The 57671-nt window shown below is 48.6% G+C and carries 52 protein-coding genes (2 of these 52 running past the window's edge); 34 read left to right on the forward strand and 18 right to left on the reverse strand.

Features of this window, described 5'->3' with window-relative positions:
- Positions 1–382: the start of a serine hydrolase domain-containing protein gene (locus C5O19_RS01640; RefSeq protein WP_165795912.1), read on the reverse strand. It extends 1049 nt beyond the left edge of the window; only the first 382 of its 1431 coding nucleotides appear in the window; it begins with the start codon at positions 380–382; the stop codon falls past the left edge of the window.
- 337 nt (positions 383–719) lie between these two features.
- Here C5O19_RS01640 and C5O19_RS01645 point away from each other — a divergent pair, with 337 nt between their 5' ends.
- Both C5O19_RS01645 and fumC read left to right on the forward strand, forming a co-directional pair.
- Positions 720–2702 (forward strand): T9SS type A sorting domain-containing protein, encoded by a 1983-nt coding sequence (locus C5O19_RS01645; protein ID WP_165795913.1) that lies wholly within the window; start codon positions 720–722, stop codon positions 2700–2702.
- Between the two features lie 138 nt (positions 2703–2840).
- On the forward strand, positions 2841–4238 hold the full coding sequence (gene fumC, locus C5O19_RS01650; protein ID WP_104709623.1) for a class II fumarate hydratase: 1398 nt from the start codon (positions 2841–2843) through the stop codon (positions 4236–4238).
- A gap of 67 nt (positions 4239–4305) precedes the next feature.
- Here fumC and C5O19_RS01655 read toward each other — a convergent pair whose 3' ends face one another.
- A complete protein-coding gene (locus C5O19_RS01655; protein ID WP_104709624.1) occupies positions 4306–5058 on the reverse strand; it encodes a DeoR/GlpR family DNA-binding transcription regulator in 753 nt (250 codons plus the stop codon).
- 113 nt (positions 5059–5171) lie between these two features.
- Here C5O19_RS01655 and nudK point away from each other — a divergent pair, with 113 nt between their 5' ends.
- Both nudK and C5O19_RS01665 read left to right on the forward strand, forming a co-directional pair.
- Positions 5172–5756 carry a GDP-mannose pyrophosphatase NudK gene (gene nudK / locus C5O19_RS01660; protein WP_104709625.1) on the forward strand — a complete coding sequence of 195 codons (585 nt, stop codon included), beginning with the start codon at positions 5172–5174 and terminating at the stop codon, positions 5754–5756.
- A gap of 100 nt (positions 5757–5856) precedes the next feature.
- Positions 5857–6990 carry a glycoside hydrolase family 18 protein gene (locus C5O19_RS01665; RefSeq protein WP_104709626.1) on the forward strand — a complete coding sequence of 378 codons (1134 nt, stop codon included), beginning with the start codon at positions 5857–5859 and terminating at the stop codon, positions 6988–6990.
- Positions 6991–7062: 72 nt separating this feature from the next.
- Here the strand turns inward: C5O19_RS01665 and aqpZ are convergent, their stop codons facing one another.
- Positions 7063–7803 carry an aquaporin Z gene (aqpZ, locus tag C5O19_RS01670; protein ID WP_104709627.1) on the reverse strand — a complete coding sequence of 247 codons (741 nt, stop codon included), beginning with the start codon at positions 7801–7803 and terminating at the stop codon, positions 7063–7065.
- 285 nt (positions 7804–8088) lie between these two features.
- Between aqpZ and C5O19_RS01675 the strand changes: the two genes are divergently transcribed.
- From C5O19_RS01675 to coaE, 9 genes are all read left to right on the forward strand, one after another.
- Positions 8089–10197: a M3 family metallopeptidase gene (locus tag C5O19_RS01675; protein ID WP_104713789.1), complete on the forward strand. Its 2109-nt coding sequence runs from the start codon at positions 8089–8091 to the stop codon at positions 10195–10197.
- A 211-nt stretch (positions 10198–10408) separates the two neighbouring features.
- On the forward strand, positions 10409–11455 hold the full coding sequence (locus tag C5O19_RS01680) for a bile acid:sodium symporter family protein (RefSeq protein ID WP_104709628.1): 1047 nt from the start codon (positions 10409–10411) through the stop codon (positions 11453–11455).
- A gap of 43 nt (positions 11456–11498) precedes the next feature.
- Positions 11499–12611 (forward strand): MBL fold metallo-hydrolase, encoded by a 1113-nt coding sequence (locus tag C5O19_RS01685; protein WP_104709629.1) that lies wholly within the window; start codon positions 11499–11501, stop codon positions 12609–12611.
- 455 nt (positions 12612–13066) lie between these two features.
- On the forward strand, positions 13067–14185 hold the full coding sequence (gene nusB / locus C5O19_RS01690; protein ID WP_165795914.1) for a transcription antitermination factor NusB: 1119 nt from the start codon (positions 13067–13069) through the stop codon (positions 14183–14185).
- Between the two features lie 204 nt (positions 14186–14389).
- Entirely contained in the window at positions 14390–14686 is a 297-nt protein-coding gene (locus tag C5O19_RS01695) for a YtxH domain-containing protein (protein ID WP_094811334.1), read from the forward strand.
- 77 nt (positions 14687–14763) lie between these two features.
- Positions 14764–15186, forward strand: a complete 423-nt coding sequence (locus C5O19_RS01700; RefSeq protein WP_104709631.1) for a DUF1573 domain-containing protein — start codon at positions 14764–14766, stop codon at positions 15184–15186.
- Positions 15187–15225: 39 nt separating this feature from the next.
- On the forward strand, positions 15226–15525 hold the full coding sequence (gene yajC, locus C5O19_RS01705; protein ID WP_104709632.1) for a preprotein translocase subunit YajC: 300 nt from the start codon (positions 15226–15228) through the stop codon (positions 15523–15525).
- A 116-nt stretch (positions 15526–15641) separates the two neighbouring features.
- Positions 15642–16316, forward strand: coding sequence for a YbbR-like domain-containing protein (locus C5O19_RS01710; RefSeq protein WP_133163284.1), 675 nt, complete (start codon positions 15642–15644; stop codon positions 16314–16316).
- Positions 16317–16379: 63 nt separating this feature from the next.
- Positions 16380–16970 (forward strand): dephospho-CoA kinase, encoded by a 591-nt coding sequence (coaE, locus tag C5O19_RS01715; RefSeq protein ID WP_104709634.1) that lies wholly within the window; start codon positions 16380–16382, stop codon positions 16968–16970.
- Between the two features lie 256 nt (positions 16971–17226).
- Here the strand turns inward: coaE and C5O19_RS01720 are convergent, their stop codons facing one another.
- Positions 17227–18558 (reverse strand): DUF58 domain-containing protein, encoded by a 1332-nt coding sequence (locus C5O19_RS01720; protein ID WP_104709635.1) that lies wholly within the window; start codon positions 18556–18558, stop codon positions 17227–17229.
- 116 nt (positions 18559–18674) lie between these two features.
- On the reverse strand, positions 18675–20390 hold the full coding sequence (locus C5O19_RS01725) for a M3 family oligoendopeptidase (protein ID WP_104709636.1): 1716 nt from the start codon (positions 20388–20390) through the stop codon (positions 18675–18677).
- A gap of 257 nt (positions 20391–20647) precedes the next feature.
- Between C5O19_RS01725 and C5O19_RS01730 the strand changes: the two genes are divergently transcribed.
- The 3 genes from C5O19_RS01730 to C5O19_RS01740 all read left to right on the forward strand — a co-directional run bounded on the left by C5O19_RS01730 (position 20648) and on the right by C5O19_RS01740 (position 24256).
- On the forward strand, positions 20648–21955 hold the full coding sequence (locus C5O19_RS01730) for a gluconate:H+ symporter (protein ID WP_104709637.1): 1308 nt from the start codon (positions 20648–20650) through the stop codon (positions 21953–21955).
- Positions 21956–21982: 27 nt separating this feature from the next.
- The gene (locus tag C5O19_RS01735) at positions 21983–23071 is read left to right on the forward strand and encodes a D-TA family PLP-dependent enzyme (protein WP_104709638.1); all 1089 of its coding nucleotides are present in this window, start codon (positions 21983–21985) and stop codon (positions 23069–23071) included.
- Between the two features lie 231 nt (positions 23072–23302).
- Positions 23303–24256: an aldo/keto reductase gene (locus C5O19_RS01740; protein WP_104709639.1), complete on the forward strand. Its 954-nt coding sequence runs from the start codon at positions 23303–23305 to the stop codon at positions 24254–24256.
- Positions 24257–24372: 116 nt separating this feature from the next.
- Here C5O19_RS01740 and C5O19_RS01745 read toward each other — a convergent pair whose 3' ends face one another.
- On the reverse strand, positions 24373–24714 hold the full coding sequence (locus C5O19_RS01745; protein ID WP_104709640.1) for a DoxX family protein: 342 nt from the start codon (positions 24712–24714) through the stop codon (positions 24373–24375).
- Between the two features lie 36 nt (positions 24715–24750).
- Complete coding sequence (locus C5O19_RS01750; RefSeq protein ID WP_104709641.1) at positions 24751–25329, reverse strand: RNA polymerase sigma factor; 579 nt, start codon at positions 25327–25329, stop codon at positions 24751–24753.
- A gap of 140 nt (positions 25330–25469) precedes the next feature.
- On the opposite strand from C5O19_RS01750, the gene C5O19_RS01755 reads away from it, so the two are divergent.
- A complete protein-coding gene (locus C5O19_RS01755) occupies positions 25470–26339 on the forward strand; it encodes an AraC family transcriptional regulator (RefSeq protein WP_104709642.1) in 870 nt (289 codons plus the stop codon).
- A 107-nt stretch (positions 26340–26446) separates the two neighbouring features.
- On the opposite strand, the gene C5O19_RS01760 is transcribed toward C5O19_RS01755, so the two are convergent.
- Positions 26447–27868, reverse strand: a complete 1422-nt coding sequence (locus C5O19_RS01760) for a DUF6600 domain-containing protein (RefSeq protein WP_104709643.1) — start codon at positions 27866–27868, stop codon at positions 26447–26449.
- Between the two features lie 391 nt (positions 27869–28259).
- On the opposite strand from C5O19_RS01760, the gene C5O19_RS01770 reads away from it, so the two are divergent.
- Positions 28260–29096, forward strand: a complete 837-nt coding sequence (locus C5O19_RS01770) for a sugar phosphate isomerase/epimerase family protein (RefSeq protein ID WP_104709645.1) — start codon at positions 28260–28262, stop codon at positions 29094–29096.
- A gap of 129 nt (positions 29097–29225) precedes the next feature.
- Here the strand turns inward: C5O19_RS01770 and C5O19_RS01775 are convergent, their stop codons facing one another.
- A complete protein-coding gene (locus tag C5O19_RS01775) occupies positions 29226–30572 on the reverse strand; it encodes an NAD(P)/FAD-dependent oxidoreductase (protein ID WP_104709646.1) in 1347 nt (448 codons plus the stop codon).
- 327 nt (positions 30573–30899) lie between these two features.
- On the opposite strand from C5O19_RS01775, the gene C5O19_RS01780 reads away from it, so the two are divergent.
- Positions 30900–31931: an LLM class flavin-dependent oxidoreductase gene (locus C5O19_RS01780; RefSeq protein WP_104709647.1), complete on the forward strand. Its 1032-nt coding sequence runs from the start codon at positions 30900–30902 to the stop codon at positions 31929–31931.
- 637 nt (positions 31932–32568) lie between these two features.
- Positions 32569–33333 carry an OBAP family protein gene (locus C5O19_RS01785; protein WP_104709648.1) on the forward strand — a complete coding sequence of 255 codons (765 nt, stop codon included), beginning with the start codon at positions 32569–32571 and terminating at the stop codon, positions 33331–33333.
- 57 nt (positions 33334–33390) lie between these two features.
- On the opposite strand, the gene C5O19_RS01790 is transcribed toward C5O19_RS01785, so the two are convergent.
- Complete coding sequence (locus tag C5O19_RS01790; protein WP_104709649.1) at positions 33391–34431, reverse strand: methyltransferase; 1041 nt, start codon at positions 34429–34431, stop codon at positions 33391–33393.
- A gap of 146 nt (positions 34432–34577) precedes the next feature.
- Here C5O19_RS01790 and C5O19_RS01795 point away from each other — a divergent pair, with 146 nt between their 5' ends.
- The 3 genes from C5O19_RS01795 (at position 34578) to C5O19_RS01805 (ending at position 36636) form a co-directional block, all read left to right on the forward strand.
- Complete coding sequence (locus C5O19_RS01795; protein ID WP_104709650.1) at positions 34578–35294, forward strand: dioxygenase family protein; 717 nt, start codon at positions 34578–34580, stop codon at positions 35292–35294.
- A 182-nt stretch (positions 35295–35476) separates the two neighbouring features.
- Positions 35477–35956, forward strand: coding sequence for a hypothetical protein (locus tag C5O19_RS01800; RefSeq protein WP_104709651.1), 480 nt, complete (start codon positions 35477–35479; stop codon positions 35954–35956).
- A 5-nt stretch (positions 35957–35961) separates the two neighbouring features.
- Complete coding sequence (locus C5O19_RS01805; protein WP_104709652.1) at positions 35962–36636, forward strand: pirin family protein; 675 nt, start codon at positions 35962–35964, stop codon at positions 36634–36636.
- Between the two features lie 55 nt (positions 36637–36691).
- On the opposite strand, the gene C5O19_RS01810 is transcribed toward C5O19_RS01805, so the two are convergent.
- Together C5O19_RS01810 and C5O19_RS01815 are read right to left on the reverse strand one after the other, a co-directional pair.
- Entirely contained in the window at positions 36692–37870 is a 1179-nt protein-coding gene (locus C5O19_RS01810) for an acyltransferase family protein (protein WP_394341758.1), read from the reverse strand.
- A gap of 166 nt (positions 37871–38036) precedes the next feature.
- Positions 38037–41354, reverse strand: coding sequence for a S41 family peptidase (locus C5O19_RS01815; RefSeq protein ID WP_104709654.1), 3318 nt, complete (start codon positions 41352–41354; stop codon positions 38037–38039).
- A gap of 313 nt (positions 41355–41667) precedes the next feature.
- On the opposite strand from C5O19_RS01815, the gene C5O19_RS01820 reads away from it, so the two are divergent.
- The 4 genes from C5O19_RS01820 to C5O19_RS01835 all read left to right on the forward strand — a co-directional run bounded on the left by C5O19_RS01820 (position 41668) and on the right by C5O19_RS01835 (position 45315).
- Positions 41668–42546, forward strand: a complete 879-nt coding sequence (locus tag C5O19_RS01820; protein WP_104709655.1) for a bestrophin family protein — start codon at positions 41668–41670, stop codon at positions 42544–42546.
- 204 nt (positions 42547–42750) lie between these two features.
- Positions 42751–43965, forward strand: coding sequence for a pyridoxal phosphate-dependent aminotransferase (locus C5O19_RS01825; protein ID WP_104713792.1), 1215 nt, complete (start codon positions 42751–42753; stop codon positions 43963–43965).
- Positions 43966–44095: 130 nt separating this feature from the next.
- The gene (locus tag C5O19_RS01830) at positions 44096–44698 is read left to right on the forward strand and encodes an LURP-one-related family protein (protein WP_104709656.1); all 603 of its coding nucleotides are present in this window, start codon (positions 44096–44098) and stop codon (positions 44696–44698) included.
- Between the two features lie 116 nt (positions 44699–44814).
- Positions 44815–45315 carry a hypothetical protein gene (locus C5O19_RS01835; RefSeq protein WP_104709657.1) on the forward strand — a complete coding sequence of 167 codons (501 nt, stop codon included), beginning with the start codon at positions 44815–44817 and terminating at the stop codon, positions 45313–45315.
- Here the strand turns inward: C5O19_RS01835 and C5O19_RS01840 are convergent, their stop codons facing one another.
- The 5 genes from C5O19_RS01840 to C5O19_RS26215 form a co-directional block, all read right to left on the reverse strand.
- The gene (locus C5O19_RS01840) at positions 45316–45738 is read right to left on the reverse strand and encodes an EamA family transporter (protein WP_104709658.1); all 423 of its coding nucleotides are present in this window, start codon (positions 45736–45738) and stop codon (positions 45316–45318) included. It lies immediately after the preceding gene.
- Positions 45739–45809: 71 nt separating this feature from the next.
- Entirely contained in the window at positions 45810–46901 is a 1092-nt protein-coding gene (locus C5O19_RS01845) for a mechanosensitive ion channel family protein (protein WP_104709659.1), read from the reverse strand.
- Between the two features lie 70 nt (positions 46902–46971).
- Positions 46972–48318, reverse strand: coding sequence for a M24 family metallopeptidase (locus tag C5O19_RS01850; protein ID WP_104709660.1), 1347 nt, complete (start codon positions 48316–48318; stop codon positions 46972–46974).
- A gap of 126 nt (positions 48319–48444) precedes the next feature.
- A complete protein-coding gene (locus C5O19_RS26210; protein ID WP_243406303.1) occupies positions 48445–48966 on the reverse strand; it encodes an MFS transporter in 522 nt (173 codons plus the stop codon).
- Positions 48948–49730 carry an MFS transporter gene (locus C5O19_RS26215; RefSeq protein ID WP_243406304.1) on the reverse strand — a complete coding sequence of 261 codons (783 nt, stop codon included), beginning with the start codon at positions 49728–49730 and terminating at the stop codon, positions 48948–48950. The genes C5O19_RS26210 and C5O19_RS26215 overlap by 19 nt, the downstream gene beginning before the upstream one ends.
- 310 nt (positions 49731–50040) lie before the next feature.
- Here C5O19_RS26215 and C5O19_RS01860 point away from each other — a divergent pair, with 310 nt between their 5' ends.
- The 4 genes from C5O19_RS01860 to C5O19_RS01875 all read left to right on the forward strand — a co-directional run bounded on the left by C5O19_RS01860 (position 50041) and on the right by C5O19_RS01875 (position 53307).
- On the forward strand, positions 50041–50346 hold the full coding sequence (locus C5O19_RS01860) for a putative quinol monooxygenase (protein WP_104709661.1): 306 nt from the start codon (positions 50041–50043) through the stop codon (positions 50344–50346).
- The gene (locus C5O19_RS01865) at positions 50346–50882 is read left to right on the forward strand and encodes a DUF1697 domain-containing protein (RefSeq protein ID WP_104709662.1); all 537 of its coding nucleotides are present in this window, start codon (positions 50346–50348) and stop codon (positions 50880–50882) included. The genes C5O19_RS01860 and C5O19_RS01865 overlap by 1 nt, the downstream gene beginning before the upstream one ends.
- A 101-nt stretch (positions 50883–50983) precedes the next feature.
- Complete coding sequence (locus C5O19_RS01870) at positions 50984–51949, forward strand: helix-turn-helix transcriptional regulator (protein WP_104709663.1); 966 nt, start codon at positions 50984–50986, stop codon at positions 51947–51949.
- A gap of 152 nt (positions 51950–52101) precedes the next feature.
- Positions 52102–53307, forward strand: coding sequence for a L,D-transpeptidase family protein (locus tag C5O19_RS01875; protein WP_104709664.1), 1206 nt, complete (start codon positions 52102–52104; stop codon positions 53305–53307).
- Here C5O19_RS01875 and C5O19_RS01880 read toward each other — a convergent pair.
- Complete coding sequence (locus tag C5O19_RS01880) at positions 53256–54035, reverse strand: murein L,D-transpeptidase catalytic domain family protein (RefSeq protein ID WP_104709665.1); 780 nt, start codon at positions 54033–54035, stop codon at positions 53256–53258. The genes C5O19_RS01875 and C5O19_RS01880 overlap by 52 nt on opposite strands.
- 640 nt (positions 54036–54675) lie before the next feature.
- Between C5O19_RS01880 and C5O19_RS01885 the strand changes: the two genes are divergently transcribed.
- From C5O19_RS01885 to C5O19_RS01895, 3 genes are all read left to right on the forward strand, one after another.
- A complete protein-coding gene (locus C5O19_RS01885; RefSeq protein ID WP_104709666.1) occupies positions 54676–55596 on the forward strand; it encodes a hydroxypyruvate isomerase family protein in 921 nt (306 codons plus the stop codon).
- A gap of 245 nt (positions 55597–55841) precedes the next feature.
- Positions 55842–57134: a DNA polymerase Y family protein gene (locus tag C5O19_RS01890; protein ID WP_104709667.1), complete on the forward strand. Its 1293-nt coding sequence runs from the start codon at positions 55842–55844 to the stop codon at positions 57132–57134.
- A 108-nt stretch (positions 57135–57242) separates the two neighbouring features.
- Positions 57243–57671 carry the 5' portion of an aldo/keto reductase gene (locus tag C5O19_RS01895; protein WP_104709668.1) on the forward strand. It continues 543 nt past the right edge of the window, so only the first 429 of its 972 coding nucleotides appear in the window; its start codon is at positions 57243–57245; its stop codon lies beyond the right edge, outside the window.

Genomic DNA, 57671 nt, shown 5'->3' on the forward strand with positions numbered 1-57671 from the left:
TCAATTGCATGACTGCTACGGCCGTGAACTGCTTGGAGACCGACGCGAGCTGAAAAGGCGTCGTGGTCGTAAGCGTATCCCGTAGGGTCAGATTCTTGTACCCGAATGCACCTTTGTAAATTACTTTACCGTACTGAGCGACTAATACGGTCCCGTTGAAGCCGTATCGGTTGTGCAGGTTATGAAAGAACGTGTCGAGCTGACCAGCTTTCCGACTGGCTTCAGCCGGATTAAAGCGTTTGGCGATACTATCATTAAGAATCGCTACGGCTGGATTGCTGACGGCGACGCTAGTAGCCGCTTCTTTGGGGCTTTGTGAGCAACCGAGTAATGAAAATAAACCCCAAATAATAGCAACGGAACAAAAACGAGCAACGGACACGGTAATTGGGAGTTTAGTGACAGTACAAAACAAAATTAGTCCTTAATCCTGGCTAAGGAACAAGAAAGTAACGAAAAATGTCGAAGGGAATTTACAAATGTAACGATACAAACCAGCGATACTATATACGAAAAAGCAAAGATTAAGGCCTGCCTTACCTACTTTTGCAAAAGTATCTTACCAACAGGGGGACCGCCTTCTTCAATACTGTTCAAGTGCTGAACTTTCTTTTCTAAGGGCGTTAACCTTTACTTACTTACTGTGTTCTATGCATAGGAGGCATACTTACGTAGTGAGTAATCCCAACACCCGCCTTTTACCTATTAAAAACCACTGCATGAAACTATTTTTTACTTGGATATTCAGTATAGCAACTCTGGGAGCCGTATTAGGTCAGGTAACTTTTTCCAAAATTCCGGCGGATAACCAGCTATTTCCCCGCAATGAACAATCGGAAGGAACCGTTGCCATTGCCGGTACCGTAACGGATGCCAGCGTAACCAAAATTTCCGTTCAGATTTTTCGCGGATCAAATTTATACCGCTACGCCTCGCAAAACCTGAGTTTTCAGAATGGCCGGGCTTCTTTCGCTCTCAATCCAACCATTAAAGCCGAAACGGTAGAGTACCAGGCCAGAATCTACATCGTAAAAAACCGGGACTCAACCTTGTACGCCACTCGCGTCAATCTGGTAGCGGGCGATGTGTATTTGATCAGTGGGCAGTCGAATGCCGTAGCGGGGGGCGAAGGACCCGACTATATTTTGTACGATCCCCAGCAAAATGAATTCTGTCGAACTTATACGACCAGCTACGCTGCGGAAGGGCCCAAGTGGGTAGTCGCTAATGGCCTGAGCGTAAACGTGGGCGTGTGGGGTACGGAGTTACAACGCCTCATTCGACAGAATAATCAGATTCCCACCTGTATTCTCAACAACGGCTCTGGGGGTCAGCCCATTACGTTTTTTAACGATCGTAATTCCGCTAACCCGTCCGACCTGGCTACTGATTATGGCCGGGCTTTGCACCGAAGCATGATGGCAGGCGTTCAGAATCAGGTCAAGGCTATTTTCTGGCGGCAGGGCGAGGCGGAAATTGGGGGTTTATCTTCGCAAATGCTGGAATATCCCGCTCAGTTTGATAAACTGTACCGCGGGTGGAAACAGGATTATCCCGGCTTGCAAAAGGTATACGTTACGCAAACGGGTATTCAGCCCGCTGGCGTGGGTGATCGGCCGGCTTTCGTACGGGATTTTCAACGGCGGACGGCCCAACTGTACCCCGATGTACGAACCATTACTACCATGGGCTTACTGGGCCACGATGGGATCCATTACCGGGCTCAGGATAACGTCATTTTCGCTCATAATCTGTATCGCATGGTCAATCGGGATTTTTACGGCTCGACGGATACGCTGCAAATCAATTCCCCCGATCCACGTAAAATCTATTATTCCAATACTCAACAGACTCAACTGACCATCGAATTTGATATAGACCAAGAACTGGTGGCACAAAAATCATTCGTTGGTACTTCCGTGCTTAATGGGCAGCAATTCACGCTGTATCTGAAAGATTATATCTATCTGGACGGACAGAGCGGCAGCGTAGATTCCCTGCGGGCTGAAGGCAATAAAGTGCACGTGTACCTCAATAAACCCGCTACGGCCACCCGGTTGACGTATCTGCCACCGGTGGTTCCGACGGGACACGCCATTGCGTATACAGGTCCGTATCTGCTCAACAAGCGAGAGCAGTACGCGTTTTGTTTCGAAAACGTAGCCATTGGTCCCTACCAGCCCAATCAGACGTTTCTGGCTACGAATGTAGATTTATATGAAGTAGCTCTCCGCTGGAACCTGCTGCCCAATACGCTAGAAACCAAGCTCGAACGACAGGAGAACCTGGGAACATTCACCGCCTTAGGAACATTACCGGCAAACAGTATTACCTATACCGACAAGTCCGTCGCTCCCGGTTCTCGTTACATTTATCGACTGCGTACAACCCTACAGTCAGGAATTGAGCTGACTACGCTCTTGCTGGTAATGATGCCGCTGCCTACCTCCGTAGAAAAACCTGCCTCCTGGTCGGTGCAATTAATTCCTAATCCGGCTCAGGAGGAAGTACTGGTGCAGCTTTCAAAAGCTCAACCGGTTCGTATTACCCTACTGGATCAGACGGGACGTATTCTGGGAGAGCAACAGGCCACGCAGGCGGAGAGTCGGCTTCGGATTGGTCATCTGCCCAGCGGCCTGTACCTGTTACGCGTACAAACCAACGAAAGAACGCATACGCAGCGACTGGTTGTTCAGCATTAAGAAATCACCAGAAATTTTTAGAAAAATCCATCGCCCGTTCCATTCGCTTGGTAGCTTTGCGGCGAATTGCGTAAGCCCCTGGCGGAACGTTTTCTGTTCGCGTCCAGGCGTTCTCGCGGAACCGTTAAACGATAAATCATGGAATACCGTATTGAGAAAGACACCATGGGTGAAGTGCAAGTGCCCGCTCATGTGTATTGGGGAGCTCAAACCCAACGTTCCATCCTGAATTTCCCGATTGCTCAGGACATCAACAAAATGCCGAAAGAAGTCATCGCGGCATTTGCGTACCTGAAAAAAGCAGCGGCCATTACTAACTTCGAACTGGGCGTATTGCCGGAAGATAAAAAGAACCTGATTGCTCAGGTTTGCGACGAAATTCTGGACCGTAAACTCGACGATCAGTTTCCGCTGGTGGTGTGGCAAACGGGTTCGGGTACGCAGTCAAACATGAACGTGAATGAGGTTGTTGCGTACCGGGCTCACGTCGTGAATGGCGGCGATCTAGCGGATAAGCAGAAATTCGTTCACCCGAATGATGATGTGAACAAGTCGCAGTCGTCGAACGATACGTTCCCGACGGCCATGCACATTGCGGCGTATAAAATTCTGATCGAGATTACGATCCCCGGCATCGAAAAACTGCGGGATACGCTACAAGCCAAGGCTGAAGCGTTCAAAAACGTCGTAAAAATCGGTCGTACGCACTTCATGGATGCAACGCCATTGACGCTGGGTCAGGAATTCTCCGGCTACGTATCGCAGTTGAATCACGGACTGAAAGCCATCAAAAATACGCTGGAACACCTGTCTGAACTGGCTTTGGGTGGAACGGCCGTAGGTACGGGAATCAATACCCCCGAAGGGTATTCGGAGTTAGTAGCTAAGCACATTGCTGATCTGACGGGTCTGCCTTTCGTAACGGCTGAAAACAAATTCGAAGCTTTGGCGGCACACGACGCCATCGTGGAAGCTCACGGTGCTCTGAAAACGGTAGCTGTCAGCCTGATGAAAATCGGTAACGATATTCGGATGCTGTCGTCTGGCCCACGGGCGGGTATTGGTGAAATCTTCATTCCTGACAACGAACCCGGTAGCTCGATCATGCCCGGTAAAGTAAACCCGACGCAATGCGAAGCCATGACCATGGTAGCGGCTCAGGTGCTGGGTAATGACGTAGCCATCAACATTGGTGGTTCAAACGGTCACTTCGAGCTGAACGTATTCAAGCCCGTGATGATCTACAACTTCCTGCACTCGGCTCGTCTGATTGGCGACGTTTGCGTAGCCTTCAACGACAAGTGTGCCGTGGGTATCGAACCGCTGACGGAAAACATCAGGAAGCACGTCAACAACTCCCTGATGTTGGTAACGGCTCTGAACCCGAAAATCGGTTACTACAAAGCCGCCGAAATCGCTCAGACCGCTCACAAAAATGGTTCTACGTTGAAAGAAACGGCTATTGCCTTGGGTTACCTTACCTCCGAAGAATTCGACGAGTGGGTGAAACCTGAAAATATGGTGGGTAAAATCTAGTATTGAAGAGGATTTACTTATAAAAGGTCCCCGGGAACGCGAAGTCTCCGGGGACCTTTTTGCTGGGTCATGCTTCGATCCATTCGCAACCGGCTTCCCGATACTGTTGCACCAGATTTTCATCCAGCCCAGCACGGGTAATGATGTAATGAATGGCCGAAAGCGGAGCAAATTTCAGATAGCTGTCCTGCTCGAACTTACTGAGGTCGGCCAATAGAACGCTTCTTTCGGCGTTGGCCAGTAAGGCCTTGGTAAAGGAAGCTTCCGTTTCGCTGCGGGCCGTCAAGCCATTTTTGAGTGAAATACCATCCACCCCAAGGAATGCCTTATCGGCATGATACCGAGCCACGTGTTCCAGGGCTACGGAACCGTGTACGGCCTGCCGCTGTACGTCCAGCTCTCCACCAATGAGATTGATGGAGAGGTGAGGAGCTTCCCGCAATTCCCAAATTAAAGGCAGAGAGTTCGTAATAATCTTCAGGTTCCGGAAGGTTTTGAGGTACGGACCCATCGCCAGCACGGTACTGCCGCAATCCAGAAAGAGTACGTCGTTTTCCTCTACTAATGTAGCCGCCCGCTGTCCAATCTGCTTTTTGGCCTGCGTATGGATGACCGATTTGTGAGTAAAGGGCACAAAGGGCAAGTCATTCCGGGTGGCTCCGCCGTGCGTACGAATCAGTTTGCCCTGTTCGGCCAGCGTATTTAAATCCCGGCGAATCGTAATCTCGGACGTTTGTAACTGTTCAGCCAGGAAGCTAACACTCCGTTCGTTTCCGTAGGCTAGATATTCAAGAATCTGTTTATGTCTGGTAATGCTCATAATTGATCGGATATGAACAAATATAATTTATTTTGATCGAAATTATTTGTTTTTGATCATTATTGATCGAATTTTGGATTCATCATTCGTTCAATCATCAAAAATGATCCGTTATGAATACCGTTCAAATTGTCAATACAGAAATCCTTTCCGACAACTGGTATACCTTACGTAAAGTCACCTTCGATTATCCCAAGCAAGACGGATCCTGGCAGCGACAGTCGCGGGAATGTTACGACCGGGGGAACGGAGCGGTAATCCTGCTGTATAATCGCGAAAAGAATACGGTCATTCTGACGGAACAATTCCGTATGCCCACCTACGTGAATGGCAACGATAACGGTATGCTTATCGAAGCCTGTGCGGGCTTACTCGATGCCGATAGCCCGGAAGACTGCATCCGCCGGGAAACGGAGGAAGAAACGGGATACCGAATCACACAGCCCGAGCGGGTCTTCGAGCTGTACATGAGTCCGGGTTCGGTTACCGAAATCCTGTACTTTTTCGTTGCGGAATATGAAGACACACACCGGGTCAACGAAGGGGGTGGGGTAGTGGAAGAAGAAGACATTCGAGTACTGGAGTTGCCCTTTCCACAAGCGTTACAAATGATTGAAAACGGTGAAATTAAAGACGCCAAGACCGTTTTGTTACTCCAACAGCTACTCCTCAAAGACCGGCTGAAAGCATCCGTATAATGAAATAAAAAAATTTTTTAAAAAGTACGGGGAATCCGGATTGAAGAGGCGGATTCCCCGTACTTTTATACGTTCATTGGCTTTACGTACCCTACACATCATGCACAAACCTCTTCGACTTACCTTATTTTTCCTTTTACTGGCTTCATTGGCCTTTGGGCAATCCAAAAAATACGTGGTGATTGGCTACGTTACGGGCGGCGGCTGGACCAAGGAAAGCCTGGAAGCGGACGCAAAAAAGATGACGCACATCAATTTTGCCTTTGCCGTTCCCAACGAGGCTGGTGTACTGGCTCCGCTCAACCAACGCGACGTAAAAACGCTCAAAGCTCTGGATGCTCTTCGTAGCGTCAATAAAGATCTGAAACTGCTCATTTCCATTGGGGGTTGGGGCGGTTGCAAGTACTTTTCGGACGTTTCGGTGAATGAACCTGCCCGTCAGAAGTTTGCTAAAAGCTGTATGAAGCTTCTCAATGAGTACCATCTCGATGGCGTGGATATTGACTGGGAGTACCCCGCTCAGGTGGGTGCCGGAAACATTTTTCGTCCGGAAGACAAACAGAATTATACGCTGTTGCTGAAAACCCTACGCGAACACCTGGACGCCCAGGAGAAGAAAAATAAGCGGCTCAAGTCTAATCCCTATCTGTTGACTTCGGCGACGGGTGGTGATACAGCTTTTGTCAGTCATACCGAGCTGGGTAAGGCGGCGAAGTACCTCGATTACGTAAACATCATGACTTACGATCTGTACCATGGCAATGACGTAGTGACGGGTCATCACAGTCCACTGTACCAGTCTAAGTTAGGGGATTATTCGCGGAATAGTTCGGATGATGCAGTCAAAGGTCACGTAAAAGCGGGCGTACCCATCAGTAAAATTGTACTGGGTGTACCCTTCTACGGTCGCGGCTGGACGAACGTGAAGCCCGAGCAAAACGGTCTGTTTCAACCAACAACTGATACCAAGCACTCCTTCACGAGCTATACGGAGCTGACCAATAAGTACATCAATAAAAACGGCTACACCCGTCACTGGGACGAGGCCTCAAAGGTACCGTACCTCTGGAATCCGGAAACCAAATCCTTCATTTCGTACTGCGATGAAGAGTCCATGCAATACAAAATGGACTACATCAAAAAACAAGGCATGGCGGGCGTCATGTACTGGGAATACCAGCTCGACATGCCCGGCAAAAAATTGCTCGATTCAGTAGTAGAGGGATTGAAATAGAAAAAACATAGTAAAACAAAGCGGGTACGGCTGATGAAGCCGTACCCGCTTTGTTTATGATACCCGCTTGTTTTATTGGTGATCATCCACTAGCTCTTTCTGAATTTTATCATCGGAGAATCGCGGGGCTTCGCTGTACACCAAGCGGTAGAAAATTCCTGCCACGATAGCTCCAGCAATCGGAGCTACGATGAACAGCCACAATTGAGCCATCGCCCAATCACCCACAAAGAGGGCCTGACTGATACTACGGGCCGGATTTACGGAAGTATTCGTTACCGGAATACTAATGAGGTGAATCAGGGTGAGTCCTAAACCAATAGCCAGGCCGGCAAAACCCTTAGACGCTTTCACGTCCGTAGCTCCCAAAATGATGATGAGAAACAGGAACGTCATAACAAATTCGGTAACGAAAGCCGCCTGCAAGGAATAGCCACCCGGCGAATGAGTACCGTACCCGTTTGCGGCAAAGCCCCCACTCAGGTCAAACCCGGCTTTCCCGCTGGCAATCAGGTAGAGAATTCCTGCTCCGGCGATACCGCCTAGAATTTGGGCCACCAGGTAAGGGACCAACTCGCTGGCTTTGAATCGACCACTAGCCAGAAAACCGAACGTAACGGCGGGGTTGAGGTGTGCCCCTGAAATATGTCCTAAAGCATAGGCAATAGTCACCACCGTTAGCCCAAAAGCCAGCGACACGCCGACCAGCCCAATCCCTACTTCTGGAAATGCTGCGGCCAGTACAGCACTGCCACAACCGCCTAGTACAAGCCATAAGGTACCAACAAATTCTGCTGCAAATTTCTTAGTCATGAAAGGGATACGTTAAAAGGGTTAGAAAACGATTGGGTACATTCTACTAAATCGTACACTAGACGAATGCTAATAAATGGTCTATCGAGCTACTTTTGTGAAAGTATAAACTAGTAGTAATTACTAGGTATAATTTAGACGTATGGTGTATATTTTACTTAGTATGGTAAGAATTTGTATATATACGTTATGAAAAGGGACGCTACACCTCAACCGGACAAAGTTGACGGACTCATTTTTCGGCCGTACCTTGCTTCTTTTTTCAGCATCAACAACGCGTTACGAATGAAACTTCTGCTCCCGCTCATGGTGACTGCAACACTGGCGTTCGGACAGCCTCGTCCGGCTACGGACAATCCCTTTCTGGCGGCTTACACGACGCCCTTTGGTGTTCCCCCTTTTGACAAAATTCGTACGGAACATTTCCAGCCTGCGTTTGAAGAAGGCATGCGGCAGCAAGCCGCTCAGATTCAGACTTTGGTACGCCGCCGGGATATGCCGACGTTCGAGAATACCATCGTAGCCATGGATAACAGTGGCGAAATCCTGGATCGGGTTAGTACCGTATTCTACAATCTGAATTCGGCCAATACGAACGATGAAATTCAGAAGATCGCTCAACAACTGGCTCCCCAATTGTCTAAGCACCGGGATGATATTCAGTTAAATCCCGATCTGTTCAAGCGGGTGAAAGCCGTATACGATCAGCGGAAATCCTTGAAACTGACGCCCGAGCAATTGATGTTGTTGGAAAAAACGTACAAGAATTTCGTACGGAGTGGAGCGGCTCTTTCGCCCGATAAACAGGCTCGTCTGCGAGAGATCAACCAGGAACAATCCCTGCTGACGCTGAAGTATGGTCAGAATTTGCTGGGCGAAAACAACGCCTACACGCTAGTGATCGATCAGCAATCCGATTTAAGCGGTTTACCCCAATCCCTGATTGCCTCGGCAGCTGACGAAGCTAAAAAGCGGAACATGGCCGGTAAATGGGTCTTTACGCTCCAAAATCCGAGCGTTATGCCTTTCCTGCAATACGCGGATAATCGTTCGCTTCGCGAGAAAATCTTTAAAGCGTATATCGAACGGGCCAATCACAACGACGACCGCGATAACAAAGCCATCATTGCCAAGCTCGTCGCTCTACGGGCCGAACGGGCTCAGTTGCTGGGTTACGAAAATCACGCGGCGTACGTGCTGGAAGAAAGCATGGCCAAAACGCCCGCGAAGGTGAACGAACTGCTGAACCAACTGTGGACGGCTACCGTACCCGTGACCAAAAAAGAAGCTGCTGACTTACAGGCTTTGATGGATAAAGAGGGTAAGAACGAAAAACTCGCGGGCTGGGATTGGCGGTATTATGCCGAGAAACTTCGCAAGGAAAAATACAACCTCGATGAAGAAGAGCTGCGTCCGTATTTCTCGCTGGAAAATGTGAAGCAGGGCATTTTTACGCTCTGTGAAAAATTGTACGGCCTCAAATTCACGCCTCTTGCCGATCTACCCGTATACCACCCCGAAGCGATGGCTTACGAAGTGAAGGAAGCCAATGGCAAGCACGTGGGTATTATGTACATGGATTTCTTTCCCCGGGCCAGCAAACGCGGTGGAGCCTGGATGACCAGCTACCGGAAGCAGGAAGTGCAAAACGGGAAGTTTATCGCTCCCGTTGTGTCCATCGTTTGTAATTTCTCGAAGCCCGTAGGCAACGCTCCGGCTCTATTGAGCATGGACGAAACGACGACCTTCTTCCACGAATTTGGTCACGCCCTGCATGGCTTACTGTCGAACGTCAATTACGGGAGTCTGTCCGGAACATCGGTGCCGCGTGACTTTGTGGAGCTGCCTTCGCAAATCATGGAAAATTGGGCTACTGAGCCGGAAATGCTGAAGCTTTATGCCAAACATTACCAAACGGGCGAAGTCATTCCGGACGCTCTGGTCGAGAAACTTAAGAAAAGTAGTTTGTTCAACCAAGGCTTCCTGACCAGCGAATACCTGGCGGCTTCTATCCTCGACATGGCGTATCACACGCTGGCTCCCGGACAAACACCCAGCGACGTACTGACCTTCGAGAAGAATGCCATGGATAAAATTGGCCTGATCGAGCAGATTCCACCTCGCTACCGGAGTACGTATTTCCAGCACTCGTTCTCGGGCGGCTACTCAGCGGGGTATTACAGTTACATCTGGTCGGCAGTACTGGATGCAGATGCGTTTGAAGTTTTCAAACAAAAAGGTCTGTTTGACAAAAAATCGGCGGAATCGTTCCGGAAAAACGTACTCGAACGCGGTGGTACGGACGAGCCCATGAAGTTGTACAAAAACTTCCGGGGAGCCGAACCCGACATCAAACCATTACTGCGGCGTCGGGGCTTACTGACGAATATGTAGAAACCAATAAAGGTGGAGTATTGAAAAGCAGGATGCGACTATCATCGCATCCTGCTTTTATTTTTAGATTTCTGCTTCACAAATAGTTAGCTGAACGCTTATTTGTAGGTAATTCTGAAGGACTGGATCGCAACCGATGCCTTGTCGGTATGGTCTTATTGAAAAGAATCGGATACTAAATCAGTAAAAGTATCCCCAAAACCGCTCTGTTATGTCGAATATATCCGCGTCTTCCCGTTCGTTTAATCCCTTGAAACTGCTCAGTAAAATTGGTCTGGACGGGTTCATTCTGGCCCTGTTGGGAATGATTCTTCTGGCGTATCTCTGGCCCGAAGGTGGACTGGGAGAAGGAACCTTTTCCTTATCCAATCTGGCTAATTACGGAGTGTCGTTGATCTTCTTCTTTTACGGATTACGGCTGAGTAAGGAAAAACTAAAGGCTGGCCTGACCAACTGGCGGTTACATATTGTCGTCCACGTTAGTACCTTCATTCTGTTCCCGGTGCTGGTCTTAATCGCCAAAACCTTTCTGGGAAATGCCGACAACCAAATGGTCTGGATGGGTGTATTTTTTCTGTCTACCTTACCCTCAACGGTATCTTCTTCCGTAGTGATGGTCTCCATTGCGGAGGGAAACATTCCGGCGGCGATTTTCAACGCCAGTATTTCCAGTATCTTAGGTGTGTTTATTACGCCGCTCTGGATGCAGGTGGTGAATACAGCAGCGGAAGGGGGCGAAAATCACCTGGGCGACATTATGGGTAAATTGATGTTACAGGTACTGTTGCCCGTGATTGTGGGGATCGTACTTAACAAATACGGTGGAGCCTGGGCCGAAAGCAAAAAGAAATTTCTTCGCTATTTCGATCAGACTACCATTCTGATTATTGTGTATACAGCTTTCTGTGAATCATTCGATCAGCACTTGTTTAGTAACCTCAGCTGGGGTGATTTGTTGATGTTGAGCGTAGGCATGTTAGCTTTGTTTTTTACGGGTTATTTCATCATTACAGGCGTTTGTAATCTATTGGGATTCAATCGGGAAGATCGCATTACTGCGGTTTTCTGTGGTTCGAAAAAATCACTGGTCCATGGTACCGTAATGTCTAAAGTACTCTTTACTAATAGTGCGGCGTTGGGGATTTTATTATTGCCGCTGATGCTGTATCATGCCTTGCAATTGATTGTGGTGAGTGTGATTGCCCAACGAATGGCGGCCCAGCATCATTTGTCGGAAGGAACTACTTTAACGAATTGAGAATTACGTCGTCTGGAAAGCGTTGGACTTTCAATATTCCCCCATGAAAAAATTTAAAAAAGGCATGATTATTCTGCTGAGTACACTTGTGATTTTAGGTCTGGTTACGGTACTCGTCTTGCAGTTGCCTACCTTCGGTGGAACGGCTTCGGGGGCTCGGCTCGAACGAATTAAGCATTCGCCGAATTACAAAAACGGCACGTTTCAGTATCCGCTCGAAACGCCGATGATGAACCCGGAATCTTCCTGGTTTAAGCTCATCGCCGCCTATTTCAAACCCACCGAAGGGCGGGAACCGGAACGGCCTTTACCGTCGGTGAAAACCAATCTGAAAACGCTGACCGGTACGGAACCCGTGCTGGTCTGGTTTGGACATTCGTCGTACTTTCTTCGCGTTAACGGAAAAAATCTATTGGTGGATCCGGTGTTCAGCGGCCGAACTTCACCCTTTCAATTTGTGGGTTCAAAGGCTTATCCCTGTACGGAAATGTACGGAGCCGACGATTTCCCGGAACTGGATGCCATCGTTATTTCCCACGATCATTATGATCACCTGGATTATGATACCATCCTGAAGCTGGCTTCCCGAACCAAACATTTTCACGTGGCTCTGGGCGTGGGTTCGCACCTGGAACGTTGGGGCGTGAAACCGGAAGCCATTACCGAATATGACTGGTACGAAGCCGGAAAAATCTCGGATGATCTGCAGTTGACCGCTACGCCGGGCAGACACTTCTCCGGTCGGGGACTTAAACGCGGACAGACGCTCTGGAATTCATACGTACTGAAAACACCTACGCAGACTATTTTTCTCGGGGGGGATTCGGGATACGGCCCTCACTTCAAGGAAATCGGTGAGAAATACGGTCCTTTTGATCTGGCTTTGCTGGAATGCGGGCAGTATAACATGATGTGGCATTACATCCATATGATGCCCGAAGAAACGGTTCAGGCCGCCAAGGATTTAAAGACTGAAGTGCTGATGCCCGTACACTGGGGCAAGTTTACGCTGGCCTTACACCCCTGGAAAGAGCCCATCGAACGGATGACGAAAAAAGCGAAAGAGGTTCAACAACCGATTACCACGCCCCGAATTGGTGAGCTAGTGCAAATTGGAGGTAACTATTCTACCGAACGTTGGTGGGAGGGGTATTAGGAGTTGAGAGTTTATTGGATAAAACCCGGTAAAGTTAGCGGGACGGGTTATTCGTAGCATTTGATACGGATGTTAACGTTGGTAGGCTGTGCCCACCGGGCGGGTCGAGTACCCGCATTTCATACGGGGCTAAGCCTATGGATTTCCTTCGGGGTTGGTGCTTTTAGGAGAGTGAGTTTAGGCTGGTAGATACTCTCTAAGAATGCTTAGTTTGATGCTTACGGGAAGGACGATAGAGAGGTAGAAACGAGCTTACCTCGATTACTAACTTTCTAAAGCAAAATGTTTTCTGGGAAGAAGATAAAACCGTGAACTAGAGCGGCAAAAACTGAAAACTCCAAACCAAAAACTCTAAACTCTACGCTGAATTTTGTACCTTTGCGGCTCGAAACAAGTTCTTTGACTAATCGCTTTTACCGAATATGCTGAATCGGAGGACGTTGCGAATCAAGGCCATGCAAACACTTTATGCATTGTATCAGGCTGAACGTTCCAACTACCAACTAGCCCAGGATTTCATCGTTGAAACCCTGCAACCCGACCTCAATTCCATGGAACGTCAGGACCCCGAACGCTTTGAAGGCCTTCGGAAACTGGCCCTGATGCAACTGGAGGAGTCGGTTACCAAAAAAGATACCGAAGAAGAGATTCCGCTGATGGCCCGTCAGGTGGCTACGGAAGCTCTGAATTATTACCGGCAGAAAACCCAGCAGGATCGCCTTCGCTTCGTACGCGATGCGACAGCAGATATTGAACGCATTTATGATCAGTATCTGATGATTTTGCTGCTCTTACTGGAGTTGGCCGAGGAAGCTCAATTGTATCAGGAACGGCGTTATCTGGACGAAGGCCTGAATACGAGTGTACTGGCGAGTAACCAATTTATTCATGCGCTGCGGGATATGCCTACGTTTGAAAACGAAGTCATCCGCCGGAACTTGAAATGGACGGAAGAAGACCGTGTACAATACATCCGCCCCTTCTTTAAGGACATTCGACAGGATGCTACTTTTCAGCAATACTGCCAGCGTAATCAGCATACGCCCTCCGAAGATGCCGACCTCGTGATGCACTTGTTAAAGCAACTAGTGTTTAAGAACGAGATGATTAAGACGGTGTTCGATGAGCAAAATCTGTACTGGAGCGAAGACAAAGACATTCTGCGTAGCCTAACGACCAAGACGGTAAAGTCTTATCAGGACGGTGATATTCGCCTGCAAACCCTCTTACCCGGCGGCGAAGATGATATCAAGTTTTTCAAGGAATTGCTACGGCATACGCTCGACAACGAAGAACGTTTCATGCAGTTCATCGTTGATCAAGTAACGAACTGGGATTCCGAACGGATCGCCCTGACGGACCGGATTCTACTGATGATGGCTCTGGCAGAAATGATTTATTTCCCTGGCATTCCGGTAAAGGTGACCATCAACGAATTTATTGAAGTAGCCAAGGATTACTCAACGCCTCGCAGTGGACAATTCCTGAACGGGGTACTCGATACGCTTTCAGCAAAACTTCGCGAAGATGGTACCATTCGGAAGAGTGGTCGTGGTTTGATCGATAATCGTTAAAAAAGTTTTCGCGGGCCTATTCTACATTTCCCTTACTTTTACAGAAGTGAAAGGTTGGAAAAAAAGAAGACTTCTTGATTATCAATCTTCGAAGGCCAGGAACACTAATTTGACGAATGGTTAAACCCGGTCAAATAGGGAGTTTCGAAAACAAAAACGTATCGAATGTACTTTTTAGAGCATTCGAATCTTTATAGAAAAACCATGAAAAAATCAACCCTTACTTTATTAGGCTTTTTGGCCGGTACGGCGGTTGGGGCTTCGGTAGGAATTCTGTACGCTCCCGACAGTGGTGAGAATACACGTGATCGCCTGGGGTACCGTCTTTCAAAATATCGTGAGCACTTGCAACAGCTTATTGCTGACTTAATGGCTCAAAGTGACTTGCCCGAAAGTCTGGCTAAGACCGAAGGAAAAAAAGTAGTAGACGAAGCTCGCGAGAAAGCTGAACGCCTGCTGGCGGATGTAGAATCACTCATGGGCCAGATTAAAGGACACTAAGCTAATTGTTGTTTACCGTTTCTCGGTGGAGATCTTTTAGCGAAAACTCTACCGAGAAACCGTAAACCCCCCTTCCGATGAAAAGCAAGTTTGTAGTAGGTCTGCTGTGCTGGGGTTTGCTGTTTTCCTGCAATACGGGAAAGCAACAAACGGCTACGACGGATGACCCTACCAAATTCCCCATTCTTAAGTTCGATCAGCCCGAAGTTGATTTGGGCAAAGTAACGGAAGGCGATACGCTGCTACACCGCTTTGCGTTTAAAAATACGGGTAATGCTCCGCTGGTCATTCAGTCCGCTTCAGCTTCCTGTGGCTGTACGGTTCCCGTGATTCCACTCAAGCCCATCGCTCCGGGCGATACGTCGAGTTTGCTGGTAAAATTCAACAGCAAAAACAAAGTAGGAGCGAACACCAAGACCGTAACGGTCGTGGCGAATACTAAACCCGAAACCACAACGGTGGCTTTCCGGGTAGAGGTACTCGAACCTGCTACGCATTGATATCCCCTTGTACTCGAATCCTAAATCTTAAACCTAGTTATGATGCTCTTACAAGCACCCGCCAGTGGCTCCAACTGGATGCAACTCGTTCTGATGGGCGGTATTTTTGTTGTCATGTATTTCTTCATGATTCGTCCCCAGCAGAAAAAGGCGAAGGATCAGCAGAAATTCATCACCGACATGAAAGAAGGCGACGCGGTTGTTACCATTGGCGGCTTACACGGAAAAATCGTGGAGACTACCGAAAAAACCGTGACACTCGACGTAGGCCGCGGTATGCGTTTAGTTTTTGATAAAACGGCCATTTCCCGCGACAGTTCCATTCGTTTGGGACAATAATCGGACGCTGTGTACCCATGCTTCCACAGGGAACGTGATTTTATACGTCTCTAGCCACTAGTATGAAGCATGATTACTCACAGTTAACCGATCAATAGGTATTGATCATTGAAAGTATGAAACCTGACTGGAAAGTCGCGAGTCTCTGCCTGGTAGGGGCTCTGCTTTTCTGGTTGATGAATGCTCTTAACAAAGAGGGATATTCAGCCCGATTAGCGTATCCGTTACAAGTAGCCTACGATGATTCATTGTACGTGCCTACTTCTCCGCTTCCGCGGCAAATTCAAGCCAGTATTACGGGCAATGGATGGGATTTACTCTGGCGTACCTTGTCGTTAGGTAATCAACCGATTACGTACGCCATTACGAATCCCCTGCATACCAAGTTTATCAACACGGCTTCTTTGACCAATTTGCTGTCGGATCAATTAAAAGAAACGCAGGTAAATTACATTATAGCGGATTCGCTGGATGTCAGTTTTGAGCGACGGGTGGTAAAAACCGTGAAATTACAGGCTGATACCAGTGACGTTCGCTTTCCCCGACACTTTGTAATCTCGACGGTTATCAACGTAATTCCACAAAGCATTACGGTGGAAGGCCCCGAGTCGGCGATGCGGGAGGTGCCCAATACGATTCTGATTCCACTCCCCAAGAAAATTTCGGGAGATTTTGACGAACGATTGGCCATTCCCTACGTGAATGCACCGAATGTAAATGCTACGGCGAAGCAGGTAAACATCAGTTTTGAAATCGCTGAATTACTGAGTCCGCCACCCGGAAGTAAATAACGTAATGATTTTATAGAACGCGACTCCCGTACCGATTGGAGTCGCGTTTTTGTATTTTTAGCTATGAGTAAGGTTATTGGTATCACGGGAGGGATTGGTTCAGGAAAGAGCCTCATTGCCCGTATTTTTTCTACACTGGGTATTCCGGTATACGAAGCCGACGACCGGGCCAAGCGGCTCATGAATACGGATTCGGAGTTACGTCAGCAATTGGAGGAATTACTTGGAAAAGAAGCCTACACTGCCGAGGGAATCTATAATCGAAGTTGGGTGGCTGGACAGGTATTTCACAATCCGGGACTTTTACAGAAACTCAACGCCTTGGTGCATCCCCGAGTGCGACAGGACGGAATGGACTGGGCTGCTCGCTATCCCGAGGCTCCGTATCTGCTGTATGAAGCCGCCATTATGAAAGCAGCGGGGCAGGGGAATAATTTTAAGAAAGTCATTGTCGTAGAAGCCCCGCTCGATTTACGGATACAGCGGGTACGCCAACGTGACCAGCGTTCGGAAGCCGCCATTCGGGATATTATTGCCCGTCAAGCCTCCGAAGAAGAGCGGCAGCAAATCGCTGATTATGTGATTCTGAACGACGAAAAAACACCCCTGATTGATCAGGTATTAAAACTCGATCAGGAATTAAGAAGTTTGTAGAAGGGCACATTTAGCCAACCTCATCAATTGGTCGAGCTGGAAACGCTGAAAGGATCGGTATATCGCCGGCCCCAGACTCGCCAACCCCGAGGGGGTTCTATATAAATAGCCCCGTATGCAATGCGGGGATTGACGACAGATATACGGGTGCAGGTTTCCTAACCTGTACCCGTTGCGGCTTCACTCGAATCCCTTAATCCCGAAGGGGGTTCTACACGGTACGCGAAAATCAAGAATGGTAAAACCCTGAAATGGTTTAAATCATTCCCCGAGCCTTCACTTCCAGATACTTGTTAATCGTATTAACCGTCAGTTTCTCCGGCGGCGTAAGGATGGACTGAATCCCGTACTGCTGCAACTCCCGCATGATTTGCTGCTTTTCATAAAAGAACTTCTCTGCGATGGTTTTCAGGTAAATCTCTTCCGTAGTATGGGCCGGAGCGTTCAGTAAAGCCCGTAATTCCGTGTTTTCGAAAAAGATAACAATCAACAGATGATCCTTGGCCAGCCGACGCAGGTAAGGTAAGACGCGTTGCAGAGCATTAACCGTTTCGAAATTGGTAAACAGTATCAGTAAACTTCGCTGACGAATCTGGTTTTTCACCTGCACGTACAGGGATTCGTAATCCGTTTCCAGAAAGCGGGTCTTTTGCCGATACAGCAATTCCATAATGCGTTGCAACTGTCCCGGTTTCCGATCCGCGGCTACCCAGGGACCTCGCTGGTCCGAAAAGGTGAGTACACCGGCTTTATCCTGCTTAAGCAAGGCAATGTTACTCATCACCAGGGTTGCGTTGATGGCGTAATCGAGCAAACTCAAACCGTCGAAGGGGCTTCGCATGACGCGACCTTTGTCAATTAGACAGTAAATAGCCTGCGATTTTTCTTCCTGGTAGGCGTTCACCATCAGTTCATTCCGCCGGGCCGTCGCTCGCCAGTTGACGGAACGGACTTCATCACCTGAAACGTACGGACGGATTTGTTCAAACTCCTGACTCATCCCCACCCGCCGAATTTTTTTGATACCCAGATCGGTCAGGCGACTGGAGATAGCCATGAACTCGTACTGCTTCATTTGCAGAAACGAAGGGTACACGGCCACCTGCTGATCCTGCGAGAACCGATACCGACGTTTCAACAGCCGCAGCGGGCTTTGAACGTACACATTAACGGCCCCGAAATCGTACTCGCCGCGTTGTACGGGCCGTAGCTCGTAGCGGATAATCTGCTCCGTTGCTGGAGTAAGCATCGTTTTGAAGAGCACATCCCGTTTTTGAAACTGTGCGGGGATTTCATCAATTATTTCAAGCGATACCGGAAATTTGTAGTGGTTTTCCAGAAAGATGGAAACGGGATTGGTATCGCCGTTGGAAAGGCGGTCTGCTACGTCCCGGCGAGCGAAAAAAGCCTTTGCTCTTGGATACAGCAACAGGCCATCAAAAATAGTCCCGACTATAAAAACGAAAAAGAGTACCTGTATCAGCCCAAACAGCCAGGGGACCATAAAGGAAAGCAGAAAGAGGAAAATAATCCCGATGAATACCGTAAAGAATAGTCGGGAGAGGTATAGCGAACGGATGAAATGCACGGGATCAAGCGTCGGTTTAGTCGATTCTATCAAAGATAGACAGGACATCGGTACCGACAAAAATCCATCGGTTCCGGATAAAAAAAGCTCTGGTATTTAAACCAGAGCTTTTGTAGTTACTGCAACTTGGCAATCTCTGCCCGTACAAAATTCATCAGACTGGCAATGTGTTCTTTGGAGAAATCGAATGGTATGTTGGCCGCCGCGTAGATTTCGCCCATGGGTCGGGTATAGCCGAGTTTAAGGGCGCTGAGGTAGCCTTCCAGTCCCTTTTGCGGATTTTCCTTGAAATTTTTCCAGACCCCAATGGCACCCAGTTGAGCGATACCGTATTCGATGTAGTAGAACGGCACTTCGTAAATATGTAACTGCCGTTGCCACTGGTACGCTTTGAAACGCTCCAGGCCACTCCAGTCGGTAATGCTGTCGGTAAATCGTTCATAAATCCGTAACCAGGCTGCATTCCGTTCTTCGACGCTATGGGTAGGATTTTCGTACAGCCAGTGCTGGAATGCATCGACGGTAGCCACCCAGGGCAGCGTTTCGATAATGTCTTCGAGGTGTTCCAGCTTCGCCCGACGCAGGTCTTCCGGATTCGGGAAAAAGACGTCCCAATGGTCCATGGTGATCAGCTCCATACTCATGGAAGCCAGTTCCGCCACTTCACTGGGTACATTCCGGAAGCTATTCAACGCCAGATCCCGCGTAACGATGCTGTGGACGGCGTGGCCCCCTTCGTGCAGAATCGTCACCATATCCCGCAGGTTCGACGTTGCATTCATAAAAATGAAAGGTACACCCGATTCTTCCAAGGGATAATTGTAACCACCCGGAGCCTTGCCCTTCCGTGATTCCAGGTCAAAGCGACCCATTGTACGCATCACGCGGAGGTAGCTACCCAACTCAGGATCGAGGCGGTCGAATACTTCAATGGTTTTGGTCAGCAAATCTTCGCCACTCGTAAAAGGTTTCAGCGGCGGCTGGCCCGAGGGATCTACCAACTTATCCCAGGGGCGTAATTCTGTTAGCTGCAAGGCCTGTTTACGATCCTTCGACAATTCGTTCAACACCGGTACGACGGTGCTGGCGATAGCCTCGTGGAAGTGAAAACAGTCTTCCACCGTATAGTCAAAACGGCCCATTGCGGCGAACATATAGTCACGGTAGTTCGCAAAACCCGCATTTTGAGCCAGTTGATGCCGTAAATCCCGAAGCTGGTTAAGTAAGGTGTCGAGGGCTTCGTGATCCTGATAACGCCGCTCCCAGATAGCCCGCCAGGCTTCTTCGCGGATGGTGCGGTCAGTCTGCATCAGTCGGTCACCCGCTTTTTGCAGAGTCATTTCCTCGCCATTGAGCGTAACGGTCATGGCTCCGGCGATGTTACCATACTGGCTTTGCAGAGCTTGCTGCTGCGTAAACAAGGGGACGTTTTCCGTCCGGAAAATTTCGATTTGCCGACGAATAGCCCGTAAGGTTACAAAATACCCTTCATCGGTTAATTTATCCACGTACGGACTAGCCAGGGCTTTCTGATCCAGCTGGTTTGCGAATTCCGCCCATTGGGGCTGAATGTGCTCGTTGAAAACCGTGAACGCTTCCACGTACGCCTCATTGGCCGTATCAGTCGTCATGCGAATGTACCGCCAAGCGAAGTTTTCGGAAAGGTAGCTTTCCAGTTCAGACCGGTCCTGAAACCACTGCCGTAATTCATCGGCATTGAGGACCAGACGGTCGCGGAGTTCTTCAAAAAAGGGCTGCACACTCGCCCAATCACTTAATTCGTAGGCCGCCGGAAGAAACAGCCGGGGGCGTTGTACAAGAGTTTCTGCCATAATGAAAATCGTTCGTCACCCAAAAATAAGCCTGCGAGAATCGGGCGTTTAACACCCCTAACAGGCGAAATGTTTCAACAGAAAAACGAATGAAACGCCTTCGTTAACCTCTTTTTTTTTCTATCAAAGTAAACGCCTGTGCATGCAGCTCAGGGTTTGGTTCATTCTAAATTTTGCACTCAAGCTACACTTTACAACAGGAAATTCGGCTAAAAAATCCTTTTCTTTGAAAAACATAAACCTCTAGCTGAATCTCAATGCCTCTACTGCTCACCTTTCTGGCTATTGTTCTCCTTATTATTCTCATTGCGTACGTACGACTGGATACCTTTCTGGCTTTTCTGATTATCTGTATCGGTCTGGGTCTGGCCAGTGGTATGGAAGTAACCGCCGTCGGGCAGGCCATCCGAAAGGGAATCGGCGATACGCTCGGCGATCTGGTGCTAATTGTGGGCTTTGGGGCCATGCTCGGTAAACTGGTGGCCGAAAGCGGTGCGGCCCAACGAATTACGGATGCACTCGTACTGGTATTCGGGACCAAAAACTTACCCTGGGGCATGGCTCTGGCGGGCTTCGTCATCGGCATTCCGCTGTTCTATAACGCCGGTTTCGTGATTGTCTTTCCTTTGATCGTGGCCGTTTCGGTATCGGCCCGCGTACCTATTCTGACGGTGGGCATTCCCATGCTTTCGGCCTTGTCGGTGGCTCACGGGTATCTGCCACCCCATCCTTCGCCAGCAGCCATTGCCGGACGTTTTAATGCAGATTTGGGAAAGGTACTGCTCTACGGAATTGCGATTGCCATTCCCGCCATCGCGATTGCCGGACCCATTTTTGGGCGGACCCTTCGTCAATATAGCCCTACGCTTGATCCGGATTTGTTATCGGTAAAGAAATTGCCCGCGGACCAACTGCCTAGTCTGGGGATTAGTATGTTTACCGCTTTACTACCGGTGATTTTGCTGGCCATTACGACCATTTTTAAGCCGTATTTACCGCCTAATCCAGTTATTCAACTGATCAGCGAACCGTACTTTGGTATGTTTCTTTCAGTACTGGTCGCCATGTACACCCTGGGCCTGGCTCGGGGTCAGTCCATGAAAATGGTAACAAAGCAGTTGGAAGAAGCTTTCAAGGGCTGTTCGCCAATCTTGTTAGTGGTGGCCGGAGCCTCGGCCCTGAAGGAAATCATGCAGTCAGCGGGCATTAGTACCTTTCTGGGGCAGCAGTTACAGCAATTGCCCGTCTCGCCGCTCGTATTGGGTTGGGCCATGGCGGGCCTTATTCGTATCTGTGTGGGTTCGGCTACGGTAGCGGGTCTGACGGCCGTTGGCATCATTGCCCCCCTGCTGGCGGCCCGTCCGGAGGTTTCGCCCGAGCTGATGGTATTATCCATCGGAGCCGGCAGTCTGATGTGCTCGCACTTCAACGACGGCGGTTTCTGGTTATATAAAGAGTATTTTAATCTAAGTATTAAAGATACGCTGAAGACCTGGACGGTGATGGAGACCATGGTTTCGATTATTGGTCTGGTAGGCGTTCTGATTATCAATGCTTTTATCTAAGATTTACATTAACGACAAGAAATTTCCATGACTGAAGATTGGTTCACGCTCCATCATCCTGACCTAGTTCCTTCACCCGGTATTGTATTCTATCAGGATCGGATTCGCCGGAATATTGCCATCATGGTGGCGATTGCCGGAAGTCCGGAGCGACTCATACCGCATACCAAAACCCACAAAACCATTGAAATCCTAAAGCTCCAGTTGGAGGTGGGTATTACGAAATTTAAAGTTTCGACCATCGCCGAAGCCGAAATGGCCGCCATGGCCGGAGCCCCCTGGGTGTTACTGGCGTATCCGGTAGTGGGACCGAATGTAGCCCGTTGGCACCAGCTAATGCAGCAGTATCCGGAAACGAGCTTCCAGGCTTTAGTCGATAACCCGATTACAGCTCACGCGATCCATACCTATTTTGGCGAGGAAAAAGCTCCAGTTTTTATCGATGTAAACAATGGCATGGATCGTACCGGGGTAGAAGTAGAAAATCTACAAAGCCTGATCGACTATGTGCATACGCTGCCCAGCCTGGAACTGAAAGGTCTGCACATCTACGACGGCCATATCCGTAATACAGATTTTGAAGAACGGAAGGAAGTTGTAGACGCCGCCTATCAACGCGTAATGGATGCCATTCAGGTCGATGAAAACTGGATGATCATTACCGGAGGCACGCCTTCATTCACCGTACACGCCCTGCGGACGGGTACTTATCTGAGTCCGGGTACCTGTCTACTGTGGGATTGGGGTTACGATGATTTGCTGGAAGAACAACCCTTTGAGTGGGCCGCTTTGCTGGTAACGCGGGTCGTATCGAAACCCGCCGAAGGGCTGATTACCATCGATCTGGGGCATAAAGCAGTAGCGGCCGAAAATCCAGTCAACCGACGGGTGAAGTTTCTTAATTTGGCGGAGTACGAATTACTCAGCCAGAGTGAGGAACATGGCGTAGTGCGAGTCAGTAGCTGGGAATCCATCGAGGTAGGCGATCTACTCTACGGCGTGCCGTATCACATTTGCCCGACCGTAGCCCTGCACGAAACGGCAACTGTAGTGGAAAATGGGGAAGTTGTAGACGAATGGACTATTATATCACGAAAGCGAAAAATTACCATTTAAGTATAGATCGAAGTAGATAAACAAAAAGCGGTGAGGCCAGGGCTCCACCGCTTTTTGTTTGAGGAAACCTGAAAAATAGGCCGGTTTTTAAGCCCTGATAATCAGCGTTTCAGAAAATTTTAATGTCTTTCCCAGAACCCAACGCTTGTTTTTAGACTTATTTGTCCGGTTTTTTTTAGAAGCTACCGTACTGTTTTCTGGAGCTTCCAGGTTCCGTAAATTCATTGAACTATGCAAAAAAGAGCATTAGGAAAATCGAACATTGAAGTAGCACCGCTGGCCTTTGGCGGAAACGTATTTGGCTGGACCATCGACGAAACGACTTCATTTGAAATACTCGACGCTTTTGTAGCGGCTGGCTTTAATTTTATTGATACGGCTGATGTGTATTCCCGTTGGGTACCAGGCAACATTGGCGGCGAATCGGAGACGATTCTGGGCAAATGGATGAAGCAGCGTAACAATCGCGAACAAATCATTCTGGCCACTAAAATCGGAGCCGACAACGGCAAAGGCCATCCGGACGTTTCCAAAGCCTACATCTTAAAGGGTGTGGAAGACTCCCTGCGTCGCTTGCAAACGGAGTACATTGACCTTTATCAGACGCACTACGACAACGAAAGTACGCCCGTCGAAGAAACGCTCGAAGCGTACGATCAACTGGTGAAAGCGGGTAAAGTACGCATTATCGGTACGTCAAACATGAGTCCCGAACGACTGAAAGCTTCGCTACAGGCCAGCGAAAAAAACGGGTATCCTCGCTACGAAACGCTACAACCCAATTATAGTCTGGTGGAGCGGAAGGAATACGAAGAAAGCTACGAGCCGATTGTACTAGAGCATCAACTCAGTACGATCAACTATTATTCCTTAGCCAGTGGATTTCTCACGGGTAAGTACCGCTCCGAGGCTGACTTAGCGAAAAGTCAACGCGGTCAGGGCGTGAAGAAATACCTCAACGAGCAGGGGCTAGGAATTTTAAAAGCCTTGGATGAAGTGGCAGAAGAATACAAAGTCACGCCCGCCAGTGTAGCCCTGGCCTGGCTGATGGCCCGGCCTTCTGTGGCAGCTCCCATTGCCAGTGCTACGAGTTTAAATCAGTTACAGTCGTTCATCCAGGCGGCAGAATTATCGCTCCGTACGGAGGCGATCGAAAAGCTGGATCAGGCGAGTGACTGGAAGTAGGATTAAACATTAAGACTGCCTTTCTGCGGACAGTAGTGGTTTTATATCCTTTTGACAGCAAGAATACGACTTCCCGGAGGTGCTACACGTTCGGGAAGTTTCATTTTAAGCGTAGTTTATTTGGTAAAGGTATAGGCCCAGTAAATCAGCACCCCTTGCAAAGGCAGTCGAGCCCAGAGAATCCAGGCGGGGATATTAGTGAACTTTCCGGAAGTAGCCATGTACCAGTTGGCTGGGAATACCGCAATTAACAGGAGAATAATACCCCAGGCCGCCCAGGTTCGAAGCGAGGGCACCAGCAAAGCCAGGCCCAGTACCAGTTCAGCAAAGCCGCTTAAGTACACCATAGCTAATGGAGCGGGAATGGAAGGAGGCATGATTCGCAGATACGTCTGCGGGCGTACGAAGTGCAGAATACCCGCAACGACGTAGAGCAAGGACATCAGGTAGAGGCTCATGCCGTTCTTCCTAAAAGATTAGGTCCAGCATGTCAATCAACGGGATTTTCGTCGAAAAACTTGATAGTTATACCCCGCTTCCAGTGCCCGGTTCCGCAAGTGACTGACCGAAAGCTGTACGGCATTGACCACCGACTGATACTGCAGGCCCGTACGTTCTGAAATTTCTTCAATTGAAAACCCTTCGTGGTAACGTAGCTCCATGACCTGACGCTTCCGGCGGGGCAGGCTGTTGAGCGACTGCCGCGTAAAGCGTTGCCAGGAACTTTCGGCTTCGCGTTCAATCAATCCACTTTCGGGGCAACTTTCCGTAATCAGATCAAAGGCGTCCGTTTCTTGACTCAGCGAAATGTGATTGGCGGGTAAGAGCTTTAAAATCTGATTTCGAAGCGAAAATTTCAGATAAGGTGTCAGCGGAGCATGGCGATTGAGGTTTCGGCGATGTTGCCAGATCCACAGAAATAAATCCTGGAGTGCATCTTCAACCATCGCCGAATCAGCAAAGCGTCGCAGAGCCCAGGATCGTAACGGGCGGTACTGACGGCGGTACAGGATGCCCCACGCTTCACAATCGCCGTCCAGTAAGGCATTCCAGAGTTGTTGATCAGAAACCACGGTAGAGGTTAGGTTTTGCTCGTTTTACTGAACAAAATTCAACAATGCCTAGATGCACTACTTACCTGTACTTATCTTTAATTGATACTATATTTGCATGACTTGCGTCTAGTTTAAATTAGTGTTGAAAACACAGCATCATGAAACCCGTTTATCACCGCTTTAATTTCGAAGGAAGTGCCTCGTTTGGGATGCGACAGGTCGTAGAGCCGTTTTTCTACAATCGCTGGCATTACCACCCGGAACTGGAAATTACCTGGGTACAGCAGGGGAGTGGTACGCGGCTCGTGGGTGACCACGTGGAGGCTTTTGAAGCGGGAGAGCTGATTATATTAGGTGCTAACTTACCCCATTTGTGGCGTTCAGACGAAGCCTACTTTAAACCGGATAATACGGAGTTGTGTAGTTCGCTTTCCATTCATTTCGCCGAAAATTTTGCCGGAAAAGAATTCAATACCTTGCCCGAGACGAAGCCCCTACGCGATCTGTTCCTGAAAGCCGAACGCGGTTTGAAAGTAACAGGAGCGACGCAACAGGCTGTGCAAAAACGAATGCAGGAATGTGCCACTGGCGATGACTTGTACCGACTGGTAGGCCTGTTGGATATTTTACGCCTGCTAGCTGATTCGAAAGATTTGGTTCCCTTGGCTAGTATCGGCTACGGTGTACCGAACGATTTGCTGGATACCGAACGGCTGGCTAAAGTATACCATTACACCTTTACCCATTTTGCCAGTAAGATTACACTGGAAGAGATTGCCGCCGAAGCTGCCCTGAACCCACCTTCCTTCTGCCGATATTTCAAAAGTCGGATGCGAAAGACCTATACCGAATTTTTGGCGGAGGTACGCATTGGGCAGGCTTGCAAGTTACTGATCTCCAGCGACTGGCCCGTCGCTCAGGTATGCTATGAGAGCGGATACGCTAACTTCTCGCATTTTAATCGGCATTTCAAACGTATTACGAGTTATACACCCATTGAGTACCGCCGGGCCTATCAAAAAGCATAAATAAAGCCGCACCCCTTGCGAAGTACGGCTTTGCGGCAATAAACAATGATGTTATATAACTGATTTTCTTCGCCTAAGGTTTGATAAACCCTGCTGAAGAATTCTAATTAATTTCTACTACCTCGTGAACGCATGCCACCGCCACCCGGTTGTGGTTGGGCAGGAGCTTGCTGGGGCATCGCGTTTCCTCCACCTCTGGAAAACCCACCGCCCTGGCCTTCGGGCGACGATTGTCGCATGCCACCGCCCCAGGAACGACCTTCGGAGGGACTATTCATCGGCGATTGCCGATTACTCCGGAAGTCGGGAAATGATTCCCGGTTTGGAACACTCCGTTCGGGGCGACTGCCACCAAAAGGATTGGACTCGCGATTGGGCTGGTTATTCGGCATGGTAGTACGACCGGAGTTCCAGGGGTTACTGGCTTCACGATCAGGTCGACTGCCGCCGAATGGATTAGACTCGCGACTGGGTTGAGGATTTGGCACAGCCGTACGATCAGAATTCCAGGGATTACTGCCTTCGCGGTTAGGTCGGCCATTTCCGGAGGAATTAGTGGGATCAGTTCCACGATCACCGTTCCGATCGGCATTCCAGGGGTTGGTTCCGTTTCCCTGACTGGTCCCCGTTTCCCGTTTCGGACGATTGTTCGCGTCGAACGAAGCATTATAATCGGAATTGCCGCGACGATAAACGTTAGGATTCGAGCGGTCCGGAGTCGGCCGGGAATCGGTAGTATTAGAATTTCCGTTGTTCCAGTTCACCGGACGATTATCCGAATTTCTCCCTGGGTTGTTGCCATTCCATTGGCCCTGATTCCGATCAAAGCGATCATTCCGGCCGCTCATACTACCCCGATCGTAGAAACCAGCCCGACGACCGAAATCATCCGCCCGACGAACATCCACGTTACGGCCCGTAGCCCGCTGAATATCGTAGGCTCGGGGCCCCGCAGCGTAAGAGCGGTTGTTGTACCGATACACGTTATTGATGATCGTCGTATTATGATAGATGTTTACCACCTGCGTACGGGGTACGCAATAGCTGTAAATCCGCGGGCTTAAAATGTACCGCTGCGGTACGAACGTCCAGTAGTTCCAGGGTAGGTTAATGTTAATGCTAATGTTCATACCCGGTCCAAGCGGAGCCCAGCCGTAGTATCCGCCTCCATTTCGCCAACCTACCCAGGCCGGTCCCCATTCGTAATCGGGAACCCAGACCCAACCCCGGTACGGGTCCATTTGCCAGCGACCGTAGTGAAAAGGAGCCCAACCCCAGGGATAATCCGATACCCAGGTATTTCCGTATTCGGTCATTTCCCAGTGTCCGGCCGTACCATAGGGCTGAAAGTCGGGACCCGCATTGGGTACCCAGACCTGACCGTACTGCGGATTCTGAATCCATTCACCGTACGGTGACAATTCATTATAGAAAGTCGCAAAGGAAATGCTTACGCCGGGCTGGGCGGCAAGGCGGCCTACGCCAGCAAAAACGAAGCAGATCAGAGCGAAAATACGGATTGTTTTCATGGCTGGTGTGAATCGAGTCGATTCATTTAAAGCACTAAAATTGAACATTTTATGTGTAAAAAGCTACCTAAAAAATGTTAAATTCTGTGCTGTTTTTGTAACTGAAGCTTGGATGAGTTGGGCGGACCTGGGTTTAGTATGGGCGAAGAAATTAATGGTTTTTAACAAATCGATGGCTTAGAGCTTCATGGAATGACCTTCCAGAACTCTAAGGATACTGTATGAAGTATCTGCTTCTAAAAACTGAAGCCATTTACCAAATCTAAACCGCTTGCTGGCCTAGGCAATGGACTGGCTAACCATTGAGCAATGGGAAAATATCCCACTGTACATACAGCATTTGAAAATACTCCCGATATTTCCGCTATCTATTCAGATGATTTCTAGACCTATGAAAAAAGCCTTACTCTTCCTGGGCAGCCTGTTGCTGGCCAGTAGTCTGTTCGCTCAGAAAACGCCCGAATCCAAATCAGGCTGGATGCTCGGAGCCCAGTCGTATTCGTTCCGGCTCTTTCCTTTCGCCGAAGCCCTACGAAAAATTGATAGTTGCGGTCTGAAATACGTCGAAGCTTTTCCCTCGCAGCAAATTGGTGGAGGAGTAACGGGTACCATGAACTTCACCATGGATGCAAGTACACGGCAGGCGGTGAAAAAAATGCTTAAAGATCGGGGCATTACGCTGGTAGCGTATGGCGTAGTTCGGGCCAAAGACGAAGCGGAATGGAAAGCCCTGTTCGAGTTTGCCAAAGAAATGGGCATTCGGAACATCAATTCCGAGCCGGACGTGAAGCAAATGCCGTATATCGGCAAACTGGCCCAGCAATACAAAATCAACGTGGCCTTGCACAATCACCCCAAACCTTCCCACTACTGGCATCCTGACTCCGTACTGGCCGTGATTGGAAATAACCCGTACCTGGGTTCCTGCTCGGATATTGGGCACTGGGTACGCTCAGGTTTGAATCCGGTAGCGTGTTTGAAACAACTCCAGGGACGCGTATTGGGCATGCATTTTAAGGATCTGGAAGAAAAGGCTCCGAAGACGCACGATGTCGTTTGGGGAACGGGTGTTTGTGATATTCCGGCCGTCATTGCTGAAATGAAACGCCAGAAATTCAAAGGTCCCATTTCGGCGGAATATGAATACCACTGGGAGAATAACGCTCCCGAAATTGCCGAAAGTGTCAAAAACTTCCGGACTATCTATACGAAGGGAAGTATAAAGTAATGGTAAGTTAACCTAAGAACAGTTTGACTGTCACAAAAAAGGGTTTTGGAAAAGCTTCCAAAACCCTTTTTCTATAAGCTGTGGCATGAAAGGTATAGGTGCCTTCTCAAACCCATTTAGCTGGCTAATTTAATCAGCCGCCTGCTGTTTCATGAACGTTTCGGTAGCCTTATCGCCCTTCCGGATAAACGGACGAATGATCAGACGTGTACCACGTTCGTAGGTGAAGAAACGGTACAGCCAGTTGCTCAATACGACCAGTTTGTTACGGAAACCAATCAGGTAGTAAATGTGAACGAATAGCCAAGCAAACCAAGCAATGATACCTCCCAGGGTGATTTTACCCGGTAAATCCGCAACAGCACGGGCCCGGCCAATAATTGCCAGAGAACCTTTGTCGAAGTAGCTGAACGGTTGCAATTCCTGTCCAGCCAACAGGCGTTTCAGGTTTTTGGCCAGGTGTTGACCCTGCTGAATGGCGGGTTGAGCAACGCCGGGGTGACCATTCGGATACTTCTCCGACTTCATCATCGCGATATCACCGATCGCGAAAATATCCGTGTAGCCTTCAATCTGATTGAACAGGTTCACAGGGTACCGACCGCCCCGTTGGATGATTTCCTGGGGAATACCGGGCAGGGTGGCACCCGCTACTCCAGCAGCCCATACGAGCGTCTGCGTCTGGATTTGCTCACCGCCTTTGAAGGTTACGACTTCGCCGTCATAGGATTCAACGAGCGTTTTCGTTTTCACGATAACTCCCATTTTCTCCAGGTACGCTTGCGTTTTCTTACTGGATTCGGGCGACATTGGCGGCAGTACGCGGTCAAGGCCTTCCACCAGATAGATGTTCATTTTAGTGAAGTCCATGCCGGGATAGTCACCGGGCAGTACGTGCTTCCGCATTTCGGCTAAAGCACCCGCCGTTTCTACACCCGTGGGACCACCTCCTACGATAACGATGTTGAGCAAACTCTGCCGCAGAGCCGCGTTCGTAGTCATATTCGCCTTTTCAAAACACTGCAGAATTTGGCTCCGCAGGTTCAGGGCATCGGTAATTTTCTTTAATGGAAATGAATTCTGCTTGATCTGGTCGTTACCGAAAAAGTTCGATTTCGTACCGGTAGCAATGATCAGGTAATCGTAGCTGAGGTCACCAATCAGCGTACTGATCGTTTTCGTGGCTGGATTAACACTCGTTACGCGTACCGGACGGAAATGAAAGTCTTCGTAATCTTCATCGAACATCTTCCGAAGCGGTTCGGCGATCGCATCCGCTTCCAGACCAGCCGTAGCCACCTGGTACAGCAGCGGCCAGAACCCGTGATAGTTCTGTTTATCCAGCATAACCACCTGGAACTGCTTCCCCGGAAGCTTTTGAGCCAGGTTAATTCCTCCAAAACCGCCCCCAATGATGACCACGCGGGGTTTAGTGGTTTCTGGAATATTTAGCGAAAGATCTTTTAAATCAAGCATTTGACAAGTCGATGAACAAACGTTCTCTTCCAAAAAAACCGAACCAGATTTACATCGTAAATCCATGCGGAACGAATGGCCTCTGAAAACGTTTAAGAGTTAATGGTTTAAAAATGGGAAAAAGAGCATTCTAGCATGCTTGATTCGTATTCTTACTCATTGTTATTCAAAAAAAGACTGATCGAATTTTAGTACAAAAATCAGCTTCTTCTTTCTAAAGAACAAAAAATTTTATACTACGTTCAGGATCAGAGGTATTTAATGGCTTATAGTGCCAATTGTACTAAAATTGGCATTTAGCTGAAAGCGGAATAATGCAAAAAAATCATGAGCAAGTCTATTAAGCTTAGTATCCTAGATCAGTCGCCCGTGCGGAAGGGCGGCTCTGCCCGCGATGCCTTACAACAGACTATTACGGTAGCCCGACAGGCTGATCAGTGGGGATATACTCGTTTCTGGGTTTCCGAACACCATAATGCCGCTGCCATTGCCGGTTCAGCACCGGAAGTGCTGATGGTAAAACTGGCGGACGAAACGCAGCAAATCCGGATTGGCTCCGGTGGCGTGATGCTGCCGAATCATAGTGCCCTGAAAGTAGCCGAAAACTTCCGTTTGCTTGAATCACTGTTTCCTAGACGCATCGACCTGGGGATGGGTCGTGCTCCGGGTGGAGACCGGATTTCGTCCGCGTTGCTCAATCCGTCGAACGATTTCAGTGAGCAAAGTTACCGTCAACAGCTCGATTATCTGCAAACTTTCTTTACGGATTCCGCCGGAACGCAATATGGTCCCGTTTTGGCCGTACCGCAGGCCGATACAATTCCGGCCCAGTGGATTCTGAGTTCGAGTGGGGGAAGCAGTCAGCTGGCCGCTGAATATGGGATGGGATTGGCCGTGGCCCGGTTCATCAACGGGCAGGTTGCACCCCGAATCGTGGAGGCCTACAAGCGGGATTTCCGACCATCCGAATTCATGCCCGAACCCTCGGCTTTGCTGGCTCTATTCGTGATTTGTGCGGATACGGAAGAAAAAGCCCAACAGCTGCGGAAGGTATTGGAATACCGCTTGATTCAAATGGACAAAGGCCGTTTTGAAGGGGTGGATGACTACGAAACGATTAAGGATTATGAGTTTACATTGGCCGAAGAAGACCGACTCCGCTTTTTCCACGCCGACCGTATCGTTTCGGGTACGCCCGAGCAGGTGAAGGAGGAACTTACGCAATTGGCGAATGAATATGATTTGGATGAAATCATGGCTTCTACCATGACGTATCATTTTGAAGATCGGCTTCGATCCTTTGAGCTACTGGCTCAAGCCTTCAGCACGACGGTGGTGACGAATCATCAGTTGTTTTGATAGGGTTTGTAGTTAATGATAGGAGGAGTAACGTTGATTTTCTGCAATAAAATGAATTTCGTTCCACAGGTATAGCTGGCTAGTAGCGTATTTCTACTCCATGGCAAAGAAAGTGTTGCTCTTTTAGAGTTCCGTCATTTACCTAGACTGAGTTTGGACTCTTATACAAGGCCGATTAGTAGCATCTAAGCCTTCCAGGCTGGATCTCTCCACGACTAACCATTCCATGCAGGCGACAGCCCGCTTTAGGCCACCGCATTGCGGCTGTCGTAGGTCATTCCATTGCCATTCCATGGGGGCCCCTATGGAATGGCAATGGTACGGGAGATGTTTTCATTCGCTGGAATACTTGATCGTTAATTTAAAATAAGTGTTGCAAATTTTTCCTTGGACGACGTAAAACTGAGCCTTCTTCTATGGCAGGCAATGCATACGTAATAAAAGATCAACTGTCTTAGCGGGACGAAAGACATTCCTATCATAGCAAAAAATAAATCATCATTAAATCTTACCTGCCCGTGTGCTTTTAGTTAATACAAAACGTTCTCTTTCTTGATTAAAGTTAATAAGTGTCTGGTTTTCAGGGAATAATTTTTTTGGCGTTCGGTGCTTCCACGTAACACAACCGATCGATCTTATGAATGTTCATTCCTGTACCACTGTGCTGGTTTTGTCCGCCCTGCTGCTGGCTTGCGGCGGTAAGAATACTCCTTCCAATGTGGAGACGCCGGGCAAGGAGAAAACGACCAAAGACAAAGTGCTCGAAGCCGGAGCCGATCTATTACAGGACAAACGTCCCCTGAAGGCTCTGGACATGTATCTAGATGGATTTCATTTTTACAACGGGGACATGAAGGGACAGATGGAGGCCCACCACTACTGTCGGCAAATCAACAATGACTGTATTCAATGCGTCATTTTCGACGGAAACGGAGCCGATGCGAAGATTATGGGGGTGGAGTACATTGTCTCCGAAGAGGTCTTTAAAACCCTTCCCGCCGACGAGCGTAAGCTCTGGCATAGTCACCACCACGAAGTAAAATCGGGTACGCTCATTGCTCCGGGCATTCCGGAAGTAGCCGAACACGAACTCATGGAAAAGCTGGTAAGTACCTACGGCAAGACGTTCCATACCTGGCATACCGACAAAGATCTGGTATTGCCGATGGGGCATCCGATGGTAATGATGGGGTTCACGCAGGAGGGGCAGTTGCAGGATAGTTTAGTAGCGGCCCGCGACAAACGCTTTGGTATTTCAACGGCTGAAAAGAAAGAGAACCGTGCGGATATTCCTACGCCCGCCATTCAGGCCGGAGCAAATGCCTGGGAAAAAGGCGAAATCCGTCAGCTAAAGGTAACGGATGACTATAAGGGTGTACTATCACATCACCATCTCAACTAGTCATAACTTGTATCTTCCCGAAACGTAAGACCTTTCGGGAAGATACAAGCAGGCTCTTTAAGCCTTTCGAGCCGCCATTAGTCCGTACTCCATCTGGGTAGGAATTTCTGTCGGTAAGGGCTGTAACCCGGCCTGCTCAAACCAGCTGCGGTGTTCCTGTCGGCTATAAATGCGACCCTTGGTACCCCAGAACAACGCGGCTCCGTAGTCAGTAGCGGGTTTGGGGCCATCGAGTGTATCGTTCAGAAACGTATCGTGTACCCACAATTCACCGCCGGGGCGAAGGGACGTCGCAAAGCGTTGAGCCAGCTCCTGACACGTTTCCGTTGGCCAGTCGTGAAAAAGACTCGCCGCCAGCAGTAGATCCGTTTGGGGTAACGCATCCGTCAGCATATCGCCCGCCTGGAACTGGATACGGGTACGAATGGTCTGATCACCCGTATGAGCAATGAATTCTTCCAGCAGTTCTTTGGCAACTTCCAGTACCTGGGGTCGGTCAAAAAGCGTAGCCGTTGCTGAGGGATTGCGGTGTAACCATTCGAACGTGTAGAAGCCCGTACCTCCGGCCACGTCGAGCAGATGGCCTTCGATGCGGGGGAGGTGTTCGGCCACGATTGGGGAAAGTTTACGAGCCCGTCCGGCCAGGCCCAGCGTGAACAATCGGGCCGTTTCGGGTTCATCCATGGGCGATGGAGCATCAGCATCCATGACGTACGAAAAACCTTCGGAGGCATCCAGCGGACCGTCGTTTTGTAGACGCGTCACCATTTCCAATACACCCGGGTCCTCTTTTTCCAGACCCACGTAACCAATCAGATTTTGCGGTATTTTTCGGGATAGGTACTGGCCCAGTTCCGACGGATAAAGTTTACCTTCGGCTGTTTGCGTCAGCACTTCCATCGCACAAAGGCTCGGAATAAGAACGTGAGCGGGACGCTCGCTGAGTTGAAGCCGGGCCTGTAATTCGGTAAACGAAAGTGGTCCGTGTTCGAATTGTTCGAATACACTCAGGTGATTCACGGCGGCTACGAGTAGCCGCGAACCGTACATGGCCCGCAGGTGACGGGTAATCGGAGCCAGATCAAGGGTTGGTTGCATAGGTTTAGAAAGCCAGATAATAGTTAGAAAAGTAAATCGTATACAAACCTACGGAATCCCCGCAGTTCCCTCAAAGTTGAAAGGCCTTGCAACGCAGGATTCGTTGCCTGCGTATTCATTATCGAACACTCCAATACAACACGACGATGGAACGTAAAGACTTTTTGAAACGAGGATTTTCTGCGTTAGGATACATGGCCATAGCTCCCCTGTTGGGTAGCTGCAAGAAGGATGAAGATAGTACAACACCGGAGAGTGGTACTGAAACGGGGTCGGGTAGCTGCACGGCAACGCCTTCAGAAACCGAAGGTCCATTTCCTACGAAATCGCCCAGCTCACTAGTGATCACGGATATTCGTTCGGACCGTACGGGGGTGCCCTTTACGATTAAGATCAACATTCAGAATAAAAATAATGCGTGTGGAGCGTTAGCGGGAGCCTTAGTGGATATCTGGCACTGCGATAAGGATGGTAATTACTCGGAATACGGCGGAACGGGGATGCAAAGTAGTAACTTCACTTCCGTACACTTTTTGAGGGGACGGCAAACGACCGATGCGAACGGACTAGTTACCTTTACCTCGATTTTCCCGGGCTGGTACTCCGGCCGGGCTCCGCATATTCACGTACATATCTATACTTCGAGTGGAAAGTCATTGCTGGTTACGCAGATTGCATTTCCCGAAGACGTGACAAACACCGTATATACTACGGCCACGAACCTGTATACCCGTGGTAAGCAGGATACCAGCAACGCTCGGGACAACGTATTCGCTGACTCCATCGCTACCGAACTTGCTACCGTAACCGGTAGTGTGGCGGCGGGATACGTACTCACCCACACGATTGTAGTGAGTGCTTAAGTCATACGGGAAGATTTTTCGTCCAGCTAGCCATTTAGTAAACAACTCAAGGCCTTTCTAGGTAACTATATCTAAGCTGTTGCTATGCTGAGAAGAAAGTTGCGACGCAAGAACATCTGGTACGTTTGAGGGAATTCCAATTTAGATGGATGCAACGTACCTAAAGCTACGTTTTAACAATTATGGGAAAAAGCATTATTCGACTGAGATACCGCAAAGTGATTACGGCGGCCTCGACTGCTGCCTGGGATCGGCAGGTGTTTGATCATACGTATCAGGAGTTTTCCGGACAAACGCAGTACGACAATCAATGGTCTCAGACCCACGTGCTGATAGCGGAACCACGGGTCGATCCGGATCTGATGCATACGTATATTCAACAATTGCAGGGATATATACCCGATGTGCTGAATACCTCCGGCCAGCGGAGGCTTCCCTTTCGGGAATACACGTTTGAAATCGTGAATGCTCACGCCGGAACGCAGGAGGAACACGCCGTTGCGATTGAGTTTTATAGTGAATCGCTCACCTGGATTGACGTAGTAGGAACGAATCTGCTTATTGCCTACGGCGATCAGTTGGCGGCTTTGCGGGCCGGGCAGGACGTAGAAACGGAGCTGATTCCACTGCAACCCCTTTTAAATATTCATTCCATTCAATAAGAGGAATGAAACAGGATTCGGTAGAAGCTCAGATCTACCTGGCTAATCAGCGGGGGCTAACGGAATTGGACTGGTTGCGAAGCTGGCAGGTATTCAACTTCGGATGGTATCAGGTGGAAGGTCGGCAGCCGTTTGGTAACTTACAGGTACTCAACGACGATACGCTACAAGCCGGAACCCGTCTGCGTATGCAGGCTGAGGAAAATACCCGCGTACTCATTCTACCACTGGTAGGGGGCATTGAATACACCGACGAGATGGGTGGTCATGCGTTTGTTGCCGCCGGACAAACCTTGGAGGTGGCCACTCCCAATTCGCTTTCGTATGAAATTGCTAATCCGTATGAGGAGGAGCTGATCAATTTCCTGCAAATCTGGATTCATCAGAAAACGGATGCGTATCGCCTCACCAGCCAGTCGTTCGAGTTGAGCCCGGGTAATCAGCTGGTACCCATTAGTCAGGATCAACTCTATTACATCGGGCAGTACGATGGGCGGGCGGAAGGTCAGTATACGCTCACCGATCCAGCCAAAGGTGTATTCATTTTTTGCATTGAAGGGGCTTTTGAAATGCAAAACCGACTGCTGGAAAGTCGGGATGGATTAGCATTGAAACATGCGGATTCAATCGAATTTGAAGCCCTTTCTTCCGGAGCTATTGTGCTGATTGTCGAAGTTTAGAAGGTCATGCTAATAAAAGGTCGCTGGTAACCAATAGGCCAGCGACCTTTTTAGGTCAGATTCGAATGAACAATTTCTTCTGGTACATCCAGTACAAAATCAGCCAGTAACCCAGCAGTACGATCAGGCCACGGAGTAGGGGAGCGTAGGGTTCTCCTAAAAACTGATACACATGGGGGCCAAAATGCGTACGAAAGGAATCCGCAATGAAATGCTCAAACAGGTGAGCAATGCAGTAGGCCGCAATGGAATTTACGCCAATGACCAGTAAGGGGAAGCTCCAGCGTTGCCAGCTTTTTACGTCAATTAAATAATAAAATAACGCCAGTAACAGAAAGCACCAACCCCCACTGAAAAGCACCCAGGAGGGTGTCCAGATGCGTTTGACGGAGGGGCAAAGGCCGGTTACAGATAACAGACTTCCGAGTATTAACCCGGCAACACCCATCATCAGAAAGCGTTTGAGTAAGCCCGCCGACTGAGCCCGGATCCAGCGACCCGCCTGTAGTCCGAGTACCATCGTGCCCAGCGTCGGAATAAAGCTCAGAGTGGCGTATCCACCCCCGTTGTAGAGAAAAGGTTTTTCCCGAGGGAACAGGTTAAGAAACCAGGTATCGAAGGCCCAGGCCAGATTGGTATTTTTATTGAAATGAGCGGCAATGCCGGTAAAATGATAAGGCCAGTCAGCGGGTACGCCGACACGTTCGGGATCAATGGCTGGAACGGGGTAGAGCACAAACGCCAGCCAGTACCCTACTAAAATCACTCCCAAAGCAATCCATCCCGTACGTAACGAGCGTTGAGCAATCAGGAACAGGAAGGGGTATCCCAAACCGATTTGAGTTAGCGTATCTTCGAAGGTAAAGTTGGTTTGTGAACGGCCAATGGATCGCAGGAAAATGCCCAGCAAGATTAAAATCAGCGAACGACGCAGCGTATGAGCAAACTGCAGTCCAAAAGGTTCGCTCTTACTGATGCGACTGGCCAGTGAGTAAGGCAGAGCCACGCCTACCAGAAACGAAAACGAAGGCTGAATAAGATCATGGAGCGAGCAGCCCAGCCATTCCGCGTGACTTTGGTGATACGCCAGGAACTGCCAAACAGTACTTTCAGGGAAGTTTTCGGCGACTTGGCTCAGTTGTAATACTTCGGCCATCATCAAAAACATCACAAAGCCGCGGTAGGCATCCATCGACAGGAGTCGACCTTTGGGAAAAGTAGTAGTAACTGACACGATACAATAGGTTTATGAAGAGGGAATGGTTTGCTGAGCTAAGATAGAAGAAAAGGGTGGGGGGATACTACGTTCCTACTAAATCGTTGGCGGTAAGCAGCTCAGCAAAAAAAGGCAAGGCTCACCACTCGGTGAGCCTTGCCTTTAATAAAACCAGTAATCAGAATTAATCCCTGGCCCGGTTATCCGGAGCGGGTGCTTCCAGACGTTTCACCGGATTCTTTTTGAGTTGATCCAGTACGGTTTCAATGGCTTTCTCCAGTTGGGGATCTTTGCCATTTTGCGTATCCTTTGGCGTCATTTCGACTTCAATATCCGGAGCTACGCCGATGTTTTCTACTTCCCATTTACCATCGGGTGAGTAGATGCCAAAGCTGGGCGAAGTAACCGAACCACCATCAATCAGCGAAGGATAACCCGAAATACCGACGAGCCCACCCCAGGTACGCTTTCCAATAATGGTACCCAGATTCCGGCGACGGAAGAAATTCGGTAAAGCATCACCACCCGAACCCGCGTATTCATTAACGATCATCACCTTAGGTCCGTAAATGGAAGCCGCGGGTGACGTAAAGGATTTGCCTTCTCGACCGTTCCAGTAGCTCAGTAGCGGCCGGTTCAGCATATCGATGATGTAATCCGCTACGAAACCACCGCCGTTGAAACGTTCGTCAATAATGACTGCGTCTTTATCCAACTGACTGTAATAGTAGCGGTTGAAGAACGTGTATCCATCGGAACCCGTGTTCGGTAGGTATACGTAGGCTACTTTGCCGCCCGTTGCCGCGTCTACTTTGCGGCGGTTGCCTTCCACCCAATCCATCTGACGAAGGCCTGTTTCGTTGGCAATTGGTACGACCGTTACCGTACGAGCACCGGATTCACTGGGTTTGCTGTTGACTTTCAGTACCACCTGCTTACCCACCAGATTTTCGAAGAAACTATAAACGTTATCCGTAGCCCGCAGCGGACGGCCATTGACGGCAATCAAGTATTCACCCGCCTTGACCGTAACGCCCGGCTGAGTCAGCGGAGCTTTCAGATTTGGATTCCAGTTTTCACCGTTGTACACTTTCTTGAAGCGGTAGTAACCATTGTCCGTTTCGTAATCGGCTCCCAGTAAGCCAATCTGAATGGGTTTTACTTCCGGAAAATCACCCCCGGATACGTAATTGTGTCCAACAACCATTTCACCCATCATCTCGCCAATCAGATAGTTAAGATCGGAACGATGAGCGACGTGCGGCAGAAATTTCGCGTACTTCTCTTTCACACCTTTCCAGTCGGCTCCGTGCATGTTGGGTACGTAGAAGTAATCCCGCTCAATCCGCCAGAATTCGTCGATCATCTGCTTCCACTCGTGGCGGGGATCAATCAGTGCCTGTAAGCCGCTGGCGTCTACTTTGCCATCACCCGGATTCACTTTTCCACCCACGTCTACAATACCAACATTCGAGCCGCCCGAAAAATACAGGAGTTTTTTGCCATCAGCACTGAGCGTGTACCCCGCCACGCCCGGCAGGAAGGGTTCAGACTTACGTTCCTTCAGATCAAACCGATTCAGGGATGGAGCCGTTACCGCGTCGCCGTAATTAACGTAGAACAGTTTACCCCCATCGGCTACGGCCAGATTACCGAGAGCAGCCGTCGGAATAGGGAGTGCCAGAATGCGTTGGCCAATGCCCTCCAAATCCACGACGACTTTCGGCGTCGGCTCATCTTTCTTGGGCTCGTCTTTCTTCGCGGCGTCGGACTTTTTATCTTTTTTACTGTCGTCTTTTTTATCGGACTTTTTCTCGTCTGCTTTCTTCTCATCGTTACCTTTTTCCGAGTCAGAAACCTTCTCTTCGTCCGATTCCGGAGCGAAAGGGGAAGGATCTTTCGCATTCAATACCACCACATACATACTACTCGTCACCCGCCGATCATAAGCACTCATGTCCAACCCGCTTACGGTTGTACCCGTATTGGTGCTGGCCGTGAAGAATACGTACTTGCCATCCCGGCTGAATACTGCATTACCGGCATCACTCTTACCATCGGTAATGGCCGTTGCTTTGCCCGTTGCGATTTCGTGCAGGAAAACAGTATTGAGGTAATTGACCTGCTTTTCGGAGTACACAATCCATTTGCCATCGGGCGAGAAATGTCCCTCCAGATTGGTACTGGGTCCGTAGGTGTCCGTCGCTACTTTAACGGGTTTCTTCGCCGACAGATCCATGTACCACAAGTTCAGCTTCTTGTCCTGATACAGGATTTTCTTGCCATCGGGCGAAAACTCCGTCAGGCGATAGAAGGAAGGCTCGCCCAGCGAAATAACTTCCGGCTCTTTTTCGCCTTTCTGATCCACCAAATGCAACTGGTATTCGCCGGAAGCGTCGGATACGTAAGCAATTTTATCTCCTTTGGGTGACCAGATCGGGTCGCGGTCGTGGGTACCATCGCTGTGCGTCAGGTTACGCCAATCCCCTTTTTTTGCCGGAACGGTATAGATGTCGCCGCGAGCTTCAATCGCCACGCGTACACCGCTGGGCGAAAGGCTGGCATTCCGAATCATGTTGGAAACATTTTTCCAGGTGGGTCGCAAAGCCAGAATTTCGGGAGATATACTGATGGGTACCGGGGTAGCTTTACCCGAAGAAGGCTCCAGGGTATGCAGACGTCCGGCGTACTCAAAGACGAGTTCCGATCCGTTACCCGTCAGCGTTTTGACGTCATAATCCGTGTACTGCGTGATTTGCTTGACCTGCTTAGTCGAACGATCAAATTCAAACACGTTCATGATTCGATTCCGATCCGAAAGAAAATAGACTTTCGAACCAATCCACACGGGCTGAACGTCCGAGGCATTCACGTGCGGAATCAGTTCCGAATCCATCGTTTTCGTATTCACCAGACGAATGGGCGTCGTCATCCCGCCCCGGTAGCGTTTCCAGGTGTTGAAGGCATCCGTAATGGTTGTATACGCAATCGTCTGACCGTCGGGGGAATAACTGGCCCAGTTTCCGCTCATGATAATGGGTAATTCCTGCGGTAATTCTCCATTGAGCGATACGGTAAAGAGCTTCGGATAGCGGGGCGTGGTTGAATTGGCCGTTGACGTGAACAACAGGTGTTTACCATCGGGCGACCAGCTACGGACTACATCCGCACTGGGGTGCCAGGTTACGCGTTTGGGTTCACCGCCATTGATCGAAATGGTATAGATGTCGGCGTTGCCGTCGTACGTACCGGTGAAGGCAATGGTTTGTCCATCAGGAGAGAACAAAGGGCCACTTTCTGTACCGGGAGCTACGGTAAGCCGGCGGGGTTGCGAACCATCCCGATTGGCAATCCAGAGATCACCTCCGTACGTAAAGGCAATGTGCGTTTTGGATAATGTGGGCTGACGAACCAGTAAGGTTTCGTTGGAATTCTGGGCTTTTAATTCCGGGCTTTGAGCCAGAAGTAAAGCTCCCAGAGCCGTCAGGAGTAAATGACGCATGGAGGAGGAAATTGGTGTCGTATGAAATGTATGATGCAAATTAGTAGCTTACGGTTGTATTTGGTGTGATTGGTTGATAGTTGTTAGTGAATCACGGATGGATGGTAAGACGTAGGGTAATGTGGAGGGGTTTGATTGAAGAAGAACGAAGACAAGTACAAGGTTTTAAACCTGTACCCGTGGATTTACCATAAGCCGCCACGATTTTTTTAGCAATCAAATGACGCGGGATTGAATACAAATCCTGAAGATGATTAGGCTGGCAAAGCGGAACACGCGAAATCAACATAACCCTTAAACTCAAAACCCTTTCATGGTTGAGTATAATTCCAAAGACTGGTTTAAAGCCGTCTTTCGCATTCACAAAGCAGAAACCATTCACCGGTTGGCTCCACTTCTGCTTGGCATGACGGTCTATACAACAATCGTTGCCGTGCTGGTGCTCGAATTCTGGCATCCCGGCCCGGATTCGGACCTGAGAAGTATTGCTACGGCTCATTCACTGCTGGGTTTTGTCATGTCGCTCTTATTGGTTTTTCGTACCAATTCGGCGTATGATCGCTGGTGGGAGGGGCGGAAGCTCTGGGGGAGTCTGGTGAATAATTCCCGAAATCTGGCCATTAAACTGGCCCATATCATCCCCAATGATCAGGAAGATGATCGGGCTTTTTTCCGACACATGATTCCGAACTACGCCTTCTCGCTGAAAAACCACTTACGCGGCGTCTTTGTAGCGGAAGACCTCAAAGTCGCTCCTGGTTTTAACCCCGCCGATCTGAATCCGCAACAGCACGTACCCAACCAGATGGCGATGCGGATTTTTAGTAAGATGGATGAGCTGTACCAGAAAGGCGTCATCCGACCCGAACATTTGCTGGTACTCAATCCCGAATTTCAGTCGTTTACTGATATTCTGGGCGGTTGTGAACGGATCAAAAAGACGCCGATTCCTTTTTCGTATAGTTTGTTTCTCAAGAAATTCATTTCCATTTACTGTCTGTCCCTGCCCTTTGGCTACGTACTTACGCTCCACTACTCCGTGATCCCGATGGTACTTTTTATTTTCTACGTACTGTCCAGTTTAGAGGAAATTGCGGAGGAAATCGAAGACCCCTTTGGCAAGGATTACAATGATTTACCAACCGATGATATTTCAACGGGTATACGTAAGGCAATTGGCGATTTATTATGAAGAAAGTAGGAGGATATGTGAGCACTTATTTTCGCATTTTTTCAAGACAAGAAAGCTTTTTTTAGCGGTCTCGTAAATAATTAAGCTTCTCATTAAAAATCAGCCAGTTTGTAGTACGTTCTTGCGTTGAAAACACGTACCTTTGCCGCCGATTTTGCCCCGTGGCAATTACAGGATTATTCTAATCAAAAATTACGTATTCAAATGGCAGTGGCAGAACTGGAAGTGAGACTAGCCGACCGTATCAACGCGTTGGAAGAGTCATCGACGCTGGGCATGACGAAAAAAGCCCGCGAATTGGCCGCCCAAGGACACAAGGTCATCAGCCTTTCTGTGGGTGAACCCGATTTCAAAACCCCGCAACACATTTGCGAAGCCGCCAAGAAAGCCATCGACGATGGTTTCCACGGTTATTCGCCCGTTGCTGGCTATCCCGATTTGCGGAAAGCCATTGCCGATAAGCTGAAGCGTGATAATAATATTGACTGGAAACCCGAAAACATCGTGGTTTCAACCGGAGCCAAACACTCGCTGGCCAACGTGCTGCAAGTACTGGTAAACCCCGGTGATGAAGTCGTCATTTTCGCTCCGTACTGGGTAAGCTACTCCGAAATGGTAAAGCTTGCCGAAGGTACATCCGTGGTAATTGACGGAGCTTTTGAAAATAACTTCAAGGTTACGGCCGAGCAGTTCGAAGCCGCCATTACGCCTAAAACCAAGGTCGTCATGTTTGCATCGCCTAACAACCCGACGGGTTCCGTATACTCGGAAGCCGAATTGCGGGCGATTGGCGAGGTTGTGGCTCGTCACCCAAACGTATTTGTCGTGGCTGATGAAATTTACGAATACATCAACTTCACGGCGGAAGGCCATTTCAGTATCGGCTCGATTCCTGAAATTAAGGATCGCGTCATTACCGTAAATGGAGTAGCCAAAGGCCACGCCATGACGGGCTGGCGGATCGGATTCATCGGAGCCGCCAAATGGATTGCCGACGGCGTAGAAAAACTACAGGGTCAGGTGACTTCGGGTACGAATTCCATCGCCCAGAAAGCGGCGGTAGCGGCCTTTAACGGTCCTCTGGATGACGCCAAGAAAATGAAGGAAGCCTATCAGCGTCGTCGTGAACTGGTGGTTGGTAAGCTGAAAGAAATTCCCGGATTCAAAGTCAATGTACCCGACGGAGCATTCTATGCCTTCCCCGACATCAGTGCGTATTTCGGAAAATCAGACGGTACTACGACGATTAATAACTCAGACGATTTCTGCAACTGGCTGCTCGATCAGGCTCACGTAGCCACGGTGGCGGGTTCCGGTTTCGGTGCTCCGAACTGCATGCGGATTTCAACGGCGGCGGCCGATGAGCAACTCGCCGAAGCTTGTGATCGTATCAAAGCAGCCGTAGCCCGACTGAACTAAGATTTTTGGATTTTATTGCCTGTTTGCGTACAGCCTGCAAGGGAAACCTTGCAGGCTTTCTTACGCCCCCTCGGCAAGGAATGCGTACACTCAACCTCTTCTCTTTGCAAGAACTTTCCTGATCTCTCAAATGTCCTCCCCCCGCTATTCCAAGTTTTTTGACTGTAACACTTTCTTGATTGACGAAAAAGTAGGTCTTTTCAAATTCTCAAACGCGTATCAGGTATTTAGTGATACGGGTGAAGCGATGGGCCTGATTCAGCAGCGGGTCTCTACGTTTCATAAGATTTTACGCGTACTCGGCGACATAAAAAAGATGATGCCGTTTACGCTCGAAATTTTGGACAACCAGGGCGTTGTACAGACCACCATTCATCGGGGCTGGACCTTTTTTATGTCAAGCATTACGATTACCGATGCTCTGGGAGTTAAGCTGGGTTCAATTCAGCAGAAATTTAAACTCTTCAAACCTCGATTCATCATTACGGATGAATACGGGCAGGTAGTTGCGGAAATTAATGGTGACTGGAAAGCCTGGGATTTCACGATTACGGATCCCAAGGGGCAAGTGATCGGGACGATCTCTAAAAAATGGAACGGAGCCATGCGGGAACTATTTACCTCCGCCGACAAATACGTAGTGTCCATCAACGAATCTGTGGTGGAAGATCGGAGGAAAATGGCGATTGTTTCAACCGCTATTACCATTGATATGGTGCTAAAAGAGCGGTAATTAAGTAGCTACTGGAAGCGAAGGGCTGAACGAAGGTAAAACCGATTTGACTTGTAAATCCAGAGGCATACCCTTAGTTTCAGCCCGGGTTCTAAACCCATAACCTTTCCGCTACCATGAAAAACTTCCATTACTTGCTACTCGCCCTAGTATTCTTTGCCTGTAAAAAAGATAAAGACCCAGAAATCGAAAAACCTGAGCAACCGAAAAAGATTTACTTTACCGGCATCACCAGAACCAATGCTAGTGGCATCATTATCAGTACGGATTCAACCGACTGGAAATTCAACGATACCTGGGTAGAACAGGAGGAAAAGCTGTTTTCAACCACTAACGAAACCTTATGCACAACTCCGCATACGCACAACATATTCGCGTACCCCAATCCCAGCGATGGTATTTTTAGCCTGTATGTAAAGAAAGATTCCGCAACTCGCATACAGATTCGACTGGTCGATCAGGATTTCAAAGTAATTCTTTCCCGCGACACGGTTTTCACCGGCGTTTCACTGATCAATGTAAAAGCTACGGCTCCTAAGGATACCATTCGGATGTACTACAAGTTCATCGACGGTACCTGTGTTCGAAAGGGCCACGGCGATCTGCTCATTCAGTAACTACTCGCGGGCGGTGGCAATCATAACGCCGCCAATGGCCATGAGTACAGCTCCGGCAATTACGACCCAATTGATTTTTTCTTTCAGAAAAACGATACCGAAAATTAGAGCCAGTACGAAGGAAAGGTTCGTAATGGGCGAAACCTTTCCTGCATCACCGAGCTTGAGAGCCCGAAAGCTGAACAGCGATGAAAGACAGGTAATGATGCCAGCTAAAATCAGAAAGACCCAGGTACGACGTTCAATGCGGGTAACCTGACTAAGGCTACCTTGCCAGGCGACTACGCTCCAGGCTACAATAATGATGAGTACGGACTGAATAGCGAAGGCCAGATTTGAATCGACGTCCTTGACTCCAATCTTTGAGAAAATAACCACAATAGCGGCCGAGAGTGCCGCCAGCAAGGCGAATACGATCCACATACAAGTCAGAGGATAAGTGCAGACCTGCTATCCAAAAAGGAGCGTTCCAGCCTGACCTATTATCTATTGAATCAGAAGGGATTACTGCTGGAGGTGTCCGGCGATTCCAGGACAATCCGGGTACGGGCCAGCGTCTCGGGGTAGTTGTTCTGAATGAACGTAATCAGGTGTTCGCGTACGTAACAACGTAAATCAAAAGCATCGCCGGAGTTACGGCAGCTCATCAGACAGCGAATCTGCATACTGCGTTCGGTAAAGTCTGTTACCTGCAATACGTCTACCTTGCCATCCCAGAGCGAATTGCTGCGTAATAAGCGACTGAGTTCTTGGCGAACGGGTTCGATGGGAAGGGTGAAATCCGTATAGATAAACACGACGCCCAGAATTTCAGCGGTAGTACGGGTCCAGTTCTGAAAAGGCTTTTCAATGAAATACGTAATGGGCAGAATCAGGCGGCGTTTATCCCAGATGTTGACGACGACGTACGTCAAGGTAATTTCTTCTACTTTTCCCCATTCGCCTTCCACAATGACTACATCGTCGATTCGGATGGGTTGGGTGAACGCAATCTGAAAACCAGCTAACAGATTACCCAGAGACTTTTGGGCGGCAAAACCAATGATGATACCGCCAATCCCCACGCCCGTCAACAAACCAGCTCCGATCTTCCGCATGCTTTCAAAGTTGAGCAGTACGGCTGCCGAGCATAAGATGATAATGAGCGAAATGACGAATTTCCGGATGAACTGAATCTGCGTACGCAGCTTCCGTTCACGGAGGTTATCAATTTTATTGGAATCGAAGAAATGGTATAGATAGTCTTCCAGTACCCGAACAAGCTTGATCAGAATAACGGCGAAGGCAATGGTAATGCAAATTTCAAGGATTCGGTTGATCGTTACGCGGGAAGCTCGTTCCAGGTGCATGAGTGGAAAGAGCGTATTGAATACGAGTAACGGAATCAGAAAAATCAGAATGGACTTGAAATGCCGGATCGATGAGCGGAAAATGGAGTAGGGCAGTTCACGGGCCGTGAGCTTCCGGATGACGGGTACGACCAAGTATTTCAGGATGACGCCAATCAGGATCGAAAAGACAATGACGCACAGATTCCAGAGATAATCCGGCATGTATTGTGATAAGTTCTGCAGGAAGGCATTCATGGGAAAACAAGTAAAGTACTAGCCAACGTAACACAATTCAGGCGTGGAGTGTTTTTTAGAAACCCTCCACTTACTTCAAGTGCGGAGCCCGGCGGGGAATGGTGAAAATTTCCGTTTGTCGGCCGTCGATGTACCGAAACCCCCCAGCATCATAGTAGCCGTCTTCTTCGAGCATAATCCGAACCGTTTTATTCCACTCTTCCAGGCGTACGGCTACGTTCAGTTCAATGGAATACCCCGTCTGCTCAAAAAGCGGGTAGTCGCCCGTACCTTTTACGTTTTTCTGGTTGTCCCACATCCCAATGGCGGGACCGGCTGCATGGCCATGAAACCCAATCGGGTGCGAGTAAATACTACCCATGATTCCCTCGCTTTCAGCCTGTTTGAGGGCTTCTTCGAGCATTCCATTACCGGTTTTCCCGGCTTTAAAACGTTGCGTTAAAATATCCTGCAGCCGATTGCCCTGACGAAAAGCCTTTTTCAGAAACTCCGGGACTTCGGTTTCCCCCGGCTTTAGTACGTAGGCGTGTTGCTGCTGATCCGTATTGAGACGTAGGTAGGTAATCCCAAAATCAACGTGCAACAGATCGCCCGGCAAGATGACCTGGGTACCGGGACGTTTGGAAAACGTTCGCAGGTGATCGAAGCGTTGATCATCGGCTCGCTGAATATCTACGGTGGGATGAAACCAGGTGTCCAGCCCCAGATCCGTTACGCGTTGCCGCAGGTACCAGACCACATCGTCGGTGGTCGTCACGCCCGGCTGAATTACTTTTTCCGAAAACGCTTCTGCAATCAGCTCGTGCGAAAGCCGACAAATCATCGGGTACAGCACCATTTCCTTTTCGGTACGGGTTTCGAGCCAGCTGATGGCCAGCCGGTCGGCCGACTGAATACGGTCATGAAATGCTTTGGGTAACTTTTTCATGAACTCGCCCTGTTCGGTGTACGTCAGACCGTCAGCATGGCCGAAGTACTGCGAAAAGTTAAGTCCGATTTTCTTCGGATTTTTTTGCTGAATCACCTTCACCAACGCATCCCACTGGTCGGGATTGGCACTCAGATCCCATTCCCCTTTCAGCAGCGTACCTACGTCATAGCGGGCAATGGCTAATTTTTCCAGTGGTTTGTTCGCTCCCGGATCATAGAAAACCATAATGGTACGGCGGCGGGCCGAAAGCCAGGTACTCGGTAGCATGGTTCGCATGACCGGGTCTTCGTTGTATTCCCGCGAGATTAATACCCAGAGATCAATACCTTCCCGACGCATCAAACGCGGTAACAGGTTTTCCAGACGATCTTCCAGTACATCATCAATCGTAGCCGCACGAGCCCGTTCGTTGAGAATGACCGTTTGTGAATGAACAGAACATAGGGTGAATACTAGAAAAAGGCTGAGCAGATAGCGTTTCGGCATGGTTTGATGGGAAAGGTGAACTACTACGGCAATCCTAGTTGCCGCTTACGCTTAAAAGACGAAGAATGGAATCTATACGTTATTTTACTCTGGAATGGTTACGCACTCAACATGAATCAAATAATTCTAGCCATCCGTTTCGGCGTTCAATTTAGACGTGTATTTGGTATCTTTCATGAATACATACACCAGTAAGGAAGTAAAAATGGCTCCGGTAACATACCAGTAGAAGTACGATTCGTGTCCCAGGTTTTTGAAGAGCAAGGCTATGTATTCAGCCGTTCCGCCGAAAAGGGCAACCGCCAATGCGTAAGGCAGGCCCACCCCCAGAGCCCGGATTTCCGCGGGAAACAGCTCCGCTTTAACGACTGCGTTGATGCTCGTATAGCCACTCACAATGAGCAAAGCTACTAATAAGAGTATAAAGGCTTGCCATTGCCCCGATGCGTGACTCAGAGCCGTAAGCAGGGGTACCGTGCCGAGCGTACCCAGTATACCAAAACCCAGCAGAAGTGGACGACGACCTATGTAATCAGACAACAGGCCAAAGAGTGGTTGAAGCAATGCAAAAATCAATAAAGAGAGAAAAGAAATGAGCGTCGATTCACTTTTGCTCAAGTGTACCGTATTCACCAGAAACTTTTGCATGTACGTGGTGTAGGTGTAAAAAGCCAGCGTACCCCTGACGTGAGTCCAACGACGGTCAGGACGGCCTTCGGATGTCGGAGCAATTCTCCTACGCTCCCCTTTTTTCGTTGTTGGGAAGCCTCTTCAAAGGCTCGGGTTTCATCCAGATGTTGCCGTAGGTACAGAGCAATCACTGAAAGCAGGGCTCCAATCACAAAAGGAATACGCCAGCCCCAGGCGTGAATTTGTTCTTCCGTAAGCAAAAGCTTTTGTAAGATCAACTGAATACCCAATGCCATCAACTGACCACCAATGAGCGTCACGTACTGGAAACTCGAATAAAAGCCCCGTCGATGGGCCGTAGCCATTTCGCTCAAATAGGTGGCTGATACCCCATATTCGCCGCCCACGCTAAGCCCCTGCAGCAAGCGGGCCAGTACCAGCAGGGCCGGAGCCAGCAGTCCGATCTGCCGGTAGGTGGGAGTGACGGCAATGAGGAGTGAACCCAAGGACATCAATAAGACCGAGAGCGTCATGGAACGTTTACGCCCCAGACGATCAGCCAGGGTACCAAAGAGCCAGCCCCCAATGGGCCGCATCAGAAAGCCAATGGCAAAAATCCCTGCCGTATTCAGTAGTTGGGCGGTAGGATCACCCAAAGGAAAAAAGGCCGATGAAAAGTACAGGGCAAAAGCTGAGTAAGTATACCAGTCGTACCATTCCACTAGATTACCAACGGAACCGCCAAAGATGGCCTTAAGCCTACGTTTAGAAATGGAAGTCAAGAGAGCGAAGCGGTTAGTAAACGAGTCGACTGGCTGTAAAATACGCGGATTCAGGCAGATATAAAAATGAAAATGGGACAAACTCGGTGCTGAAAGTACGGTATTTTTATAAAGAACCAACAGACGCAGCCGTCTGCAAAATTGCATAGGTACTATTAAAAAGAAAAGCACGAAATGAAGCAGTCATTTCCTAAGCAATTTTCTGTAACGTATAGACTTATAAATTCAAAGAGTCTATAAAAAACTGCTAATTATTTAAGTTATTTGTGTTACTCACTATCATTGATTTTAACGCTATCGTCAATTTATTATGGTAAATGTTGCTTTATTAGTTCGCCTGGAAGCAAAACCCGGAAAAGAGCAGGAAGTCGCTGATTTTATTCAGGCGGCTTTACATTTAGCGGAGGAAGAAACGGAAACGATCAGTTGGTACGCTATTCAAATCAGTCCATCAACCTTCGGGATTTTTGATACGTTCCCGCACGAAAAAGGTCGTCAGGCTCACTTATCGGGTGAAATCGCCGAGGCCCTGATCGCTAACGCGGCTGAACTACTGGCGAGTCCACCGGTTATTGAGCAGGTGAACGTACTGGCTGCTAAAATGCCGCACGCCTAATGGCTCTTTTTGTATCGTTACTTAGAGGAATTAATGTAAGCGGACAGAAGAAGATTCCCATGAAGGAATTGAAAGCCCTGTACGAAGAATTACCGCTGAGCCGAGTGCAAACGTACATCCAAAGCGGAAATGTCATCTTCGAAACAAATCAAACCAATCGCGAGATTCTGGTCGAAGAGATTCAGCAGAAGATTTTGGAGAAGTATGGCTTTCAAGTATCGGTACTCGTACGTACGCTGGATGAACTACAGGAGGTGATTGCTAAAAAGCCTTTTCCCAATCCAGAAGAGTCGCAGTCCTGGTACGTAACCTTCCTGGCTAAGCAACCTGATCCAGCTCGGATTGAAGCATTACAGAAGCTTGATCTACAGCCGGAATGGTTCCAGCTTTTAGCTCAGGAAGTTTATCTGAGCTGTCCCAAAGGCTACGGAAATACGAAGCTATCGAATACGTTTTTTGAAACGAAACTGAAAGTAACCGCGACCACCCGCAACTGGCGGACGATAAACGAACTCGTTCGGCTCATGCAGGAATAAATCACCTCTTCTATCGGGATTCAGCGGAGGATAGTATCTTTGAGTAAAGGATTGGTTCATCGAATCAATCCTTTTTTTTTCAGCCAAGCCCCTTTGTTGCCATGAACCGTATCGATCGTGTAACGGCCATTCTAATTCAATTGCAATCCCGCCGCATTGTAAAAGCCCAGGACATTGCCGAACGTTTTGGGATCAGCCTCCGGACCGTTTACCGCGACATCAGTACCTTGTGCGAAGCGGGAGTACCTATCCTAGGCGAAGCGGGTGTGGGCTATTCCATCATGGATGGATACCGTCTGCCGCCGGTCATATTTACTAAAGAGGAAGCCATGGCCTTCCTGACCGCTGAAAAGCTGGTCGAAAAACTGACGGATCAATCCATTCGCGAAAGTTACCGATCGGCTATGTACAAGGTGCGGGCGGTACTAAAGAGTACCGAAAAATCACTGCTCGAACACATGGAGCAGCACATTGAAATCCGCCACACCTCTCCTTCCTTTCTACAAGAGACAGATAATGCCTTTTTAAATCCCATTCTGAAGAGCATTACCGATCAACGTTGTTTGCAAGTGCAGTACCAGGCTTTTGGTACGGAAGTACCGACGCAACGCATCATCGAACCCATTGGTATCTTCTTCGCCTACGAGCATTGGCATGTCATCGCATTCTGTCGCTTGCGGAATGATTACCGCGATTTCCGCGTCGATCGCCTCGTTTCCGTACAGCCCACTGCATTACCTTTCAGTACCGAGCATCCAGTACTAAAAGACTACCTCAATAAAATTACCGCCCAGCAAAAGTTGCATACCATTGTGATTGAAGTTGATCGGGAAGTACTGAAATACATTGACCGACAAAAATTCGTGTACGGCTTCGTTGAACAAATGGACCGGGGGGAATGGATTGAAATGACCTTCGTTTCGGCCTGGCCCGATATGTTCGTCCGCTGGTTTTTATTGTTTGCCGAAAAAGCCCGGATTGTTAGCCCAGTTTCTTTGCAGGAAGAACTTCGAAACCGTGTGTTCCAGCTATATCAGCAGCTGTATCCGGTGTCGATTGATTCATAAAGAAATCTAGTGCAAGTTAGACAATTGGGGAAAAATATCTACGTAAATCGGTGTTCGACTGAATGAAGAATTGCTGATTATCAATGAGTAATGTCCGAATTTGAGCTAGCATAACTATTTCATACCCTATCATGAACATTGTTATGAGAGCCATGAAACGACTGTCGCGAATTAGCCTATCCTTGATCTTATGTACGCTGATACTGAATTTAGTTTCCTGTAAGAAAAAATACGAACAGGCTTCAGAGCGTACTGACGAAGCTCTGAATCAAGAGTTAAGCGATCAAGAAGTACACGATCATATTCTGCAATACGCCCGCCAGAACGGGATTAAAACCGATGCCTTTGACTCGCCCGAGAGCTCCACGTTCAGTTTACTGGCAGAGATCGGGTTTGGTCATAAACCTAAGTACATTAAATACATCGAACAGGTACAGCCCATTGATTCCGCCGCCGTTCGGACGGCAGGTTGGAGTATTGTTCAGGGAGTAGCCGTAGAAGACGCTTTAAAGTCATTGGAACCAAGTTATCCAGCGTACCAACAGTTGAAAAAAGAGTATACGCGATTAATGACGGAGGATAATAAGCTCGACAGTGCCCAGTTGGTGGCAGAATCCATGAATGCGTATCGCTGGGTACATCGTCAAGCTAAAGATGCTACCCGATTAGTACTAGTAAATATCCGTGGAGCGTATTTAGTTGGTATGGATTCGTCGGGTAAAGAAGCCTTGCAGATGCGGGTCGTAGCGGGTAAGAAAGATAAAGCTACGCCACCTATGGATACCTACGCCACACAAGTTATTACGCACCCGTACTGGAATGTGCCCCGAAGTATTGCCGTTAAAGAGATGTTGCCTAAGATCCAGAACAATGTAGCGTTTTTGGAAAACAACAACATTGAAGTCATCGACAAAAAAGGAAATACCGTAGATCCAGAGTCGGTTGATTGGCAAGCCTTGTCCGTAGATCGATTTCCCTATCGGCTTCGTCAGGATACCGGTGCGGATAATTCGCTGGGATTACTGAAGGTAGAACTGAAAAATCCGCTGGCCATTTACCTGCACGATACCAATGCCCGCTACCTGTTTGCCAAAGAGCAACGCTGGCGGAGTCATGGTTGCGTTCGGGTGCAACGACCAACGGATTTAGCCAATTTTATGGCTGGAAAACAATTATTAGAAAGCGATTCGCTGGATGAAACTGGATCAGAAGCGTTGCCTCCAACGTACTATTCTTTATCACCTAAAGTACCCGTCTTCTTACTGTACCTGGGAGCGGATATTAATGATAAAGGTCAGCTAGTGTATTACAATGACGTGTACGGATGGGATAAATCAGAAGCAATTTCCGCTCGATGATCCGTTTGACCAATGCCTGCCAGCAGGTGAGATTGTTTTAGGTAACTCTCATTATTTGAGTACAAAAACAAGCCTGCTCCGCCTTTCAATAAGTTGATCAAAATTTTATGATCAGCGTACGAAACGGCTGGGCAACCCTGGCTACGGCCCAACCGGCCCGTTTGCTTAATAAAAGACTCGCTTACGTAATCAGCTCCGTGCATCACAATAGCCCGGCTGTAAACGTGATCGTTGATACCTTTTTCCAGGCCTTCCAGTTTAAGCGAAAGGCCATGTTTGCCCTGATACGTGCCCAAAGTCCGGTAAAAACCCAGACTAGATTGGTGTGAGGAATCGTTGTTAGAAAACCGCTGAGCGAATTCCTGACCCGAATTCATACCATGAGCCACGTAGGTATTATAAATGAGTTCCTTTTTTAGCAAATCGATTACGTATAACCGTTTGTTACGGGAAGACTGGCTAAAATCAGCAATGGCGATCACGGGCTGTTCGAGTTTCATTTGCTGAAAACCGTACCAGGCGTAATGGAATGCTTCAGAGGATAAACCCAAAGAATCTAATTTTAGCGATTCATACAGACTAACCCATTCCTGTTCAGGAGCAATCGTCTTGGTAGCTACAATGGGAGCTTTTTTCTCAGTAGTAAAGGAAGAAAATGGGTTGATAAATCCAAAGGATAACGCAAGTACTAGGGCCGTCACGGCCACTAACGTTAGGGACTTGTTCATTGAGTGTTCGTTTGGTTGGTGAAACTACTTTTGCATCAATGGCGAAGGTGGATAATCATTTATAGCATTATTAAAAAACGGTCAAAACGTCTCTTTAGTTCCATAGAATACATCTCTTCCTTAAAACCGCAGTGTCAAAAATAAGTACTTTCCTGTAAAGGCTTGTCATTGGTACTTCAAAAGATTGCCCAGAAAATTGGCATACTTAGTTGGATACAAGTGTAAAGCAGAGGTTTAATAAGCCCTCTATTACACTTGTAGTCAAACCATGCATGGATTGTTTTGATCAGGGATATGACTAAATCTAAACCAATGAATTAGAGCCTATATCTACGGAAAAGCGTTGCTGAAAGAATAACTGAGCACTCAAAAACTTGTAAATAGTGGTTCTTTCTTTGAAAAATAGGCAGTGATTAACTGTTGTTTACGCTGGATAGGTTCATCGAAAAGAGCCAGTTTAGCATACAGAATAGCTTCAACGAACGATTCTTCAATAAATCGCTTAGCTGCTTGATAGATAGTAAGAGCTCGAAATCCACAGCTTAACCCACAAATTCTTTTCCGAAAAGTCACCCGAATGTTTTAGTTGCGGTCAGGGTTTCGTTTTTTTGCGAGTAATCAATGCCTCTAACTACAAGACATGCTACGTCGAACGTTCGTTAAGAATTTATCTGCCGCCGCCGGAGTGGCGGCTTTAGGCGGTTTATCGCGGGTAACTGCTGCTCCCCCCAAAAATACGTTTAAGCTCAGGTACGCTCCGCACTTAGGGATGTTTGATAACCTAGGGGGCAAAGACCTATACAAACAGATTGAGTTTATGGCCGACCAGGGCTTCAGGGCTTTGGAGGACAACGGTATGACGGGCCGCCCGGCCGAAGAGCAAACCAAAATGGGGGATTTGCTCAATAAGCTAGGTATGGAAATGGGCGTGTTTGTCCTGCACAAAGGGGGCAATGGAGCCAACACCCTGGCTGCGGGCAAGAAAGAACACCTGGATATTTTCCTAAAGGGTTGTCAGAATGCCATTGAAGTAGCCAAGCGTTGCCGTACGAAATACACGACAGTAGTACCGGGCGATTTTCAGCGTAATCTTCCTATGGGTATCCAGACGGGTAACGTGATCGATGCCTTACGTCGGGGCGCCGAAATGCTCGAACCGCACGGATTGATTATGGTACTGGAGCCCTTGAGCGATACACCCGATCTGTATCTGAGAACTTCCGACCAGACGTACGAAATCTGCCGGGCTGTCAATAGTCCTTCCTGCAAAATTTTGTTTGACATTTACCACATGCAGAAAAACGAAGGGCATATTATTCCGCACATCGACTGGGCCTGGAATGAAATCGGATACTTCCAGATGGGCGACAACCCCGGCCGCAACGAACCCGGCTCCGGTGAAATCAATTACCAGAATATCTTCAAGCACATCTACAAAAAAATGAAAGCAACCAATCGGGATTTCATTTTCGGTATGGAACACGGCATTTCGGTAGGGGGAGCGGAAGGCGAGAAGAAGCTGATTGAAGCCTATAAATGGGCCGATAATTTTACGGTATAAAATTAAGTTTCAGTGAAGAAAAAGGTCGCTCATTCGGGCGACCTTTTTTGTTGAAATCGGCTTAGCTATTTCTGACTCTATGAACGAGAGAGTTGTCAAAATCCATAAATCTGTATAATAAAACCAGACAAAGTATATAAAATGTATATATTTTTTATTCAATAGATTTTTAAAAGCTTTATTTTGGCTTTAAAATTTGTCCAAAACATTTGTTTTTTTAATTATAAAATACTGAATTTGAGTCTATGAACGAATTCAGTATACCTCCTGGAGCGGCCGTACTGTTCGTGGATATGAACAGTTTTTTTGCCAGTTGTGAACAGCAGGACAATTTCTACCTGCGGGGACGACCTGTGGCGGTATGCGTGTATACGGGTGAATACGGCTGTGTCATTGCTCCCTCCATCGAGGCAAAAAAACGTGGGATTAAGTTAGGGATGCGATTGAATGAAGCCGTACGCCTGTGTCCGGAACTAGTGCCACTCACGACTACGCCGGACAAGTACCGTGACTACCACACGAAGATTATGCAGATACTACGCCGGTTTTCGGATCAGGTTATCCCCCGGAGTATCGACGAAGCCATCGTCATTTTAAGTAATCATCGACTTATCTACCACGATCTCGAACCCGTAGCCCGGGCCATTAAAAAAGCCATTCATCAGGAAGTAGGCGATTATCTACAGTGTTCGATTGGCATTGCCCCTAATGCATTTCTGGCCAAACTGGGTTCGGATTTAATCAAGCCGAATGGACTAACGGTTATTTCTCCTGGTAACATTGATTTAATTCTCAGTCAGCTTGAACTGACGGATTTGCCCGGTATCGGTCACGGCATGGCCCAACGTCTACAAAAGGCCGGGATTGAAACGCCCCTCCAGCTTCGCTACGCGGATCCGGAGTTTTTGCGGGCGGCCTGTCGCAGTATTGTAGGCTGGCACTGGCATCTGCGACTTAATTTCTACGAAGTCGATACCGAGTACACTTCTGCTTACAAGAGCATGCAGGCTATGCGGCAGCTCTCACGCAGCCAGCGGCGGTCGCCTGAGATCTTGCAGCAGATTCTGTTTATGCTTTGCCAGACCTTGGAGCGTCGGACGGTACAGCAAAGCGTCTTCTGTAAAACGGCCCATTTCTGGGCTAAATACGAGGAAGGCCGAACCTATCAGGATGATATGCAATTTCAAACGCCCGTGCAGGATGGTGTAGCTTTATTTAATCTAGTACTGAAACGGGCTCAAACCAAGGCCCAGTGGAATCACTCCTCCGAATCGCTGTTCAATTCCGGATTGGTAGCCCTCGGAATTGGCGTACATCAGTTTATTCCCGATCAGTTGGTGCAGTATCAGTTGTTTGAAGACAACGTGCGAAAGGATAAACTCCGGAAAGTATACTACGAACTTCGCGATAAACACGGGTCCCGAAAAGTCATGCGGGGAGCTGAAGTTTCCGAGAACCCACCCCTGCAGGATGTCATTGGTTTTGGTTCCGTAAAAGACCTCTACGGTAGAATCACACCCGACTGGATGAGCGAGTGAAAGATTGACGCGTTGAAAACGTAGCTAACGCAGTTTTTACCCGTAAACCTGTATACCTTTGAAAAAACTTACGGATCACTATACGTTGATCATAACCTCTTTGTAACTATGAATTACCGCAGATTTGGCCGTACCGACTGGAAGGTTTCCGAGATGGGTTACGGCATGTGGGGGCTCGCGGGCTGGACGGGTTCCGATATTGAAGAAGTGAATCGCTCGCTGGATCGCTCGGTAGAATTAGGCTGCAACTTTTTCGATACCGCCTGGGGATACGGAGCAGGTAAAAGCGAAGAAATTTTAGGGGAGTTGTTGAAACGAAACCCCGAAAAACGATTGTACGCAGCTACGAAAATTCCACCCAAAAACTTCAAGTGGCCTTCCAAACCGGACTATACGCTGAGTGAATGCTTTCCGGCCGAACACATCATTGAATACACCGAAAAAAGTCTGAAAAACCTGAAGGTTGAACAGATTGACCTGCAACAGTTTCACGTCTGGGAAGACGCCTGGGCTGATCAGGATGACTGGAAAGAAGTC

Origin of the sequence: Siphonobacter curvatus, from assembly GCF_002943425.1 — a bacterium.
GTDB classification, from domain to species: Bacteria; Bacteroidota; Bacteroidia; order Cytophagales; family Spirosomataceae; genus Siphonobacter; species Siphonobacter curvatus.

What these genes read in the sequence shown, in the direction of transcription:
- C5O19_RS01645 (WP_165795913.1), top strand. Translation starts at nt 720, where the DNA reads ATGAAACTATTTTTTACTTGGATATTCAGTATAGCAACTCTGGGAGCC.
- fumC (WP_104709623.1), top strand. Translation starts at nt 2,841, where the DNA reads ATGGAATACCGTATTGAGAAAGACACCATGGGTGAAGTGCAAGTGCCC.
- C5O19_RS01655 (WP_104709624.1), bottom strand. Translation starts at nt 5,058, where the DNA reads ATGAGCATTACCAGACATAAACAGATTCTTGAATATCTAGCCTACGGA.
- nudK (WP_104709625.1), top strand. Translation starts at nt 5,172, where the DNA reads ATGAATACCGTTCAAATTGTCAATACAGAAATCCTTTCCGACAACTGG.
- C5O19_RS01665 (WP_104709626.1), top strand. Translation starts at nt 5,857, where the DNA reads ATGCACAAACCTCTTCGACTTACCTTATTTTTCCTTTTACTGGCTTCA.
- aqpZ (WP_104709627.1), bottom strand. Translation starts at nt 7,803, where the DNA reads ATGACTAAGAAATTTGCAGCAGAATTTGTTGGTACCTTATGGCTTGTA.
- C5O19_RS01675 (WP_104713789.1), top strand. Translation starts at nt 8,089, where the DNA reads ATGAAACTTCTGCTCCCGCTCATGGTGACTGCAACACTGGCGTTCGGA.
- C5O19_RS01680 (WP_104709628.1), top strand. Translation starts at nt 10,409, where the DNA reads ATGTCGAATATATCCGCGTCTTCCCGTTCGTTTAATCCCTTGAAACTG.
- C5O19_RS01685 (WP_104709629.1), top strand. Translation starts at nt 11,499, where the DNA reads ATGAAAAAATTTAAAAAAGGCATGATTATTCTGCTGAGTACACTTGTG.
- nusB (WP_165795914.1), top strand. Translation starts at nt 13,067, where the DNA reads ATGCAAACACTTTATGCATTGTATCAGGCTGAACGTTCCAACTACCAA.
- C5O19_RS01695 (WP_094811334.1), top strand. Translation starts at nt 14,390, where the DNA reads ATGAAAAAATCAACCCTTACTTTATTAGGCTTTTTGGCCGGTACGGCG.
- C5O19_RS01700 (WP_104709631.1), top strand. Translation starts at nt 14,764, where the DNA reads ATGAAAAGCAAGTTTGTAGTAGGTCTGCTGTGCTGGGGTTTGCTGTTT.
- yajC (WP_104709632.1), top strand. Translation starts at nt 15,226, where the DNA reads ATGATGCTCTTACAAGCACCCGCCAGTGGCTCCAACTGGATGCAACTC.
- C5O19_RS01710 (WP_133163284.1), top strand. Translation starts at nt 15,642, where the DNA reads ATGAAACCTGACTGGAAAGTCGCGAGTCTCTGCCTGGTAGGGGCTCTG.
- coaE (WP_104709634.1), top strand. Translation starts at nt 16,380, where the DNA reads ATGAGTAAGGTTATTGGTATCACGGGAGGGATTGGTTCAGGAAAGAGC.
- C5O19_RS01725 (WP_104709636.1), bottom strand. Translation starts at nt 20,390, where the DNA reads ATGGCAGAAACTCTTGTACAACGCCCCCGGCTGTTTCTTCCGGCGGCC.
- C5O19_RS01730 (WP_104709637.1), top strand. Translation starts at nt 20,648, where the DNA reads ATGCCTCTACTGCTCACCTTTCTGGCTATTGTTCTCCTTATTATTCTC.
- C5O19_RS01735 (WP_104709638.1), top strand. Translation starts at nt 21,983, where the DNA reads ATGACTGAAGATTGGTTCACGCTCCATCATCCTGACCTAGTTCCTTCA.
- C5O19_RS01740 (WP_104709639.1), top strand. Translation starts at nt 23,303, where the DNA reads ATGCAAAAAAGAGCATTAGGAAAATCGAACATTGAAGTAGCACCGCTG.
- C5O19_RS01745 (WP_104709640.1), bottom strand. Translation starts at nt 24,714, where the DNA reads ATGAGCCTCTACCTGATGTCCTTGCTCTACGTCGTTGCGGGTATTCTG.
- C5O19_RS01755 (WP_104709642.1), top strand. Translation starts at nt 25,470, where the DNA reads ATGAAACCCGTTTATCACCGCTTTAATTTCGAAGGAAGTGCCTCGTTT.
- C5O19_RS01760 (WP_104709643.1), bottom strand. Translation starts at nt 27,868, where the DNA reads ATGAAAACAATCCGTATTTTCGCTCTGATCTGCTTCGTTTTTGCTGGC.
- C5O19_RS01770 (WP_104709645.1), top strand. Translation starts at nt 28,260, where the DNA reads ATGAAAAAAGCCTTACTCTTCCTGGGCAGCCTGTTGCTGGCCAGTAGT.
- C5O19_RS01775 (WP_104709646.1), bottom strand. Translation starts at nt 30,572, where the DNA reads ATGCTTGATTTAAAAGATCTTTCGCTAAATATTCCAGAAACCACTAAA.
- C5O19_RS01780 (WP_104709647.1), top strand. Translation starts at nt 30,900, where the DNA reads ATGAGCAAGTCTATTAAGCTTAGTATCCTAGATCAGTCGCCCGTGCGG.
- C5O19_RS01785 (WP_104709648.1), top strand. Translation starts at nt 32,569, where the DNA reads ATGAATGTTCATTCCTGTACCACTGTGCTGGTTTTGTCCGCCCTGCTG.
- C5O19_RS01790 (WP_104709649.1), bottom strand. Translation starts at nt 34,431, where the DNA reads ATGCAACCAACCCTTGATCTGGCTCCGATTACCCGTCACCTGCGGGCC.
- C5O19_RS01795 (WP_104709650.1), top strand. Translation starts at nt 34,578, where the DNA reads ATGGAACGTAAAGACTTTTTGAAACGAGGATTTTCTGCGTTAGGATAC.
- C5O19_RS01800 (WP_104709651.1), top strand. Translation starts at nt 35,477, where the DNA reads ATGGGAAAAAGCATTATTCGACTGAGATACCGCAAAGTGATTACGGCG.
- C5O19_RS01805 (WP_104709652.1), top strand. Translation starts at nt 35,962, where the DNA reads ATGAAACAGGATTCGGTAGAAGCTCAGATCTACCTGGCTAATCAGCGG.
- C5O19_RS01815 (WP_104709654.1), bottom strand. Translation starts at nt 41,354, where the DNA reads ATGCGTCATTTACTCCTGACGGCTCTGGGAGCTTTACTTCTGGCTCAA.
- C5O19_RS01820 (WP_104709655.1), top strand. Translation starts at nt 41,668, where the DNA reads ATGGTTGAGTATAATTCCAAAGACTGGTTTAAAGCCGTCTTTCGCATT.
- C5O19_RS01825 (WP_104713792.1), top strand. Translation starts at nt 42,751, where the DNA reads ATGGCAGTGGCAGAACTGGAAGTGAGACTAGCCGACCGTATCAACGCG.
- C5O19_RS01830 (WP_104709656.1), top strand. Translation starts at nt 44,096, where the DNA reads ATGTCCTCCCCCCGCTATTCCAAGTTTTTTGACTGTAACACTTTCTTG.
- C5O19_RS01835 (WP_104709657.1), top strand. Translation starts at nt 44,815, where the DNA reads ATGAAAAACTTCCATTACTTGCTACTCGCCCTAGTATTCTTTGCCTGT.
- C5O19_RS01840 (WP_104709658.1), bottom strand. Translation starts at nt 45,738, where the DNA reads ATGTGGATCGTATTCGCCTTGCTGGCGGCACTCTCGGCCGCTATTGTG.
- C5O19_RS01845 (WP_104709659.1), bottom strand. Translation starts at nt 46,901, where the DNA reads ATGAATGCCTTCCTGCAGAACTTATCACAATACATGCCGGATTATCTC.
- C5O19_RS01850 (WP_104709660.1), bottom strand. Translation starts at nt 48,318, where the DNA reads ATGCCGAAACGCTATCTGCTCAGCCTTTTTCTAGTATTCACCCTATGT.
- C5O19_RS26210 (WP_243406303.1), bottom strand. Translation starts at nt 48,966, where the DNA reads ATGCAAAAGTTTCTGGTGAATACGGTACACTTGAGCAAAAGTGAATCG.
- C5O19_RS01860 (WP_104709661.1), top strand. Translation starts at nt 50,041, where the DNA reads ATGGTAAATGTTGCTTTATTAGTTCGCCTGGAAGCAAAACCCGGAAAA.
- C5O19_RS01865 (WP_104709662.1), top strand. Translation starts at nt 50,346, where the DNA reads ATGGCTCTTTTTGTATCGTTACTTAGAGGAATTAATGTAAGCGGACAG.
- C5O19_RS01870 (WP_104709663.1), top strand. Translation starts at nt 50,984, where the DNA reads ATGAACCGTATCGATCGTGTAACGGCCATTCTAATTCAATTGCAATCC.
- C5O19_RS01875 (WP_104709664.1), top strand. Translation starts at nt 52,102, where the DNA reads ATGAAACGACTGTCGCGAATTAGCCTATCCTTGATCTTATGTACGCTG.
- C5O19_RS01880 (WP_104709665.1), bottom strand. Translation starts at nt 54,035, where the DNA reads ATGAACAAGTCCCTAACGTTAGTGGCCGTGACGGCCCTAGTACTTGCG.
- C5O19_RS01885 (WP_104709666.1), top strand. Translation starts at nt 54,676, where the DNA reads ATGCTACGTCGAACGTTCGTTAAGAATTTATCTGCCGCCGCCGGAGTG.
- C5O19_RS01890 (WP_104709667.1), top strand. Translation starts at nt 55,842, where the DNA reads ATGAACGAATTCAGTATACCTCCTGGAGCGGCCGTACTGTTCGTGGAT.